At 38.1% G+C, this 57,671-nt stretch carries 57 protein-coding genes, 1 pseudogene and 1 riboswitch (2 of these 59 cut by a window edge); of the genes and pseudogenes, 16 read left to right on the top strand and 42 right to left on the bottom strand.

Going from position 1 to position 57,671, the window contains the following annotated elements:
- Positions 1–298 carry the end of a Gfo/Idh/MocA family oxidoreductase gene (locus N3I35_19515; protein ID MCX8132270.1) on the top strand. The gene continues 791 nt to the left of window position 1, outside the view, so the window shows 298 of its 1,089 coding nt (coding positions 792–1,089); its start codon lies off the left edge, out of view; its stop codon occupies positions 296–298.
- A gap of 37 nt (positions 299–335) precedes the next feature.
- Here the strand turns inward: N3I35_19515 and thrC are convergent, their stop codons facing one another.
- The 11 genes from thrC to N3I35_19460 all read right to left on the bottom strand — a co-directional run bounded on the left by thrC (position 336) and on the right by N3I35_19460 (position 12,733).
- The gene (gene thrC, locus N3I35_19510) at positions 336–1,835 is read right to left on the bottom strand and encodes a threonine synthase (protein MCX8132269.1); all 1,500 of its coding nucleotides are present in this window, start codon (positions 1,833–1,835) and stop codon (positions 336–338) included.
- A gap of 228 nt (positions 1,836–2,063) precedes the next feature.
- Positions 2,064–3,206: a patatin-like phospholipase family protein gene (locus tag N3I35_19505; GenBank protein MCX8132268.1), complete on the bottom strand. Its 1,143-nt coding sequence runs from the start codon at positions 3,204–3,206 to the stop codon at positions 2,064–2,066.
- A gap of 179 nt (positions 3,207–3,385) precedes the next feature.
- Positions 3,386–4,507, bottom strand: a complete 1,122-nt coding sequence (locus N3I35_19500; GenBank protein MCX8132267.1) for a tetratricopeptide repeat protein — start codon at positions 4,505–4,507, stop codon at positions 3,386–3,388.
- 189 nt (positions 4,508–4,696) lie between these two features.
- Positions 4,697–5,986, bottom strand: coding sequence for a bifunctional folylpolyglutamate synthase/dihydrofolate synthase (locus N3I35_19495; GenBank protein ID MCX8132266.1), 1,290 nt, complete (start codon positions 5,984–5,986; stop codon positions 4,697–4,699).
- A gap of 228 nt (positions 5,987–6,214) precedes the next feature.
- Positions 6,215–8,947 (bottom strand): preprotein translocase subunit SecA, encoded by a 2,733-nt coding sequence (gene secA / locus N3I35_19490; protein ID MCX8132265.1) that lies wholly within the window; start codon positions 8,945–8,947, stop codon positions 6,215–6,217.
- 104 nt (positions 8,948–9,051) lie between these two features.
- Complete coding sequence (locus N3I35_19485) at positions 9,052–9,618, bottom strand: DUF5317 domain-containing protein (GenBank protein ID MCX8132264.1); 567 nt, start codon at positions 9,616–9,618, stop codon at positions 9,052–9,054.
- Between the two features lie 62 nt (positions 9,619–9,680).
- Positions 9,681–10,112, bottom strand: a complete 432-nt coding sequence (locus N3I35_19480) for a hypothetical protein (protein ID MCX8132263.1) — start codon at positions 10,110–10,112, stop codon at positions 9,681–9,683.
- Between the two features lie 55 nt (positions 10,113–10,167).
- The gene (locus N3I35_19475) at positions 10,168–10,458 is read right to left on the bottom strand and encodes a YerC/YecD family TrpR-related protein (protein MCX8132262.1); all 291 of its coding nucleotides are present in this window, start codon (positions 10,456–10,458) and stop codon (positions 10,168–10,170) included.
- Positions 10,459–10,770: 312 nt separating this feature from the next.
- Positions 10,771–11,109 carry a hypothetical protein gene (locus tag N3I35_19470; protein MCX8132261.1) on the bottom strand — a complete coding sequence of 113 codons (339 nt, stop codon included), beginning with the start codon at positions 11,107–11,109 and terminating at the stop codon, positions 10,771–10,773.
- A gap of 36 nt (positions 11,110–11,145) precedes the next feature.
- Positions 11,146–11,271 (bottom strand): hypothetical protein, encoded by a 126-nt coding sequence (locus tag N3I35_19465; GenBank protein MCX8132260.1) that lies wholly within the window; start codon positions 11,269–11,271, stop codon positions 11,146–11,148.
- Positions 11,272–11,374: 103 nt separating this feature from the next.
- Positions 11,375–12,733, bottom strand: a complete 1,359-nt coding sequence (locus N3I35_19460) for an amino acid permease (protein MCX8132259.1) — start codon at positions 12,731–12,733, stop codon at positions 11,375–11,377.
- A gap of 219 nt (positions 12,734–12,952) precedes the next feature.
- Here N3I35_19460 and N3I35_19455 point away from each other — a divergent pair, with 219 nt between their 5' ends.
- On the top strand, positions 12,953–13,507 hold the full coding sequence (locus N3I35_19455; protein ID MCX8132258.1) for a chromate transporter: 555 nt from the start codon (positions 12,953–12,955) through the stop codon (positions 13,505–13,507).
- A complete protein-coding gene (locus N3I35_19450; protein ID MCX8132257.1) occupies positions 13,504–14,073 on the top strand; it encodes a chromate transporter in 570 nt (189 codons plus the stop codon). The genes N3I35_19455 and N3I35_19450 overlap by 4 nt, the downstream gene beginning before the upstream one ends.
- Before the next feature lie 50 nt (positions 14,074–14,123).
- Here N3I35_19450 and N3I35_19445 read toward each other — a convergent pair whose 3' ends face one another.
- Positions 14,124–14,405 (bottom strand): hypothetical protein, encoded by a 282-nt coding sequence (locus tag N3I35_19445; protein ID MCX8132256.1) that lies wholly within the window; start codon positions 14,403–14,405, stop codon positions 14,124–14,126.
- Positions 14,406–15,162: 757 nt separating this feature from the next.
- Between N3I35_19445 and N3I35_19440 the strand changes: the two genes are divergently transcribed.
- Entirely contained in the window at positions 15,163–15,615 is a 453-nt protein-coding gene (locus N3I35_19440; protein ID MCX8132255.1) for a hypothetical protein, read from the top strand.
- Between the two features lie 102 nt (positions 15,616–15,717).
- On the opposite strand, the gene N3I35_19435 is transcribed toward N3I35_19440, so the two are convergent.
- The 11 genes from N3I35_19435 to N3I35_19385 form a co-directional block, all read right to left on the bottom strand.
- Positions 15,718–16,245, bottom strand: coding sequence for a folate family ECF transporter S component (locus N3I35_19435; GenBank protein MCX8132254.1), 528 nt, complete (start codon positions 16,243–16,245; stop codon positions 15,718–15,720).
- Between the two features lie 211 nt (positions 16,246–16,456).
- Positions 16,457–16,571, bottom strand: a riboswitch (THF riboswitch).
- 77 nt (positions 16,572–16,648) lie between these two features.
- Complete coding sequence (locus N3I35_19430) at positions 16,649–17,026, bottom strand: RidA family protein (GenBank protein MCX8132253.1); 378 nt, start codon at positions 17,024–17,026, stop codon at positions 16,649–16,651.
- Between the two features lie 167 nt (positions 17,027–17,193).
- Positions 17,194–18,912, bottom strand: a complete 1,719-nt coding sequence (locus N3I35_19425) for a methyl-accepting chemotaxis protein (GenBank protein ID MCX8132252.1) — start codon at positions 18,910–18,912, stop codon at positions 17,194–17,196.
- Positions 18,913–19,199: 287 nt separating this feature from the next.
- Positions 19,200–20,105, bottom strand: coding sequence for a D-alanine--D-alanine ligase (locus tag N3I35_19420; GenBank protein ID MCX8132251.1), 906 nt, complete (start codon positions 20,103–20,105; stop codon positions 19,200–19,202).
- Complete coding sequence (locus N3I35_19415) at positions 20,102–21,541, bottom strand: PLP-dependent aminotransferase family protein (protein MCX8132250.1); 1,440 nt, start codon at positions 21,539–21,541, stop codon at positions 20,102–20,104. Before N3I35_19415 ends, N3I35_19420 begins: the two co-directional genes overlap by 4 nt.
- Before the next feature lie 77 nt (positions 21,542–21,618).
- Positions 21,619–21,756: a hypothetical protein gene (locus N3I35_19410; GenBank protein MCX8132249.1), complete on the bottom strand. Its 138-nt coding sequence runs from the start codon at positions 21,754–21,756 to the stop codon at positions 21,619–21,621.
- A gap of 442 nt (positions 21,757–22,198) precedes the next feature.
- Positions 22,199–23,281, bottom strand: coding sequence for an endospore germination permease (locus tag N3I35_19405; GenBank protein MCX8132248.1), 1,083 nt, complete (start codon positions 23,279–23,281; stop codon positions 22,199–22,201).
- Positions 23,282–23,491, bottom strand: a complete 210-nt coding sequence (locus N3I35_19400) for a hypothetical protein (GenBank protein MCX8132247.1) — start codon at positions 23,489–23,491, stop codon at positions 23,282–23,284.
- Between the two features lie 6 nt (positions 23,492–23,497).
- The gene (locus N3I35_19395; protein MCX8132246.1) at positions 23,498–24,667 is read right to left on the bottom strand and encodes a Ger(x)C family spore germination protein; all 1,170 of its coding nucleotides are present in this window, start codon (positions 24,665–24,667) and stop codon (positions 23,498–23,500) included.
- Complete coding sequence (locus N3I35_19390; protein ID MCX8132245.1) at positions 24,664–26,235, bottom strand: spore germination protein; 1,572 nt, start codon at positions 26,233–26,235, stop codon at positions 24,664–24,666. Before N3I35_19390 ends, N3I35_19395 begins: the two co-directional genes overlap by 4 nt.
- Before the next feature lie 149 nt (positions 26,236–26,384).
- On the bottom strand, positions 26,385–27,962 hold the full coding sequence (locus N3I35_19385; protein ID MCX8132244.1) for a copper amine oxidase N-terminal domain-containing protein: 1,578 nt from the start codon (positions 27,960–27,962) through the stop codon (positions 26,385–26,387).
- Between the two features lie 294 nt (positions 27,963–28,256).
- Between N3I35_19385 and N3I35_19380 the strand changes: the two genes are divergently transcribed.
- The gene (locus tag N3I35_19380; protein MCX8132243.1) at positions 28,257–28,979 is read left to right on the top strand and encodes a DUF421 domain-containing protein; all 723 of its coding nucleotides are present in this window, start codon (positions 28,257–28,259) and stop codon (positions 28,977–28,979) included.
- 24 nt (positions 28,980–29,003) lie between these two features.
- Here the strand turns inward: N3I35_19380 and N3I35_19375 are convergent, their stop codons facing one another.
- Genes N3I35_19375 through N3I35_19365 form a run of 3 tightly spaced genes read right to left on the bottom strand, consistent with a single transcriptional unit; the run spans position 29,004 to position 30,793 of the window.
- Positions 29,004–30,149: a glutathione-dependent formaldehyde dehydrogenase gene (locus N3I35_19375; GenBank protein ID MCX8132242.1), complete on the bottom strand. Its 1,146-nt coding sequence runs from the start codon at positions 30,147–30,149 to the stop codon at positions 29,004–29,006.
- Positions 30,150–30,166: 17 nt separating this feature from the next.
- A complete protein-coding gene (locus tag N3I35_19370; GenBank protein ID MCX8132241.1) occupies positions 30,167–30,571 on the bottom strand; it encodes a spore coat protein in 405 nt (134 codons plus the stop codon).
- An 18-nt stretch (positions 30,572–30,589) separates the two neighbouring features.
- Complete coding sequence (locus N3I35_19365) at positions 30,590–30,793, bottom strand: spore coat protein (GenBank protein MCX8132240.1); 204 nt, start codon at positions 30,791–30,793, stop codon at positions 30,590–30,592.
- 301 nt (positions 30,794–31,094) lie between these two features.
- Between N3I35_19365 and N3I35_19360 the strand changes: the two genes are divergently transcribed.
- The 4 genes from N3I35_19360 (at position 31,095) to N3I35_19345 (ending at position 37,414) form a co-directional block, all read left to right on the top strand.
- Positions 31,095–33,602 carry a glycosyl hydrolase family 18 protein gene (locus N3I35_19360; GenBank protein MCX8132239.1) on the top strand — a complete coding sequence of 836 codons (2,508 nt, stop codon included), beginning with the start codon at positions 31,095–31,097 and terminating at the stop codon, positions 33,600–33,602.
- 146 nt (positions 33,603–33,748) lie between these two features.
- Positions 33,749–35,227 carry a spore germination protein gene (locus tag N3I35_19355; GenBank protein ID MCX8132238.1) on the top strand — a complete coding sequence of 493 codons (1,479 nt, stop codon included), beginning with the start codon at positions 33,749–33,751 and terminating at the stop codon, positions 35,225–35,227.
- The gene (locus N3I35_19350) at positions 35,211–36,293 is read left to right on the top strand and encodes a spore germination protein (GenBank protein ID MCX8132237.1); all 1,083 of its coding nucleotides are present in this window, start codon (positions 35,211–35,213) and stop codon (positions 36,291–36,293) included. The genes N3I35_19355 and N3I35_19350 overlap by 17 nt, the downstream gene beginning before the upstream one ends.
- On the top strand, positions 36,290–37,414 hold the full coding sequence (locus N3I35_19345) for a Ger(x)C family spore germination protein (GenBank protein ID MCX8132236.1): 1,125 nt from the start codon (positions 36,290–36,292) through the stop codon (positions 37,412–37,414). Before N3I35_19350 ends, N3I35_19345 begins: the two co-directional genes overlap by 4 nt.
- A gap of 51 nt (positions 37,415–37,465) precedes the next feature.
- Here the strand turns inward: N3I35_19345 and N3I35_19340 are convergent, their stop codons facing one another.
- The 3 genes from N3I35_19340 to N3I35_19330 all read right to left on the bottom strand — a co-directional run bounded on the left by N3I35_19340 (position 37,466) and on the right by N3I35_19330 (position 40,018).
- The gene (locus tag N3I35_19340; protein ID MCX8132235.1) at positions 37,466–38,416 is read right to left on the bottom strand and encodes an L-2-amino-thiazoline-4-carboxylic acid hydrolase; all 951 of its coding nucleotides are present in this window, start codon (positions 38,414–38,416) and stop codon (positions 37,466–37,468) included.
- Entirely contained in the window at positions 38,406–39,089 is a 684-nt protein-coding gene (locus N3I35_19335; protein MCX8132234.1) for a TetR/AcrR family transcriptional regulator, read from the bottom strand. Before N3I35_19335 ends, N3I35_19340 begins: the two co-directional genes overlap by 11 nt.
- A gap of 71 nt (positions 39,090–39,160) precedes the next feature.
- A complete protein-coding gene (locus tag N3I35_19330; protein ID MCX8132233.1) occupies positions 39,161–40,018 on the bottom strand; it encodes an AraC family transcriptional regulator in 858 nt (285 codons plus the stop codon).
- A gap of 182 nt (positions 40,019–40,200) precedes the next feature.
- Between N3I35_19330 and N3I35_19325 the strand changes: the two genes are divergently transcribed.
- Positions 40,201–42,561, top strand: coding sequence for a glycoside hydrolase family 31 protein (locus tag N3I35_19325; GenBank protein MCX8132232.1), 2,361 nt, complete (start codon positions 40,201–40,203; stop codon positions 42,559–42,561).
- Between the two features lie 85 nt (positions 42,562–42,646).
- Here the strand turns inward: N3I35_19325 and N3I35_19320 are convergent, their stop codons facing one another.
- The 3 genes from N3I35_19320 to N3I35_19310 form a co-directional block, all read right to left on the bottom strand.
- Positions 42,647–43,153, bottom strand: coding sequence for a hypothetical protein (locus N3I35_19320; GenBank protein ID MCX8132231.1), 507 nt, complete (start codon positions 43,151–43,153; stop codon positions 42,647–42,649).
- 1 nt (position 43,154) lies between these two features.
- On the bottom strand, positions 43,155–43,481 hold the full coding sequence (locus N3I35_19315; protein MCX8132230.1) for a hypothetical protein: 327 nt from the start codon (positions 43,479–43,481) through the stop codon (positions 43,155–43,157).
- Between the two features lie 323 nt (positions 43,482–43,804).
- Complete coding sequence (locus N3I35_19310) at positions 43,805–44,152, bottom strand: cupin domain-containing protein (protein MCX8132229.1); 348 nt, start codon at positions 44,150–44,152, stop codon at positions 43,805–43,807.
- Positions 44,153–44,323: 171 nt separating this feature from the next.
- Here N3I35_19310 and N3I35_19305 point away from each other — a divergent pair, with 171 nt between their 5' ends.
- Positions 44,324–45,208 carry a LysR family transcriptional regulator gene (locus N3I35_19305; protein ID MCX8132228.1) on the top strand — a complete coding sequence of 295 codons (885 nt, stop codon included), beginning with the start codon at positions 44,324–44,326 and terminating at the stop codon, positions 45,206–45,208.
- A gap of 196 nt (positions 45,209–45,404) precedes the next feature.
- On the opposite strand, the gene N3I35_19300 is transcribed toward N3I35_19305, so the two are convergent.
- The 4 genes from N3I35_19300 to N3I35_19285 form a co-directional block, all read right to left on the bottom strand.
- Entirely contained in the window at positions 45,405–45,956 is a 552-nt protein-coding gene (locus tag N3I35_19300) for a GNAT family N-acetyltransferase (protein MCX8132227.1), read from the bottom strand.
- Positions 45,957–46,036: 80 nt separating this feature from the next.
- Positions 46,037–47,704, bottom strand: coding sequence for a methyl-accepting chemotaxis protein (locus N3I35_19295; protein ID MCX8132226.1), 1,668 nt, complete (start codon positions 47,702–47,704; stop codon positions 46,037–46,039).
- Positions 47,705–47,866: 162 nt separating this feature from the next.
- Positions 47,867–48,673, bottom strand: coding sequence for a CPBP family intramembrane metalloprotease (locus N3I35_19290; protein ID MCX8132225.1), 807 nt, complete (start codon positions 48,671–48,673; stop codon positions 47,867–47,869).
- A gap of 225 nt (positions 48,674–48,898) precedes the next feature.
- On the bottom strand, positions 48,899–49,579 hold the full coding sequence (locus N3I35_19285; GenBank protein MCX8132224.1) for a DUF5680 domain-containing protein: 681 nt from the start codon (positions 49,577–49,579) through the stop codon (positions 48,899–48,901).
- A 393-nt stretch (positions 49,580–49,972) separates the two neighbouring features.
- Here N3I35_19285 and N3I35_19280 point away from each other — a divergent pair, with 393 nt between their 5' ends.
- The gene (locus N3I35_19280) at positions 49,973–50,797 is read left to right on the top strand and encodes a MerR family transcriptional regulator (protein ID MCX8132223.1); all 825 of its coding nucleotides are present in this window, start codon (positions 49,973–49,975) and stop codon (positions 50,795–50,797) included.
- Between the two features lie 69 nt (positions 50,798–50,866).
- Positions 50,867–51,913, top strand: a complete 1,047-nt coding sequence (locus N3I35_19275; protein MCX8132222.1) for a beta-lactamase family protein — start codon at positions 50,867–50,869, stop codon at positions 51,911–51,913.
- A gap of 275 nt (positions 51,914–52,188) precedes the next feature.
- Here the strand turns inward: N3I35_19275 and N3I35_19270 are convergent, their stop codons facing one another.
- The 4 genes from N3I35_19270 to N3I35_19255 all read right to left on the bottom strand — a co-directional run bounded on the left by N3I35_19270 (position 52,189) and on the right by N3I35_19255 (position 55,375).
- Positions 52,189–52,611 (bottom strand): DUF3788 domain-containing protein, encoded by a 423-nt coding sequence (locus tag N3I35_19270; protein MCX8132221.1) that lies wholly within the window; start codon positions 52,609–52,611, stop codon positions 52,189–52,191.
- Positions 52,612–52,631: 20 nt separating this feature from the next.
- Positions 52,632–53,522, bottom strand: a complete 891-nt coding sequence (locus N3I35_19265) for an AraC family transcriptional regulator (GenBank protein MCX8132220.1) — start codon at positions 53,520–53,522, stop codon at positions 52,632–52,634.
- Between the two features lie 312 nt (positions 53,523–53,834).
- A complete protein-coding gene (locus tag N3I35_19260) occupies positions 53,835–54,818 on the bottom strand; it encodes a hypothetical protein (GenBank protein MCX8132219.1) in 984 nt (327 codons plus the stop codon).
- A complete protein-coding gene (locus tag N3I35_19255; GenBank protein MCX8132218.1) occupies positions 54,815–55,375 on the bottom strand; it encodes a sigma-70 family RNA polymerase sigma factor in 561 nt (186 codons plus the stop codon). The genes N3I35_19260 and N3I35_19255 overlap by 4 nt, the downstream gene beginning before the upstream one ends.
- 342 nt (positions 55,376–55,717) lie before the next feature.
- Between N3I35_19255 and N3I35_19250 the strand changes: the two are divergent.
- Positions 55,718–55,777: pseudogene (locus tag N3I35_19250) on the top strand (thioredoxin domain-containing protein).
- 140 nt (positions 55,778–55,917) lie between these two features.
- Here the strand turns inward: N3I35_19250 and N3I35_19245 are convergent.
- Together N3I35_19245 and N3I35_19240 are read right to left on the bottom strand one after the other, a co-directional pair.
- Positions 55,918–56,142 carry a hypothetical protein gene (locus N3I35_19245; protein MCX8132217.1) on the bottom strand — a complete coding sequence of 75 codons (225 nt, stop codon included), beginning with the start codon at positions 56,140–56,142 and terminating at the stop codon, positions 55,918–55,920.
- A gap of 98 nt (positions 56,143–56,240) precedes the next feature.
- Positions 56,241–56,945 (bottom strand): hypothetical protein, encoded by a 705-nt coding sequence (locus N3I35_19240; protein ID MCX8132216.1) that lies wholly within the window; start codon positions 56,943–56,945, stop codon positions 56,241–56,243.
- Between the two features lie 366 nt (positions 56,946–57,311).
- Between N3I35_19240 and N3I35_19235 the strand changes: the two genes are divergently transcribed.
- Both N3I35_19235 and N3I35_19230 read left to right on the top strand, forming a co-directional pair.
- Positions 57,312–57,494 carry a hypothetical protein gene (locus N3I35_19235; GenBank protein MCX8132215.1) on the top strand — a complete coding sequence of 61 codons (183 nt, stop codon included), beginning with the start codon at positions 57,312–57,314 and terminating at the stop codon, positions 57,492–57,494.
- 78 nt (positions 57,495–57,572) lie between these two features.
- Positions 57,573–57,671, top strand: partial view of a hypothetical protein gene (locus N3I35_19230; protein MCX8132214.1) — the 5' end (the start) only. Its footprint extends 117 nt past the window's final position; only the first 99 of its 216 coding nucleotides appear in the window; its start codon is at positions 57,573–57,575; its stop codon lies off the right edge, out of view.

Raw genomic sequence — 57,671 nt, 5'->3', positions numbered from 1 at the left:
TCTGGAAGAAAAGTCCTGCGGAGTAATTAATGTAGCATATAATAACGGCAGTTCCGAACAAATATCATATATTCCCGAACGTGGATACTATAATGAATTACTTAATTTTTACAATGCTTTAATCGGAAAAGAGGATATTGCAGTCACTCCTGCTATAGAATACGGTGATACAAAAATGATTTTTGATATCCTTGATTCTATTTCTGGCAATAGAATTGTATATTCAGATGAATACAAAAAAAATGCATATTTGGGCAACGTTGAAGATTATGAAAACCTACACACTTATATACAATAAAGAAGCACCTTAAGGTGCTTCTTTATTGTTGTTTATATCAAATATTCAGTATATTTTTGACTTGTTCCTTCATCTCCGTTTTAAGAGTAACTTTGTTATGCCTTACTTCCTTTTTATCAAGATTCTTCAACCCTGCAGGAATGGACAAATTACACTGCTTTGCAAGCACATCCAGAAGCTCGAATTCACTCTTGCCCTGTACATTCTCCTCACCGAGAATAGCCTTTGCAACACTTTCATTGAATTTAAAAGGACTTGCAGTAGAAACAATTATAGTCTTGGTCATATCTCCTGTAGAAATTACATACTTGTCATAAACATCAATTCCAACAGCTGTATGAGTGTCTATAACATAGTCATATTCTTTATATATGCACTCTATTGTTTTTATGGTTTCATTCTCGTTTGTGTATCCTGCCCAGAACAGCTTGGATATTTTCTTTTTTGTGCTTTCATCTACTGTATACACTCCGTCGTCCTTTAACTTCCCCATCCAATCATTTATTGCTTCTGAATCATGATTTGTAATTTCATAAAGCAGCCTTTCCAGATTGCTGGATATGAGAATATCCATAGAAGGTGAAATAGTCTTTTTGAATTCCCTATTACGGTCATAAGTACCTGTATTGATAAAATCAGTAAGAATATTGTTATCATTTGATGCACAAATCAGTTTATTAACTGGCAGTCCCATTTCCATCGCATAGTAAGCTGCAAGTATGTTACCAAAATTTCCTGTCGGTACTACAATATTTATTTTATCCCCCAGACTGATTTCCTTTTTCTCTACAAGATTTACATAAGAGGAGAAATAGTATACTATCTGCGGTAACAATCTTCCCCAGTTTATAGAATTTGCAGAAGAAAATTTGAAGCCTTTAGTTTTCATTATATCCTCAAGCTCGCCGTCTGTGAATATAGCTTTTACACCATTTTGAGCATCATCGAAGTTTCCGTCTACAGCTATTGAGTATACGTTACTTCCTTCCTGTGTAATCATCTGCATCTTTTGCACTTCACTAACGCCATTTTCAGGAAAGAATACGATTATCTTTGTACCATTTACATCCTTAAAACCTTCTAACGCAGCTTTTCCTGTATCGCCTGAAGTTGCCACAAGGATAACTATTTCACTTTTCTCTCCGGTTTTATTTATAGCTTTAACCAATAGATGAGGCAAGATTTGCAGTGCCATATCTTTAAATGCACATGTCGGACCATGCCAAAGCTCAAGGACAAAAACATTTTCGTTCATTTTGTAAACTGGAGCAATATCCTTACTGTCAAACTTCTGCTCGGTGTATGCGTTTTTTACACACTCTTCTATTTCGTCATCAGTATAATCGTCCAAAAAATATTTAAATATTGAAACTGCTATTGCCCGGTAATCCATACCCGCCAATTCATAGATTTTATCCATTGTCAGTTTTACACCCGACTCTGGGACAAACAACCCTCCATCCGGTGCAATTCCCTTTTTTATAGCCTCTGCAGAAGAAACAGATTTAAGTCCTCCTCTTGTACTTTCGTAAAACATGACTACGCCTCCTAAAAAGTAATAGCTTACTTTTGACTATCCTTATTTTCTTTCTATAAATAAAAGATCAAAGAACTAAACAATATATAAACACAAAAATACTATAAGTCAGTATATGCTGCTTTCATAAAATTCAATTTTCTATAAAGTCTTTTATCATATAATATAATAATACAAATGCTCTGAAAAGGAAAGCATAAAAAACAGCTGCTCTCCGGCAGCTATTCATCATATTTCCGTTTTATTCCTGAAGCTATTTAAAAAACTGAAAATACCATTGTTTTTTAGCATCCTGCCATTCTTGTATCTTTTTATCAGCCGTCTTGCCGAACCCTGCCCGGTATAGAAAAGATACTTCTTATCCGCTTCACTCAAATTAAAATCCAGGAATGAAATGTCCCCGGTATTGACATCCTCAATGAATTTCAGATCTTTTGCATTTTTATCTATGCCTGCATCGTGAACTGAACAGATCAAAGCTTTTAGCACATTAAGCGGAGTATCAATGCTCAATAACTTGTTTTTATCACTTCCCGTAAGTCTGAAGCCGAAAACATCTGAACTATCGCTGGTATCCATAGTCCATGACGGAAAATTGTCCAAAACTCCTCCATCTATAATATAGTAAGTTCTTGATACCCTTCCTGTTATTTTTTTTATTTCTACAGGTTTGAATGCAAAAGGAACACACGTGCTCATCCGTACGGCTCTGGCTACCTCCAGTTTATCCGGTTCCACACCATAAAAAGCTATATCATCAGGAAGCACGATAACCTTAGCCCTGTTGGCATCTACTGCTGTCATCCTTATTCTGTATCCCTTCGGATTCTTACTGTCTGCTCTTCCTCCCCTTAAATCCCCAAATGTCTTAATACCCTTTTTAGAAAGAACACCATATACCCATTCTTCCAGGTAATCTCCATCACAAAGGCATCCTTCCTTACTCAAGGTAATAATATTCTTAAGCAGATTACCTCTATATCCAGAAAACTCATATAAAGAATTGCTTAATCCTCTGTTTTGATCAAATAGGGAACTATTCAGAAAAACATCCATTACATTGCCCGTATTCTGACATTCCCCTCTGTATTGTGTATTGAAAGTCATAAATTGCTGTACAGCAGGTACTTTTTTATAAATTTTATTTATCTCTATTTTGCTAAAATCAAAAACGTCAAGCATTTTTCTCAGCTCAAGCGAGCTGTATCCTGCACTTGCATAAGCACCCACTAAAGCTCCGGCTGATACACCGGCTATGTTTCCCCATTTTATTCCTTCCTGTTCTGCAATATCAAAGGAGCCGGCATATGCGATACCTTTTATTCCGCCTCCTCCTAACACCAGGTTTATAGTTTTACATAACCTATACACAAAAACCGCCTCAAAAAATAGTTCTATATTATGTAATATATGATTTATTGATCAAAATAGCTAACGTTTATACAAAGTTTATTGAACAACATTTTATCCTGAACAAAATGGTATAAAAAAACACTCCTTAATTAAGATGTTGGCCCATTCTAATTAAGAAGCGTCTTAACCTGATTGACTTACAAGCTGCCTGTCAGGCTCTTTATCCAGCCGTCTGCATACTTTGCATACTTGCTTCCCGGAAATTTGTCCTTGATTTGTTGAAAGATATCTATTGCATTTGCAGAATCATTTAGACCCATATAGGATTTTCCCATACTGTATAATACCCTGTCTGTAAACTTCCAGTCATTTCCGTATATCAACACCTTGTTTAGCTTGTTTATTGCTTCTTGATATTTTTTTGACTTTTCAAGCCGTGTACCTTCAGTCAACAAAACAGACGCTGCTTTTGGCAATACACTATTATACAGGTTTTCAAACCTTTCTTTTTCCGCTCCCTTAAAGCCGACAGATTTTAATAATACAAGCAAATCGGCCGCTGCTTCATAAGAATTATTCTGAACCAGCTTATCCACTTCCAGGAGTTGAACCACACTTTTATAGTAATTGGCTTCCGTATTTGCCTTACCAAGCTCATCTTTCACTTTATCATATTCTTTGCTTAAAGATTCATATTTCATTTTATAATCAGAGCTATCCTCTGCAGCTATTTGGGGCATATCTGACATATCCGCAGGTGTATCGGCAGGTTTTCCTGAGGCAAGATTGATAACTAGTGTTACCAGAAGAACTCCAACAACGCCTGCCACCAATCCGGTCAGATACTTCGGGATATCAGCTGACCAGCCAATTTTCATATTTTGGGCACCTTCCGTTAAAGAAAGCCGTTTTTCGTTGATTTTACGGGTTCTATTCTTTAAACCGCTTTTCAACTTGCTGTCGGTAGCGGTCTGAGTATTTCCCGCATTCAGTAAACCGAGGTATTTCATAGCCTGGACACTATTGTTTTCTGCGGCAATTACTTTTTCAAAAATATTAATTGCTTTTGAATACTCCTTTGTATAGCTGTAACACAACCCCAAAAGATTCATGGCCTCGTGGAAATCAGGATTCATAGCTATAGCTTTTTTTAGCTCTATGATTGCTATATCCTCGCTGTTTTGCCTAAGACTATCCAAAGCCTTATTATATAAAATGATAGAATTCCTGACATTATCAGAAATATTGGTGTTGTTTTCGGAAATAATCTTCAAATCAATAGCAGGATAGTTTTGCAATTCTTGATCCAGGTTGATCAAAAAAACACCCCCTAAATAAAAACTGAGAATTCAAGGTATCAGCAAATCGCCAACAATGTTCATGCAGAAAAAGTGGGTATAATCTATGTTAAACAGTAATTTACCTAAATAATAAATTAACCTTTTGTATCAGCTTAGCAAATTTTACGGATAGATCAACATTTACCGGCTTGGAGATGTGATACATTACTAATATATATTCTGGTCTTTAAAATATTTTCTTACTTTCCCAATATAATATAAAGAACCAAAAGCGCAAACCAGATCATCAGGAGTAGAAATGTCCAGGCTTGCCTTTATCGCCTCCTCAATTGTATCACTAACCATCACATTTTTACAATAGGACCTAATAAAAATTGCCAGTTCCTCTGCACTTAAAGCCCTTTCGTTTTCCGGTGTCACCGTAATATACTTATAAGCCAGAGGATTAACAGCCTCAACTAATGATTTGTAATCCTTATCTCTCATAACACCAAAAATAAATATCTTCCGCTTCTCCGGGAAATATTTGTTTAGAGCCTCTGAAAGCACTCTCGCTCCCTCTGCATTATGTGCCCCATCTACTATAAACAGTGGTTCTCTGCTCACAACTTCAAGTCTCCCCGGCCATCTGGCATTAGCAAGACCATTTCTTATTGAAGTTTCTGATATGGCAAATCCTTTTGAGTTTAGCATATCAGCTGCATTAATTGCCAGTACTGCATTATTTACCTGATGATCTCCAAGGAGCGTTATCCTTAACCCAATATAATTTTTATAGTTGAAACTCTGTCCTTCAGAACTAAAACCTGTTATTTCCGCTTCATATATCTCTGCTTTCTGAAGTATCGCTCCGCGTTCTTTGCAAGCAGCTTCGAATACCTTTTCTACTTCCTGCCTCTGCGGGTATAAAAGGACATCTCCCCCATGCTTTATTATACCGGCTTTCTCAAATGCTATTTCAGGCAGAGTATTGCCTAATATGCTGGTATGATCAAAATTTATAGTAGTTATGACTGCAAGTTCAGGTGTCTTAATTATATTGGTTGCATCGAATCTTCCCCCGAGGCCAACCTCCAAAACTACAATATCGCAACTATTTTTACAGAAATATAGAAATGCGATGGCTGTAACTATCTCAAACTCCGTAGGATGATTTTCACCCATTTTGACCATAATTTCAGTCTTTGCTTTGACAAACTCCGTCAACTCAGCCAGTTCGCTCTGCCCTATCTCGTTGTTACCGATTTTCATTCTCTCTGTAAACCTTTCAATATAAGGTGAAGTGTAAACACCTACTTTATAGCCGGCCTCCATGAGCATGCTCGAGATAAAAGCTACTGTCGACCCCTTTCCGTTTGTGCCTGCTACATGAACAAACTTCAGTTTGTCCTGTGGGTTGCCCATTAACTCAAGCAGTTTCCCGATATTGTGCAGTCCCAGCTTTGATCCGAATTTCAGAGTACCGTGTATATAGTTCAATGCTTCATCGTAATTCATGTTTGTCTCCATTTCCAGCAATTCTCTTATTCACATAAAACAAAGATTAAGTATATACTTAATCTTTGTTTTATATTCAATACTACCTTTTAAGTTAATTGTGCTTCTTTTATCTTATCATCAACTTATGATTATGTCTATTAATAGCTTTTCAGCCCTCGTACATTTTTCTTGTGAACCGAAGTTAGCGAGCCTGGATCTGTCTGGATTAAGCTCAAAGGCTCGTTGTTAGTTCGCTCCACAGCATTTCTTATACTTTTTGCCGCTTCCGCAAGGACATGTATCATTACGTCCAACCCTGTCATTCTTTACTACAGGCTTTCTGGGCCCTTCATCACCGTGACTTGCTGTAATAGGTTCAGCAACCTTCTCACGCTGAGGTGCATTTTCTGAATCTATATGAGAATTCAACACCATCTTCACCGAATCTTCCTGTATGTTCTTAATCATTTCCTCAAACATTTCAAAACCTTCAAACTTGTATTCTATTACAGGATCCCGCTGTCCGTATGCACGCAAACCTATACCATGCTTTAGCTGGTCCATGGCATCTATATGATCCATCCATTTCTGATCTACAATCCTAAGTAGTACAACTCTTTCAAGTTCACGCATGAGTTCCGGACCAAACTCATTTTCTTTGGCCTTATATACTTCTGTCGCTATGGAAATAAACTTTTCTCTCAGCTCTTCCTTAGTAATGCTCTGCTTATCTTCATCACTCAAATTAAGTGAACCGCGGGGAACAAGTACACCCTCAGCATAGCTGATCATACCTTCCCAATCCCAGAATTCAGGATATTGGTTTTCGCTGCAGAACATCTTTATTATGCTATCAGCAATTCCTTCCAGCATTTTAATGAAAGAATCGCTAAGGTTTTCTCCATCAAGGACTTTGCGCCTTTGCGCATAGATAATCTCTCTTTGTTTATTCATTACATCATCGTATTGAAGAACATGCTTTCTTATATCGAAATTTTTGCCCTCAACCTTTTTCTGAGCATTTTCAATAGCATTTGAAAGCATTCTGTGCTCTATCGGTTGGTCATCTTCAAGTCCCAGCATATTTACTATGTTGGTAAGCCTTTCAGAGCCAAAAAGTCTCATAAGGTCATCTTCCAGGGAAATATAAAATCTCGATTCACCTGGGTCTCCCTGACGCCCTGCACGCCCTCTCAACTGATTATCAATACGCCTTGATTCATGCCTTTCAGTACCGATAATATGAAGTCCTCCTGCCGCAGCAACCTTCTCACGCTCAGCACCTGTTATCTGCTTGAACTTGTCATGAAGCTCTCTGAAAGTCTTTCTAGCCTGCAGTATATTCTCATCATCAGTTTCTATAAAGCCTGTAGAATGGCTTATAAGTTCCTCAGAAAACCCTTGTTTACGCATCTCCTGTTTTGACATAAATTCAGCATTTCCACCCAGCACAATGTCGGTACCACGGCCTGCCATGTTCGTTGCAATTGTAACTGCACCATATTTACCGGCCTGTGCTATAATTTCAGCTTCCTTGTCATGGTATTTTGCATTCAATACCTGATGCTGTACCCCACGCTTCTTGAGCATTGTACTTAGCAGCTCGGATTTTTCAATTGATATTGTTCCGATAAGAACAGGCTGACCTTTTTTATTGCATTCTACAACTTCGTTTATTACAGCATTGAATTTTCCCATTTCATTTTTATACACGCAATCAGGATGATCTTTTCTCACCATAGGCATATTTGTAGGTATAACAATGACATCCAGTTTATAGATAGTCTGAAATTCCTGTTCTTCTGTCTGAGCAGTACCGGTCATACCCGAAAGCTTTTTATACATCCTGAAGTAATTCTGGAATGTGATGGTAGCAAGTGTTTTACTTTCTCTTTCAACCTTTACACCTTCTTTTGCTTCTATAGCCTGGTGCAGACCGTCACTGTAACGTCTTCCATACATGAGACGCCCTGTAAACTCGTCAACTATGATTATTTCACCATCTTTTACAACATACTCCCTGTCCTTTTTCATCAGGCCATGAGCTCTTATCGCCTGATTAACATGATGCAGAATCGTCATATTTTCAGGGTCCGACAGATTACCTATTCCGAAATACTGTTCTGCCTTTGCCACACCCTTGGCAGTCAGGGTTGCTGTATGAGCTTTTTCATCAACAATATAGTCCTCTTCCAGGTCATCATCATGTTTCTTATCATCGGATTGAGTATAAACCTTTGCCTTCAGCCTGCTGGCAAATGAATTCGCCCGTTTGTACATATCGGTGGATTTATCTCCTGCACCCGAGATAATAAGAGGAGTTCTGGCTTCATCTACCAGGATGCTGTCAACTTCATCCACAATCGCATAATGAAGATCTCTCTGTACCATCTCTTCCTTGTAAATAACCATATTATCCCTAAGATAATCAAAGCCGAACTCATTGTTTGTTCCATAAGTTATATCACAGTTGTAGGCTGCTCTTCTCTCCTCATTGTCCATATCATGGACAATAAGGCCTACCGACAAACCAAGGAAATTGTATATTTTGCCCATCCACTCACTGTCACGTCTTGCAAGATAATCATTAACAGTTACTACATGAACACCTTTACCTTCCAGCGCGTTAAGGTATACAGGAAGTGTAGCAACCAGAGTTTTTCCTTCTCCTGTTTTCATTTCGGAAATTCTTCCCTGGTGCAAAACCATACCACCTATCAGCTGCACACGGAAATGCCTCATGCCCAATACCCTTCTGGATGCTTCCCTTACAACAGCAAAGGCTTCAGGAAGTATTTCATTAAGTGTTTCACCCTCTGCAAGCCTCTTTTTGAATTCCTGTGTTTTTGCTTTAAGCTTTTCATCGCTCAACTCCTTAATATTAGGCTCCAAGCTCTCTATCTGATCAATAACGGGCGTTATTCTTTTTAGCTCTCTGTCACTATAACTTCCTATAATTTTCTCAATAATCTTTTTCACTGTAAAATCCTCCATTCGATATATGTCAATTATTAACACATTTTATATTTCTACTGGAATTCCCGATAATAAACCATAGTTTACCAAACATAATTCTTATGTTTTTACTGTACGGTCGGATTTCCAACTCTTTTGTTTCTTACGATCTGCATCATCAGAACCGCTAAGCCCGCTGCAATGATTAAGTCACCTATACTGACAATAGGCATGCCATATCCGATAAACCCCGGCAGATAAACCACATCCGCCAGAAAAGAAAGCTTTACTTCACTACTTTTGTAAAAAACAAAGTGCCGTATATCAGATTTGACAATCTCGGGTACTACACCTGCCTTTAAAGCAACCTTCACACCCACAGGCATCTTTCCATCATTTAACAGTATTATAAGAGCATTCATAAAACTTCCTGCACCTATGAGCCATATACCGGCGTAATATCTGTTATACCAAAGTCCGATAAACAATATTATAGCGACCAGGCCATTCGCAATCATAGCGTACTCATTCAATACATAAAATTTCATACCTGCTATACGTACAGTTACCAGCAGTATAAATGCCAACATTACTATCCAGGCTTTTTCAAGTTTGAACTCAACAAGATTAGATAACTTACCTCCCGTAAGCAAACCCAAAAGTATTCCTGATAAAATCATCAATACATACAGCATCAAACCACCTCGCATTATTAAGCATTAGAGCTGTGAGCGGCTTTATCAGAAAAATTCAATATTCAGATGGCGCTTTTGGGTGGAGATATGTCGGATTGTTTGATAATGATTTCCTTCTCAGATCCCGGGTTGTAAGTAAGATGTGAATTTATAAAAGGGTATGACAAACCATGTTCCGCATTTATGGTTGTTTTCCCGGAACATGACTTTGAATAGCTTTCCTTAAGTATAGATTTAAATGTAATATTTATTTTTAGCTGTTCTATTATGCCTGATTCCAAAAAAAGCCTGTTTTCAAGGCTTGTTCTTGAAAAAGCAGCTGCTGTCTCTTTCGTAAAATCCAGCCCTATCTGATTATTATCAGCACTTTCAGGCAAGCTGCTTTGATTATTTACATACAGGCAAAGGTTATAAAAATCCCACGGGGCATTTACAATACCCTCTGCTGTCAACGCTGACAGTATGATCAAACTTATGAATAACCTTCTGAACATGTATACCTTCCCCAATCAAGTTCTCTAAATTCATATCTATTTATAAAGGTAAATCCTATTTGTCTTCAAGTCTGTCCAAAATCATCTTATAGCCATCTGCTCCATAATTCAAGCATCTGTTCACTCTACTGATGGTAGCAGTACTAGCACCTGTCTTGTCCCCTATTTCAGTATATGTCTTTTTTTCTCTGAGCATTTTGGCTACTTCAAGTCTCTGTGCAAGAGCTTTTATTTCGGGAACCGTGCATATATCTTCAAAAAAACTATAACACTCATCCATATCCTTTAACAATAAAATGGCTTCAAATAATTTATCTGTAACTTCATCTTTAATTTTAGAATTCATATCTGCTTCACTCCCCACAGATAAGGCAATTATATTAATACTACCGTATTAACGGAAAAATCAATATGACAAGTAATACTAATTTATACCCTGAAAGTACAATTGCCATTTAATAATCCGGGTATACCCGCTCCTATAAGGAACACAGTTATCTGTTTGTTTGAATATTTAGAATTTCTAAATCCTTCAGAAATTACAATATCAGCTTTTTTGAAATCAGTCAAGAACTCTTCAAATTGTTTACATACCCGACACATTTTCCTGGATAATGAACATCTAAATTGCATAAAACAGTAAGAAGTGAAACATAACTTAAGCAAGTCTTTCCAATAACGCTTTCATTACATCATCAAATGGCATGGAGCCTATCTGATCCAGAATTTTCTCAAGCTCAGTCTTTCTTTTCAGTGACCCGGATAGTATTATTTGTACAAGTTGATCCTTATCTACCAGTACCGAAGTGACCTCCAGCACTCCTCCTATAATACCTGCTATTACCAACGCCTGTGATGGGGTTATATTTATACATGGCTTGTCACTCTGGTTGCCGGAATTGCTTTTTGTGCTGTTTAAGCCATTTCCAGAATTTTGACCTGTTAATCTTGACATTATTTCCTTCACAAACGGGTTAAGATGTTCTGGTGAAAACACAAGAAGCCCCCCCTGGATTCAAACTTACTGATCTGATTATGCAACGATTACCGGTTTGGCCGGTACTTCACCGGGTACAGCAGTACCTGTAGCAAAAAGAAAAAACAGCACTGTTACAATAATAAACAGCAGATTATGGCTGGCATCTTCACTTACAGACATTATTTTTCCCCCTTCAGACAACATGCAACGGTATTTCAAGCTCCGGCAATTCTATTAGTATTATATTATTTTTTTATATGTTTGTTACATAAAAAAGAAACCTCTACTTAACAACTTTCATATACTTAAGTACAATGTATATCAATGCCAAAACTACAATGAGTGAAATACCTCCAAGAAGACTTAATATCTGTCCGGGAAACAGCGGAGATGTAAGTAGTATTGCTGTTATCAGCAGAATTGCAAGTATTGAAACATAAGGATATCCCCTTACCCTGTATTTTAGTTTTTGCGGGCATTCTCTCATAACTTTCCTTCTATAGAACAGGTGTGTTACCGAAATAGTCAGCCAGTTAAGCATAGCTGTGAAGCCACTTGCTCCTGTCAAAATCAGGAATACCTTATCAGGTACCATATAAGATAATACAGCTGTAAATATAAGAACCAGGCTGCTTATCCCTACAGCAAAGTATGGTACTCCTAATTTATTCTTTCTTTCAAAAAAGGAAGGTGCTTGTTTATCCCTGCCAAGAGAATACAACATCCTTGATGCGCTATACATTGCAGAATTCAAACCTGATAGAGATGCAGTAAGCACTATGAAATTTACTATAGTCCCTCCAAAAGCAATTCCCATACTCTGCATAATAAGGACAAAAGGGCTTTCAGCAGAAGATATTCCTTTCCATGGCGACATTAACAGAATAAACAATATAGAAAGAACATACAGGATGTTTATAGAAAAAGTGATTATGTACACTGCAGAAGGGACGTTTTTTTCCGGTTGATTAGTTTCTGCAATTGCAAGCCCGATAATTCCAGTCCCTGTATATGAAAACAACACCAAAAGCATAGATGCCAAAACGCCCTTGATACCCCCAGGCATAAAACCCTCAATGGATTGGAAATTGGCGGATATTCCTTTTAGTTCAAACGGCAGTACTCCCGACAGTACAAATAATCCAAAAACTATAAAGATAACCAGTGTTAATACTTTTGTCGAAGCCAGCCACATTTCAATCTTGCTGAGTCCTCTTACATCAAGGAAATTGACACATGTCATGAGTAAAGTATAAATAATACAAAATATCCATAGAGGTATTTGCGGAAACCAGAAGGAACTAAAGATAGCAGCTGCAGTTACCTCACCAGCCATACCCAATACCCCGCTGCACCAGAACATCCATCCGTTTACAAACCCGACTCCGTTACCGAATACTTCTGTAGCATGCACCCTGAATGAACCTGGAGCAGGATTGACAATAGACATCTCAGTTATGAAAAGCACCTCAAGCATCATAATTGCCCCGCCTATGGCATATGCTATGATAGCAGACGGCCCTGCTACAGAAATTACTGCCCCACTGGCTAGAAAAATACCTGAGCCGATAATATTCCCCAAAGCCATAACTATGAGATGCTTTCTGTCAAAGCCCACCTTTTTATTTTTATCCTGTCCCAATCTTATCCATCCCCCATCACGACCTGCTGCGCTATTTAAAGGAAAATGCCCTAATGTACTTCATGCTGCATAAAATATATATTTATATATCAGTAGTCAATAATATTATTTATTTATTGTTGAGAAATAATAAATAAAACAGTTAGCAATCATTGACATCAGAAAACCAGAAGTTTATAATTACCGGGAAAAAGCTGTTGTTGCAGGAGAGTAATATAAATGGAGAGATTTACAAAACTCTGTAAAATGTTCTGGATTTTTTTCAAGATAGGATCATTTACTTTTGGAGGGGGTATGGCAATGCTCCCTTTGATACAAAAAGAGGTAGTGGAAAAACAGAACTGGCTAGTTGAAGAAGATATTCTTGACATATTTGCCATATCACAATCAGTACCCGGAGTGATAGCTATAAACTCTGCATTTTTCATAGGCAACAGGGTTCTTGGCTTCAGTGGTGCTGTTTTTGCCGCTCTTGGAGTAATACTTCCCGCATTCATATCAATACTGGCTATAATATTGATTCTAGCCGGATTCGAAAACAATATACATGTAAACAAATTTTTTGAAGGTATACGTGCCGCTTCCGCAGCATTAATACTTCTTGCCGCACTTAAACTCGGCAAATCAGCTGTTACCGGCAAATCCGGGTATATAATTGCCCTTCTTTCCTTCATCACTATTGCACTTTTGGGTATACATGCAATTTTTATAGTTATTTTAAGCGGATTTGCAGGCTATGTTATGTATCTGAAAAGAAGGAGTGGAAGTCGATGATGGAATATTTAAGATTATTTTATATATTTTTTAAGGTTGGCCTTTGCAGTTTTGGCGGAGGTTATGCCATGCTTTCCCCTATTTATCAGGAAATAAAACAATTAAGCCTGATATCCGAAAGGGAGTTTTCAAACATTGTAGCTTTGTCACAGATGACGCCCGGCCCTATAGCAGTCAATGCCGCCACTTATGTAGGCTATAAGTCTGCAGGCTTTTGGGGCTCGGTCTTCGCTACAATAGGTGTTTCACTTCCCTCATTCATACTTATACTTATAATATCTGCTTTCTTCTACAAGTTTAAGACTAACCCAATTGTCCAAGGTGTCCTTTCCGGCATACGTCCTGCAACTGTCGGCATGATTGCTTCAGCGGTTATTTTCCTATCACAGTCCTCAATATTTAGCAGTACTTTATCTATTCAGAATATTAAAAATAACCCGTCTGGATTTATTAATATCCCTGCCGTTATTATCTTCATTATTACAATCATTTGTACAAAAAAGTTCAAAATAGGTCCTATTCCACTGACTATATTTGCGGGAGTTCTTGGAATATTCATACTATAAAGGGAAACAGATACGCATAAATTTTTACTTACGCGTATCTGCTAAGAACATTATGTTTCAATAAATGGTTCATACTCCTTTAACATTTTATGATAGCTATCCTCAAAATCAGATTTCTCGTCAAAATACTCCATGTGTTGCGCCATTTTTTCAAGTATACCAAGTGAATTAGCTCCGCTGGCATTTGTAAGTTTGTCTTTGCCGTCAGATATTGAAGCAAGTGCACTGCTATAGCGGTCTTTAAACTTGCTTTCGAATTCTTTGCTTACATTTTCAAAAGATATCTTCTCAATATTAAAAGTCGGCTCAAAATCCATATGCTTTCGTTCCATGTTTCCTCCCTGTTCCAAGCGATTTTTCAACTTTATATGCTTATTAGTATTTACATTAAGGAAACAAATTATAGTTTCACTTTTAAACCAAAAAAGATTTATATTACTTCTTTGAAAGTTATATAAATTTATGCTTGCTTACTCCAAATTAATTACAATGCCAATCTGTTAAGTTATCACCATAATACCAAAAATGCATATCATGTAGGAGGATGGTTTTTATGTGAAACATACCAAATTCAAGGAGGTGCCATTATGGGTGACAACAGATGCGGTGGTGGATTTTTCAACGACTCAACTATTTTATTCTTTATCCTTGTTTTCTTACTCCTGTTCTGGGGCTGCACAGGTCCTGCATGTGACTAAAATCCTTTTATAAGTGCAACACTTTAAAAGGAAGTAGTAAATGAAACAAAAGTACAAGAGAAGGCTTTTTGGTAGTTTCGGGTGTGTCAAATAAAGCCCGGCAGCCAACTAAAGTCAGTTCTGTTTGCATAGCGTAATAACATATATGATTATACCTTTTACAATAGATTATACAAAGAACAGGTCTTTCTCTACTACTTCCTTTACTAACACCACTTATAGCTAATTTTCAGCTGCTCATGCAAAAAGATAAGTCAGTATCCCGGTTAGCAAATCCGGCTCCCGGGATACTGACTTATCTTGATAATTTTATTATCTCATATCTTTTGTAACAATCATGTAATCTATAAATAATTTATACTAGGAAATCCTTTTTTAGATGGTGGTATTAATGTTTAACATATTTAGTAGAACTGTAAAGAAAAACAGACAGCGAAAAAACATAACATGTATTGCTGAAGAACCCAAGACCGGAGCTGCTGCTGAAAAAGTTTGCCATGAACATGCATATATCGATCCCCGTGAGCTTCTATCAAATCACATATCCAAATATACCGGAAGTACGGTTACTGTATACGTATGTGGAGGAGGAGTATGCAGTCTGGGATTTACAGGAGTATTAATCAGTTCAAACAGTTCATACATCAGACTACTAACAAGGATAAGTTCTCCTCCTGCTTATCCACTCTTTTATGTATGTCAAAACTGTCCAAAGCACCTTTCCGCACAAGCCCGGATATGGAGTCTTTCCATGTGCACACCTTCTTTTTCAATCTTCTACCCAGGTTCTATAGCATGTATACCACTTAAAAAAATAACAGGTTTTATACATAACGCGTTGTAAAAGCCGGGCGTTACCCCGGCTTTGAATTTACAAACTATTCTGATTTGCTATATTCTGATCCAACCACGGCAAATGCGGAATCTCGACTGGTGCATACGGTCTTTACGCCTCTTTTACATATCTTTTACTTATACTGGAACCAGCCAATCTCCAGAGACTTTGTATCAGTATTACCTGTACCGGGAACATCACTGCACTCTTTATCAATCTTGCCGGTAATAATGCCGCAGCTGCTTTTCCCGTTATTATTGTAAGCCATAGAGTATTGAGTGTAAGATCAGCAACAATTAGTATTGTTAATACTGCAAATATTGTACGCACAACCGAAAAAGGCTTTTTATGAAGAAAAATGCCATAAACCGCTCCCGTTAAGGCAGCGCTGAAAGTAAAGCCCGGAAAAGGCATGCCTCCTTTTGAAAACAGCAAAACACCTATTGCATCAGCCATAGCAGCTGTGATACCTCCAACTGCAGGCCCAAACAGCATCGCAGAAAGTGCTATCGGTAAAAAACCAAAGCCTATTCTCACTATTGGCATACTCGGGGGTATTTCTATTGCTAAAAACCTGGTAAGCATTACCTCTATGGAAATCAACAGACTTACAGCTACCAAAACCCTTACTTTATTCATGAAATCACCTCCTCCCCCCTTATATGACCTGAAAGACACATACTCAAAAATGGTCTTTCTCAGCAGAACACATTCTGATGGAATTCTAAAGGATAAATCCCATATGCTCTACTTACAGATAAAGCCACATAAAGAGAGCACTCAATAATGAGTGTTACTTCTGAAAGGAAGATGATTATAATCCCTTGTGAAGACTTTATTTCCCTTTTGTGGCAGCGGAATGCGAAAACTGCACCGCAAATTCTTGTATCATAATCAAAAGAATTTTTCGTCCAGTGGCAACTTCCCGTCCATCTGGCACTTGACGCGCAATCTCCTACTCTGCCCGCAATCCGATATATATACTAACCAATCGGATTACAATATAGCTATTTTACTTTAATACCTAGCAAAAATCAACATACTATATTATCGCAATACACTCTATTTCCACCAGTACATCCTTCGGAAGCCTTGCAACTTCAACGGTAGACCTGGCAGGATATTTCCCGGTAAAAAACCTTCCGTACACTTCATTCATTGCCGCAAAATCATTCATATTCTTAATAAACACCGTTGTTTTGACAACATTGTTCAAACTTGCGCCTGCGGCCTTCAAAACTTCTGTCAGGTTTTTTAAAACCTGTTCTGTCTGCTCTGTAATTCCACTTCCGACTATCTGACCTGTCACAGCATCCGCCGGAATTGCGCCTGAGGTATAGACAACATTGCCGACTTTTACAGCCTGTGAATAGGGACCTATAGCAGCCGGGGCCTTATTCGTATTAATTATCTCCTTCATTTGATACCTTCCTCTCTGAAAATTCTTTTCTTTAATCATATGTATATTAACTAAAAATATCATTAAACCTATTATATCCATGCGGTAAAAACAGGGCAAGTAGAAAAGTGCGGAATGTATAGTATTTCCCATACACTCCGCACTTTTAAAAGTCTTTGCCAGATATATCAGGCTTTAAATCCTGAGGTTATTTTATTCAGCTTGTCTGCAACCTCAGAGAGCTGATGAGCCGTGGCTTCCAACTCTTCCATAGTACCTACCTGTTCTTCTATGCTCGCACTCATTTCTTCCGTTCCTGCTGCCATATCATTTGCATTTGAAGCTATATTTCCCATAGCTTTGGTTATTTCCTCGGTGATTATCGCCTGCTTTTCAACATCCCTGTTTATCTCACCAATTTGCTTAGTAACATTTTTTATATTGTTAATAATGTTGTCAATATTCGCTTTTACTTCGTAAGCTTTTTCCGCACATACACCAACCATCTTGTCAACTTCATTTACTGTTTCGACTGCGTTTTCCGATTCAATCCTGTTTTCCTTGATCAGCTCTACGATATCTTTAGCTGCCCTGCTGCTTTCATCGGCAAGTTTTCGTATCTCTTCAGCTACTACATTAAACCCTTTTCCTGCATCCCCTGCCCTGGCAGCCTCTATAGCTGCATTTAATGCCAGAAGGTTTGTCTGCCCTGCAATATTGTTTATCAGTTGAACAATCTCACCTATCTTTATTGATGAATGATTCAGGTTATTAATTACAGCAGCAACCTCTTTTGACGATCCAGCAATATCTTTCATGGAAACGGCAATTTCACTTACCTGCTGTGCACCTGCCTCAGCAGCTTCCATAACTTTTATACTGTTCTCATTTGTTTTTTTACTTATTAACGCCGTAGACTCAGAGAATCTTGCTGCTTCAGTGAGACTTGCCGTAGTCTCTTCAGTGACAGCTACATTGTCGGAAGTCCCCCCTGCTATATTGTTTACTACCTGTGCAATTTGTTCCATAGCCTTATTGCTTTCTCCCGAAGCATATGAAAGCTGTTTGCTTGATTCCAGCATGGTTTTTGCAGATAATGAAACATCCCTTATTATGAATTGGAGGCTTCCGACAAATTGATCAAATGATTTGCTCAATTGCCCGATCTCATCCTTACTGTCTATTCCTATCCTCTGAGTTAAGTCTCCCCCGTTGTGTGCTATTTCATCAAGCCTCCTGGTAACCTTCCTGACAGGTCCTACTATCGCTTTTAAGGTTATAAAGGACAAGGCTATGCCCATTATCAGGCATATACTAATAATAGTTGGAAAACCTCTCATTATGTTGTCATATTCTTCCTCACTGGCTGTATAAAGTTTTTCTGCTTCCGTAATTTGTGTATTTATCAGCTCGTCCAATACCTTGACTGCTTTTACAAAAGCTGCTATTCCTTCGCTATTGGCTAATTTGAGAGATTCCTCCTTTTTGCCTTCCGTGCTAAACTTAAGTACATTTTCTCTTACAGAGCTATAGCTTTCATAAGCATTCTCCAATGTATTCAGGCCGTTTCTCTCAGCGTCTACCAGGTAAGTAGCTTTATACACCTTGATATGTTCCAGATATTCCTGATCATTTTTTGCTATGAATTCTTCCTGCTGCTTTTTTATGCCGGCATCATCATTCAAAACATGTGTCAGTACAGCAAGACGAATTTCCATCAAATGAGATTTTGCTTCACTCAAATCATACATTGGAAGCAGACGGCCGTTATTTAAGGATTTGAGGTTGTCATTCTCCCTGGATACTGCCCCTATACCCATTACTCCCAAAACAAGTATAAATAATATAAATACTGAAGAGAGAATTGATATTTTTACTACAAGACGTAAATTATAAAACCACTTCATAGCTGACTTCCCCCTGTATGAGAATTTTAGTGCATAAAAGCTGTCTGTTATTATGTACACTAAATATTATTTATATATATTATAGTTTTTCTAAGATTAGTTAACAATATTGCAATCGATAAATTAACATAATTTTTTCAATTCCAATACAAAATGTATTCGTCAAATACCACATTTTAACTCTAAAATGGCAGACACATGCATATTAACATAAAAGAGCTTGTAACTAAAACAAGCTCCCACCAATCAACTTTTATTAATAACATAATATTTATATAGCAATTAGATTAATTTACCTTTTCATTCATCGAATACTCAATAATAATATCCAGAAGTCTGTCGAACGAAATTCCTTCCGCACCTGCACTCTTTGGGAAAAGACTGTTCTTTGTCATACCAGGAAGTGTATTCACCTCAAGTACATATGGTTCCCCTTCTTTGATAATCATATCTACTCTCGCATAAACCCTGCATTTAAGGATATCAAAACATCGTTCTGCCATATTGTTTACTTTTTCACTGAGGCCTTCATCAAGTTTCACAACATACTCTTCCGCGCCTCCGTCAGTGTATTTGGATACATAGTCAAAAAAACAGGCCTTAGGCTTTATGGCCAGTATGGGAAGCGCTCTCCCGTTCAATATAGCGCAGGTAATCTCATCTCCTTCAATGTACTTTTCAAGTATCACTTCATGATCCATATTCAGAATCTGATCGACTGCCATCAATAATTCATCACGGTTCTTTACCACATGCATCCCTATGCTCGAGCCTCCCGAATTCGGCTTTGCTGCCAGAGGATATCCCAGCTTCTCTAATTGCATAATTTCCAGTTCTTCCTTACTTTTTATCAAAAACCATTCAGGAGTGCTTATACCTGCAAACCTCATAAGTCTCTTTGAAATATCCTTGTCCATACATATGGCGCTTGATAGTATTCCACTGCCTGAATATGGGATACCAATAGTATCAAGTGTGCCTTGAACAGTGCCATCCTCCCCGAATTTCCCATGTAATGCCAAGAGTGCAAAATCAATTTTCCCGGCTTTTTCTACCAATTCTTTCTTATCATTGATTATTATAGGATAAACTTCGTACTTCTCTTTATCGAGATTTTTTGCCATTTCTTTTCCTGTCATAAGAGAAACTTCTCTTTCTGTTGAAGTACCACCTATTATTACACCTATCTTCATAATTCTGCCACCACCTCTCCAATGATTTTAAAGCCCTTTCGGATCTCATCATCTTCAACTCTCGAAAAACCTAGCCTTAAAGTGTTTGCACCCTTGTTGTCCGTATAGAAAATATCACCTGGAGTAAATACAACTCCTTTTTCATAACATCTTGCCAGTACTTCTCTGGCGTCTATACGCTGTTCAAGTTCCAGAAAAATGTGAAGTCCTCCTACTCCAAGGGCTTTCTTGTATGTAATATACTCTTCAGCACATGCCTTTGCCAGTTCGAATTTATGTTTGTAAACCCTTTTGGCCTTTTTGATGTATCTTCCGAAATTTCCCTCCAGAAAGTATTGAAACAACACTGCCTGATCAATAGTTGAAGTATGTATGTTCCGGCTCCTTTTCAAACTTTCAATGTAATTTATCAGTTCTATGTCTCCAAAAATCCAACCTGTTCTGATACCTGGAAACAACACTTTTGAGAAGCTTCCTACATACACTACACTATTTCCCTTTCCACAACATGAAATCAGCGGTGTGATGTGTGATCCTGAATACCTCAGTTCTTCATTGAACCCGTCCTCTATTACCGGAACCTCATATTCCTTTGAAATTTTTATTAATTCAACTCTTTTTTCGGGAGATGTCACAATCCCTGTAGGATTGTGATATGAAGGTATTGTGTAAATCAAATCAGCCTTTCCGCCTGACAATTTTTCTTTCAGCTGGGTTAAGTTTATACCGTCATCCTCCATATCGACCCCAGCTATATCCAGCCCATGTAGTTTCATTATTTTAATTGCGGTATTGTGAGTAGGATTCTCACAGATTATTCGTCCTCTTCCACTGCACAGGGCTGTCAGCATCAGATCAAACCCTTCGGTAAATCCATTGACGATTATGAGGTCTTTCCCTTCCACATCTACCCCCTTACCTTCCATATACTTCATCAGGTATTGTACAAGAGGTTTGTAGCCTCTTGCATAACCGTAATTCAACAGTTTTTCGCCCTCAACGGAAAACCTGTCTAAAAAGGCTCTTTTAAACTCATTTGCATTAAAAAGTTTTTCATCTGGAGCGATGCTTGTAAAAGATATCATACCTTTTTCCCAGCTTACCCCATGCTTCATCAGATCAAGCTCTTCAGCAAGTCTGGCTTGTTCTGTGATTCTTCCCTTCCATGCCAATTTAAATGCTTCAGTGCAGGTTATGCTTATATTTTGAACAAAAGCGCCTTTAGCTTTTTCTGTATAAATAAACCCTTCATCCTCAAGGCACTTATATGCAGTAATAGCAGTATTTCTGCTGATACTTAGAATGTCAGCCAGTTCCCTTGTCGACGGAAGCTTCTGGCCGCTTTTCAATATACCTTTTATTATCATTTGTCTGATATATTCTTTAAGCTGTACATAAACAGTCTTTTTCTTATCAATAGTTATTTCCGAAAACATGCCCTCTCACCACCCAATAATATTTTTACACAAAATCAAGACCGTATAAAGTACCACACAACCCGGGTTTTTATATTTCAGTGGTCAAGAAAAACATCCCGTATTCTCCTTATCCCTTCTTCTATTTCTCCGTTCAAAGTACGCTTCTCTATCTGTCCGTATACCTGACTTAACATAGGAGTTTTCGAATTCTTGTCTATATTGAGCCATAACATGCTATCACCTCGAAACTGGTACCATGAAAATTCAATAATTGTGGTTTATTATAAACCACTCTTTGACTGATAATATTAAGCAATTTCATAATAACCTAAAACCAGCGTAAAGCACAACAAATTAAAGCGTTGCGCTAGCTTTCAGACAAGAATGTATTGTGATATGTCCCTTCCTGTTTCATTGGTGGAACTCAGGAATTTTGATCTGCCTGACGTTGGCTATAAGCAGTGGCTTTTTATACTGTACTACGCATTCAATATGCTGCTTTGAGAAAATTTTTTTCGCACTTCATAGGAATGGTATTTGTTATGGCAGGTATTCTTCTGGTTTCATCGATAAAGACAGCAGCTCTTTGACATCATCTGGAGCAAAAGCATCAGTTAATCACAGGCATACCTGATTATTCTGTATTATTGAAGTTTATTCTGGCATACCGGGTTTTTATTTTATGCTCTTCTTGCTTCTAATATATGAAGTTATCAGCAGTATAGCCGGAATTAAGTACTGAAACGGCAAAGAGTAATAAGGCCAGATATCTTTTGCCCAAGTCATCATTTCCAACGCATTCGTATAAAGCCAGAATGACAATACAATAAAAAAAGCACCAAAAGCGGTAACCAAAGGTCTATAGTTTTCAAACTTCAAAAGTTCAGCAGTTCCCTTTACTGCTGCATACAGGCAAATTGAAACTTTAATGCCGCCTCCTATCAGCAGGTTTATATCCAGAAATGGTTCAACACTCACCCCGGGGACAAGTTTTGTAACAATATCAGGAGAGTAATTGATTTCCGTCATCAATTTAGGCCCTAAAATTACTAAATCCCTTGAAACTGAAACTAAGAACAAAAAACCTATTGCTGTAGCTGATAAAATTGCAGTTTTAAACATATATTCCTTTTTATTCAGGTATGGAAACACCATCATAAATGCAACTGCTTCTCCGAAAGGAAAGGTTGATAAGGCAAAACCTGCACTTAGAACAGGTTTTATGCCCTTTTCGAACAAAGGAATTAAGACTGAGAAATCATGAATGGTCCACAGTGCTGCAGATGCAATAAATATAATAACGGGTATAGCCCAAACTACAACTTCACTGACCCTTCCCAGTACTTCCAACCCGCTTCTGACTACATATACAGTCAAGGCAACAAAAAGAACCACAATTACACTCATTGGTGTTTCAGTATAGCTGGTAGTTGTCATAAATTCTCCAAAGTTTCTTGTTACAAGAGACGCCAGATGTATGAAATACCATATATATAATGCAGAGACCATACTACCTATTACATTTCCGAAATTTATCCGCAACATTTCGATGAGAGTCTTACCTGGGTTTAGTTGTGCTATCTTCACATACATGATTATTAACATCAGCCCTAAAGCCCAACCCAATATGACAGCTATCCATGATTCCCTGCCTGCACTACCGGCAGGATTCATTAAAGCGGTACTGCCGTAAAAAAAACCTACAAGAAGCAGTCCTAATTGTATATTGGATATCTTTACATCCTTTCCTCCAGTCACTTAACCGCCCCCCATTATCCGTACTATGGATTCTATAACCTCTGCCGGGCTTACGGGTCTTTTTCCTAACGTTAGCAAAATACCCAAAAGCAAACTTGCAGCCATCAGGAAAGCATATGTGCCTATAATTCTTCCTTTTGGATTTGCCTTTTTAAGGATTTTAAAATCCAGCAGTACTATCAGGAATATAAAAAAAATGAATATTATCATATTAAGCTACCTGCTTTCTACAGTTTCCTTAAGTAACCCGCTTCTGAATAACTTTGTGTCTACTTCTACAATAATCTCCGCTTCTAAAAAACCGGCTTCGTTCCAGTTTTTTTGTACTGCATTCCAATAATTAGGGTTATTTTTATATAACGCTTCACCAAATCCGAAAATATCGCTTTTAAACTGATTCCGGCATTTTGAGACAGCACTCATAACTTCACTCTTAATTTTTTCATTACATAGAGGTATAAGCTTTTCAAGGATATTTTGTTCTTTCAAGCCGTCGTTAGCATGCTGTTCTCCTATGTTACCCTGAGCCTCTATTTTTACAACAAAACCTGGGGTTCCATTTTTCCATCGGAGATTCATCTTACTATTTGAGCGTATAAGTTCAATACCGACATATTTTCCTGCTCCGGATAAAGACGGAAGTTCCAGAATAGTGCTCTCGACCCTGCCTGTGGCGAACAAATACCCTCTCGTATCAAACCTGCCAAGCCAGCCAACCATGTTCCCCTTTTTGAATACTGCTGTCCCGTTGGTTTCTGTGGTATCACCCACTTTTAATATAGTCCCGAGAGCAAGCTGTTTCTGCTCACTTGAAATCTCTTTAACTGCATCTATGAGAAGCGTTCTTTTTACCATTCCACGTTCAGAAGTGTTTTTAAGCGTATCAGAAATATATGCGCCAGGCACGTTCGCCAAATCGTACTCCTGCTCCAATATCTTTTTGGCAGTAATACCTTTAGCAACAACAACGTCAGCCTTATACTGGCTTTCATGATCCCTCTCAAAAAAGTCCAAATATTCATTAATACCACTCTCTGCTGCTTCTTCCCCTATTACGATAACCTGGGTGGAATTATAAAAAATCTTTTTATTCAGTCTGTTGAGCATTTCACGTAGGGCGCCAAAGACAGTATCAGCAGTATTACTGACTACAACAAAAGATTTGTCTTTTCCGCCTTCTGTCCCACCTCCACCTTCTTTTCCTGAGGATCTGGCTGCTGAAGGTTTGACAATCTGAACGGAAACCATTATTTTATCATCTAATGTCCTATCTATTCCCAAAGCCGTGCAAATAGCAATTTCAGTTAAGTCAGTATTATTCCAGCAGCCTGTACTGGTAGCTAATAAGCATATCAATAGCAGTAGAACAAATAGCCTTCCGTTCATTTCTTTTCTTCCTTTCTGGAAAATGCCTTTCCCTTGCTTCTAATCAAGTTCCCACTCTGACTAAGTGCTTTAGGCCTTGTTATCATTGCCCAGACAGGTACTACAATTAAAGCATCCTTCAAGTCATCAGTATGAAGCGGAGAAAAAGGAGTAAGGTATGGAATTCCAAAAGATCTCTTTTTACACAGATATATAAGTACTCCAATACTCAAAATTCCAATACCGAATAGTCCCAGGAAATTTGAGGCTATAAGCAGCATTATCCTAAGTACTACAACCGGTTTCATTAAAGGCGGATTGATAAAGCTGCAGATACCGGTCAGCGAAACAACAATAACTATAGGTGCCGATGCAATTCCTGCCGATATGGCAGCATCCCCCAGCACTATAGCTCCCACTATACTTACCGCCTGTCCTATTGCTCTTGGCATCCGTACACCTGCTTCACGGAGAATTTCAAAAGTTATTGTCATAAGTATTGCTTCTGTAAATGAGGAAAAAGGAATCCCTTCCCTGGAGGCTGCCATAGTCAGTATCAGTTTAAAAGGGATTACCGTATGATGAAACGCTGTCAATGCAACATATAGTGCTGGGAGGTATGTGGAAACAAACAAGGCTGCAAGTCTCAATATCCTTATAAAGGAAGTAAAATAGTATTCTCCGAAATAATCTTCAGATGTCTGAATTGTTTCAATAAATAGAAACGGGACGGTAAGTACGGTAGGTGTTCCGTCCACAATAACCGCTACCCTGCCCTCCAGTAACTTTCCTGTAACCTTGTCAGGTTTCTCACTGTTACCCACCATCGGAAAGAAAGGTGCCATCCCATCTTCTATGTGCTGCTCTATATATCCTGAACCTATAAGTGAGTCACGTTCTATTTTACTGATCCTGTTTTTTACTTCGTTAACTATTTCCTCCTTTGCGATTCCTCCTATATAGCATATTGCCACCTCGGTTTTTGTTACTTTTCCTATTTTCATTGATTCAATTTTAAAATCAGCATTTTTAATTTTCCTGCGAAGAAGGATGGTATTGGTTCTTAAATTCTCGGTAAAACCTTCTCTTGGACCCTTTATTGACACCTCTGTATCCGGTTGTTCAACTGCTCTTTTTTCCGGAGATTTTACACCTATTTTGAAAGCCTTGCTCCCACCGTCGATGAAAACAACTGCCTCACCTATACAAATATTGTCTACTGCATCACTAAAGGTATTCAGCTCAGACAGGGCGCAGTTTGCTATAACCTCTTCTTTCAAGGTATTGAGTACAGATTTTCCGATATCCCCGTTAAAGCCAAGTACAGGACTCATGACACTTTGATCCAAAATTTGTTTGTCAACAAAACCATCTATAAATGTAATGATTATCCTAGTCTTGCTCTTACCAAAAACAATTTCACGCATTACAAAATCACTGCATAATGCAAATGTTTGCTTTAGTTCAGCCTTTACAGCATCGATTGACATTGGTATGCTTTCCGTTTCAGGCTTCTTATCTGAAGCGCCCTTTTCATGCTGTACCGGCTCACTGTTTTTATCTATACTCTCCTTTGATTTTTTAAACATATTCTTCACCCGGAGTTATTTTTTACATACATGACCAAATTTATGACAGTTACAATATGGATAATTACTTATATGCCATTTGATTCAGGAAACATAAAAGCCGGTTATTAACCGGCTTCTGCAAATACTTGCAATCTGATGCAAGCTTCTTATTCTGTTTTGATAACTATATTTCCAAATTCATTATAGGAGACTTCAGCACCCAGATTCTCTGCAATAAAGTCTAAAGGAACAAAGGTCTGCTCGCCAACTGTAATTACAGGAAACTCCATTTCTAAGGTTTTACCGTTTATATCCGCATTTATGTCACCTGCTTTAAACACAATTGTTTTCCCTGCTTTGGTGACATATACGTTTTCACTTTCACTCCTGTACTGTGCCCCCAGCTCATGGGAAATTTCGTCTACAGGGACCAAGGCAAGTTCACCCATCATTACTGGTGTAATATCTGACCATTCGTTATCAATTATGATTCCGACAGATTCTTCAGGAATCTCTCCTGGAAAATCCGGGTCAGGGGCAAATCCGGACATCAACTCATTAAAGCTGAATGAATTATTTTCAGTAAGTACCGGAAAATCTACCCGTAAGCCTTTATTAATATTTTTAATTTCAGTGTTGAAATCAATACTGAAAGATACAGTAATATCCGTCGGCACGAGACCTGAAACCTGTACCCCGTCACCCGGCTCCTCTTCAGCTGTGCCTGTTATATCTGAGAGAGCAGCCTCTATCGCTTTCATATCGATGATAAAATCGGCATACCCATTTTGGTTGAGTATATATCCATTTTCATCAACCCCTATGTTTACAGTAATCCCTCTGTCGCCAAGCAGCCTCACCTTATCCAGTGCATTAAGCACCTTATACAAATCCTGTCTGAAGCTTGACGATCCATTTCTGAATCTATCAAAAGCCTGATCCATTTCTACCCCGGCTTCAGTCCCACCGGCTGCCGGTACTACTACTCCGGCAAACTCCTTTAAAATGACCTTGAAGTTTTCGCTTTTTGAAAGATTATCAACTGAGTACCTCATCAACCTTTTGAAAGAATCATCATTAAGTCTCAATTCATAGACATCCAATTCGCGGCCGTTCACGATTTGTTTACCTTTACCTGAGATTACCGCAAAATCCGGATCAAAATCTTTTGCATATTCCTTCATGAAGTCTATAAGCCTTGGCTGAAATTTATTTACCGCTTCAAGCATATTTCTATACTCTGCAGCATCCAGTCCTCCATTATCCTGCATCTCACTCTGGTCAATAACCATGTATCTTTTGCCTGAATAATCTGGGGGGAGCAATTCTGATAAGTCTTCAGGGATTTTCATTATTTGTTTTATCTCGGGTATTTGTCCGGAAATATCAGCTTTAGTCCAGACGGAACTGCTGAAGGCCGATGTACCTGCCGATATTGCCGCATCAATTCCGGATTCGGATATTGTACCGCTTTCATTTTCCCATACCCTTTGATTTATTTTCATATTCATGTTTCCAATTGCCTGCAAAAAGTCTTCCATTCCCTGCCTTTGTTCTTTTGGAATGCCTTCGATATCTACGCGGACTGAAATATTACTTTCGCTTTCCATAGATTTTATAGCCATCATCTTCTCCATAGCATCGAGAAGCACCATTTTATCCGATATGCTGCAGCCTGCAAATGAAAGCACAAATAGACATACGGCGGTCAGTACACCTATTAACTTGATAAAAATTCTTTTCATAGTATCTTTTCTCCCTTATCAGATTTTTTATGCAATACAATTAATATGTACCATTACAGTAAACTTATTTTACTTCAATATTGCACTATTAATTCTTACAATTGATTTTACAGCGAATTAAATTTAGGCATATGATGAAAAGAATGGATATGAGTTGTCCATTACATAAACACGTCATGTTCAGCAAATATAGTATTTTTTTTGCTTCAACACCAAAGCAACTGAATTATCCTACATAATTTCCTGTTTTTATTTAAATAATAGTACTCAGGATCAAAAAAATCAGGAGTGAATATGTTAACTGTTTTTGAGACATCTTTAAGAACAGCAATCGGATTTACAATACTTTTAATCCTGACCCGTTTACTTGGAAAAAAGCAACTGGGCCAGCTAACTATATTTACATATATAACAGGTATTGCTATGGGGAATATAGCAGGTGATATGGTAGTTCACAGGGATATAAAACTTGTTGACGGCGTAACAGGACTAATAGTATGGGCTGTAATGACATTTATAGTAGAGCTGATCAGCCTTAAGTCTTCCAAAGCCAGAACCTTCCTCGACGGAGAACCTGCAATAGTGATTAAGAAAGGAGTTATCATGCAGAAAGAATTATCCTCGCAAAGGCTAAACATGGATGATCTGACCATGATGCTCCGTATAAACAATGTCTATTCAATAAAAGATGTCGATTATGCCATACTGGAACCTAACGGTCAGCTTAGCGTACTGAAAAAACCTCATTTGGAGTCCATTACTAAACAAGATATGAATTTGCAAACCAATAACAGGAATAATGTACCTACGGAAATAATAGTAGATGGGAAACTGGTTTCTAAAAACCTTAAAGAGCACAACCTCAGTGAAGAGTGGCTGGATTTGCAGTTGAAACAAGCCAGAATCAGCTCTGTTAACGAAGTTTTTTATGCAGAATACCAGAATGACGGCAGTCTTTACATGAGCAAGAAAAAGTCAAAAAAAGCCCATGGTGATAAACCACAAGCTTTTTATTAAGACAGGGTTTTTCTTTATTGCAGGTTAGTGTACCCACGGTTTAAGTATAACCTTTATACACCCGTCGGTTTTTGTATCAAATACCTCATACCCCTTTTCTGCCTGTTCTAAAGGCAGTTTATGAGTTATGACATCACTTGGATCAACCTTTCCTTCAGCAAGCAAACCATAAAGACGCGGCATATAAGGTATAACCGGTGCTTGTCCTGTTCTCAGGTCAATATTACGGTTGAATATATCTCCGAGCGGAAAGGCATTATACCTTGCGCCATATGCACCTGTAACCTGTATAGTTCCACCCTTTCGCACTGCCTGTGTAGCTGTAACTAATGCTCCCATCGCTCCACCATGTAGTTTTATACCGGTAGCCAGATATTCAAGTGGTGTCATTTTTCCATCCATACCCACACAGTCAATGACAATATCAGCTCCACCCTGTGTAATTTCTTTTAAATGCTCTCCTATGTTTTTCTCCTGCTCAAAATTCACTATCTCAACCCCATTGGTTCTTTTTGCATGCTCAAGACGGTAATCCACATAATCAACTGCTATAACCCTTTTTGCACCATTAAGCCAGGCAAACTTCTGTGCAAGCAGTCCTACAGGCCCGCATCCCAGGATTATGACTGTATCGCCATTTTTTACACCGGCATTTTCCACACTCCAGTAAGCAGTAGGTATGATATCCGATAAGAGTACCAATTTCTCATCTTCCAGTTCACAGTCATCCGGGATGCGGAATGGGGTAAAATTGGCAAATGGTACCCTCATGAACTCAGCCTGTCCTCCGGGATATCCTCCAAAGGTTTCGGAATAGCCGAAATAACCTCCGCTTTCCCCATGGGGATTTGAGTTATCGCATTGACTTGTCAGATCGTGTTTGCAATAATAACATTCGCCACAGCTGACGTTGAAAGGGATAATGACCCTGTCCCCTTTTTTGACTTTCGTTACCTCCGGTCCGGTTTCTTCTACAACCCCCATCGGTTCATGGCCAATTATGTAGTTTTCAGGGAGATTAGGAATCATCCCGTGAATCAGATGCAGATCCGATCCGCATATGGCTGTAGTTGTCAGCCTGATTATTATGTCGTCCGGTTTATGGATTTGAGGATATTCGACTTCCATAACCTTCACGTCTTTAATGCCTTGATATGTTACGGCTTTCATTTTCAAAACCTCCTGTTTTAGCTTTTGGGTGTAGCAAATGTACCAAGTCTGTCCGTATCTCCGGGAAAGAGCTTCAGGCTGGCAATTTGAAGCGCAGTCTGTGTCGATATCTCATCTATCCGGAACTGTCTATTCATCTCATAAGGGTACAGCCACCCTTTGCTCATCATCAGCTCCGACAGCTCTATATGCAGATCAATTTCTCCATCCAGAATTCTTCGCAAAGCGGATCTTACTTCTGTGCTTGCCGTCTCTGATATCGCTATAGCACAATTTCTTATTCCGCTTTTTACTGCTAACAGAAAATCCAGGGCTACTGTTGAATCCACAAGACCAGGCATACCTTCCGAGTTTTCTATCTCAAGATAATCGTTATTTCCACGTCTTTTCACTTCATTAATAGCTTTTTTTTCATAATTCATCAGTTCCGTTACCTCCAGTTAGTGCAGTTGAGTTTTTGCCAATATGTCCTGCAGGGTATTTACTGCTGCCGTGGATTGCTGCACATGCTTTTCCAGCAGTGCTTTCAGATCCCTGTCAAGCACTATTCCCTGAAGCATTTTTGATTTTGTCATACTTACTGTTTTAAAGTTCAAAAGCTCGTGTATTTCCATAGTTTCATGCAAAGCTAAACTTTGTGCCATAGAATCACCTCCTGTTTTATTGCACATATTTTCCCCTTATATTTTAGGCTTATGCAACAAAATCACTGAAGAAGCATCATAAAAATTAAACTAGGTTACATAACAGATGATCCTTTTGTCCTATATCAATTAGGGCCTGATATCTACCTCATTTGATTGACACATAATCATTTAGTTGTTAACATAATATTATCCTAATTTACAAACAATCAATGTGTTCCCAGGATTTTCTTCTTGCAGCTCTGCAGCACTGTCAATTTTCTTAAAACCAAAAATTTAATAATGAAAAGGGGAAAACAATATGAAAAAAAGTGTAAGATACCTGGCAATAATGCTTGTTATTTGCATTTTGTCATTCAACTCGGTAAGCACTATCTCAGCAAAACCTTCCAATTCAACAACCAACCCGCCTGCTCCGACCCTTTCGTATACCCCTATGACACCAACCAACGGCAATGTCACTGTTACAGTTTATTACCCGTCAAGTGCAGTACTCAAGCAATACAAACTAGGGTCAGCCGGAATTTGGACTACATATACCGCCCCTGTGGTCTTAACATCAAATGCATACGTTTACGCCCGGTATCAGAATAGTTCCGGTTACTGGTCTGCATTAGGAGGTGTATCAGTATCAAATATAGATAAAACTGCACCTGCTGCACCAATATTGACACCTGATACGACCAGTAAAACAAACCAGGATGTAAAAATAACTGTCACCTACCCTGCCGATGCCAGTGTAAAGCAATATAGAGTGGGCATTTCAGGTGTATGGACTGGTTATTCGATTCCTATAACAGTGAGCTCAAATACGGAAATATACGCAAAAGCCCGGGATGCTGCCGGCAATTGGTCGGTTGAAGGTGTTCTGGTTGTATCAAACATAGATAAGACAGCACCAGAAAATCCAATCTTCAGTATTTCAGATACATACCTCTCAAATGGTAGTACAACAGTCACAATTGATTTTAGCAGCGATTCACTTATTAAGCTGTATAAAGTTGGGAATGAAGGTTTATGGACTGATTACACAGCACCTTTAGCAATAAGCTCAAGTGATATCATTTTTGCAAAAGCTTGTGATGATGCAGGAAACTGGACTCCTGAAGTAAATTATTTTGTTTCAAATACAGATAGCATCCCCCCTGCATCGCCTGAATTTATAGCATCCACTTCCGGATTGACAAATCAGGATGTCATTATAAACATAAATTACAGTGCAGATTCAGTTGAAAGACAATATAAGACAGATAATTCAGAGATCTGGCTTGCATATAGTGTTCCTGTAATTATGAGCTCTAACGGAACATTATATGCAAGGGCTGCTGACAGTGCCGGTAACTGGAGCCAGGAAGTAAGCTTTACAGTTGATAATATTGACAAAACAGCGCCTGATGCCCCAACTTTCCTTGCATCTACAACTGCGTTTACAAACCAGAATGTTACCGTTTCTATCAGTTATAGTGCAGATTCGATTGTTATGTTGTACAAAACCGGAACCTCCGGAATATGGTCTGACTACAATGCACCCCTGATACTAAATTTCAATGATACTATATATGCAAAAGCTTCAGACAGTGCAGGAAACTGGACATCCGAAACAACCTATACAGTTGGCAATATAGACACTGTTGCTCCTGAAGCACCCACCGTCCACATATCAACCACATCACCGACCGATCAGCCTGTAACCGTTACAATCGCTTTTGGTACAGATGCATCTGTAAAGCAATATAGATTGGGAGCAAGCGGTACATGGACGGATTATAGTGCTCCCTTACTGCTCAGTTCGAATAACACAATATATGCCCGTTCCTCTGACATAGCAGGCAACTGGAGTCCTGAGTCATTTTTAAATGTAACAAACATCTCGAAAACAGTATTGGGCTATACCGTAAAATACTGGTCAACCGATGTGGGTTCTTATAATTCAATGGTAGCCAATACAAGTGTTCTGAATGAGATAGCAACTGCAACCTATTCTGTAGACGGCCTTGGAACGCTTACAGGAACAGCTCCGGCCGACCAAATAGATTATGCGAACAAAAACGGTATCAGGCCGAAGCTCATGGTCAGCAACAATTTTGATGCAAACATAGCAAAGCAGCTCCTTGACAGCTATGAAAACAGGCAAAATCTTAAAAATAATATACTTAATATACTGAAGACCTATAATTATAAGGGTGTCGATATCGACATAGAAAATATTCCCGCATCCTGCAGAAACAACTTTACTGCCCTGATGAGCGAAATTTACAGTACACTGAAGCCCCTGGGATATGGCGTGTCGGTAGCAGTCCAGGCCAAAACCTATGATTCACCAAATGCATCATGGACTTACGCCTTTGACTATAAATCTCTGGCAATGTATTCCGATTATCTTATGATAATGGCCTATGACGAACATTATCCCGGAGGAACTCCAGGGGCGGTAGCTTCCATCAGCTGGGTAACAAGCGTGGTTGATTATGCGCTGACAGTGGTACCAAAAGAAAAAATCGTGCTTGGTCTGGCGGCATACGGATACGACTGGGCCAACGGCACCACAAAGTCATACTCAATAAACGGATGTATCAATCTTGCAAACCAATATGGGTCAACAATCTACCTGGACAATGCTACAAAATCAAAATACTTTACATATACCGTAAATGGCATAGTACACACAGTCTGGTTTGAAGATGGTGAAACTATATCCTACAAGCTTGACCTTGTAAATTCAAAGGACCTGAAAGGTGTAGGCATATGGCGGCTTGGACTGGAAAACTCAAACTACTGGAATACCATCAAACTAAAACTGAATAAATAACTTTTGATTTACTAAACAAGCGGGCACCCTGCCTGCTTGTTTTTTGTTTTTGGGAAAGTAAAGGATACTTATCTTTTAGACCACTCACTTACATTTTTCGTATATATAGTGCTTAAGATGGCAACAATCTCTTTTGGGTGATCAATTTGAGCAGAAAAAAAGATAATAGTGAAAACACAACCGGAAGTCTTAACTTTCAAATAATAAATGAAAAACTTGAAAATTGCCCTGATATTATACGTAAAAAGGTATATATAGATAATAAACATGAGGCTTATTTTATATACATCAGAGGCCTTACCGACAAAGACCTGATTCAAAGGGATTTCATCAGTCCCATTATCGCCATGAGCTTTGACCAGTTATCTGCCGGAATTGCCATTAATAACATACCATGTGCTGAACTAAATCTAATATATGACCCGTCAGAAGTAGTAGACAGCATTTTGTCGGGAAACTCAGTTTTTATATGCAATGCTCTGCCCTTTGCAGTTTCATGCATGCTGTCGGATATTGAAAAACGAAGTATTGATGAGCCTATTACGGAAAAAAATGTCCGCGGTCCGCATGAGGGCTTTGTAGAAGTTCTTGATACCAACCTTTCCATACTCAGAAGGAAAATTAAAAACAGCAAACTGAAGTATAAAACTTTATCCCTGGGTCTTCAAACAAACCAGCAGGTTGTTATCTCATATATGGAGGGTTTAGCAAATGAGGATATCATAAACAGCCTATATAAAAAACTAAGCAGTATTAAAATCGACGGTCTTTCTGCTATAGGCTACATCGAGCAGATAATAACATCACACCCTAACTCACTGTTTCCCCAGTTTATTGCAACCGAGAGACCGGATAGAGCAATGGCTGCTCTCCTTGAAGGGAGGCTAGTGATACTGCAGGAAGGAACTCCGGTAGTCCTTATAGCTCCTGTAAGCTTTATATCATTTTTTCAGGCTCTTGATGATTTCAGCACCTTGTGGACCCATGGGTCTTTCATCCGTCTGCTCAGAATTGCAGCACTTGTTATAACTTTATTGCTTCCGTCACTGTATATTGCAGTTACCTCTTTCCACTACTATGCAGTCCCCCTTCACCTGCTTGTACCCCTGGCCGAATCCAGATCGAGAGTACCTTTCCCCCCCATAATTGAAGTTCTGATTCTGGAAGCGACAGTAGAAATGGTACGGGAGGCATCAATACGTCTGCCTTCATATATAGGCACTGCAATAAGTGTAGTTGCCGGTCTGATAATCGGAGAAGCAGCAGTCCAGGCTGGGATAGTAAGTGACCTGCTCATTGTAATAGTAGCAGCTACTGCAGTTGCATCCTATGTTATCCCAACCTATGATATGGCAATGGCAATACGTATACTGCGGTTTCTATTCATTCTGGCATCCTCTGTTTTTGGCATTATTGGCATTGTAGTATGTACTGCGCTGACATTTGCTCATATGATTACTATGGAATCGCTTGGTCAGCCGTATTTTCAACCTTTCTCCCCACTCAATACCAGAGATTTCAAGGATTCGGTCTTAAGAATGCCCCTTAAGGTACTCAGAAAGCGACCTAATAGTGCCAGAACCAAAAATAATATCAGGAGCAGAAACGATGAGAGGAATAAATAAGGTTACATCGAGGCAGATGGCACTCTTTACATTCATAGCGCAAACAGGTGTAGGCATTACCACTCTCCCATCGATACTGGCGAAAGATGTGGGACACGACGGCTGGATATCTGTATCGGTTACAGGTATACTGGCAATCATATTAAGTATGCTTTTTGTCGTACTTCTGAAAAGATATTCTGACAAATCAATATATGAAATAAACAGGTTTATATTCGGGAAGGTAATAGGTACTGCTTTCAACATACTGCTGGTGTTGTATTTATTAGCAGCTGCAGCCGCCGGTGTCAGGGTTTTCTCACTTTTCTTAAGGCTGACTCTGCTTCCTATGACGCCACCCGGCATGCTTGCCGCATTTGTATTACTGCCCTCTGTTTATCTGGTATGGCAGGGATTGAAAACAGTTATCAGGTTTAAATACATTTCAGTTTTATCTTATGTAGTAGCTGTCACTTATGTTGTTTTAATCAGCAGTGAGCTTAAAATTTCCTACCTTATGCCTGTGGGTGAAGCAGGGTTAATGCCTATTCTGTACAGTATAAAAACAAGTTTCTTTGCATATATAGGACTGGAGCTGGTTGTATTTTTCTTCCCTGAAATCACTGACAAAAATAAGACGATGAAATGGCATATTTTTGCCAGCGTGTTCAGTATGCTGTTCCTTTCTATAATTGTTGTCGCTACTACCTCTTTATTCGGAGAAAATCTTGTGAAGATATTTACTATTCCCCTTTTCAATCTGGCCAGGGTATATAATGCGCCGATACTTGAGAGAGTGGATCTTTATATAGTTGCTTTGTGGTTTGTAGCCATGGGATGCTCAATGAGAGCTTACATGTTTGCTGCATTCTACAGCCTGCAAAAGGTATTCAATATAAAAAGGTCAAAGCCCTTTTTGATAATTTTCTTTGTAGTTCTTGTTTCATTAAGCAGAATCCCACGTGATATCAATGAATCATTCCTCTTCCTTGAGGCTATTAATTTTGCAGGCATAGGAGTAACGGCATTCCTTATTCTATGTCTGGTACTCTCATTTATAAGAAAGAAAGGAGTGAACTCTCGTTGAGATACCTTGCTAAAAAAATTACTATCATAGCTTTGTGTATTTTTCTTCTGTTTCAAACCGGTTGCTGGGATCAGAAAATATATGAGGATATAGGCTTTATACTTCAAATGGGCTTGGAACTTGATAAAGAAAAAAAATTGCTTTATACAGTTTCTGTTCCTGTTGTCGCTCCCGATATAGAAAAGAAAGTTGAAATTCTCTCTACTTCAAAAAACCTTTTGAGAGAGTCCAGAGAAACCTTACGCCGTGTTTCCGGGAGAAATATAGAAGGTGGAAAAACTCAGCATATTTATTTTTCGAGGGAACTGGCAGAACGCGGAACAGACGAGTTACTGGAAATTTTCATGCGCAGCCCCGAAAACCCATTACTGGCAAATGTTATCGTAGTAGACGGCAGCCCGAAAGAAATGATGGAATTCAGTGCAGATTTCAAGGACAAGCCAAGACCCGCCCTCTATATCAATGATTTGCTGGAAAATACGCGCCAAAACTCTTTCATACCGGAAACAAGAGTATATGATTTTCTAATATGTCAAAATGCAAAAACTACAGATCCTGTAACTCCCCTTTTCCGTTACAGTAAGAAAGAAGTCCAAGCTGCAGGCTCCGCTCTTTTCAGTGGTGATAGAATGGTTGGGGAATTGGATGAAGCTGAAACCGGTCTGCTTCATGCGCTAATGGCTACAAAAAGAAAAGTCCAGTATATATACAAAGAACAGGATACTCAGGAAAATCCGAATAAAATCAAAAAAGGCGCTGCAATATTACTTAAGAAAATTAAAAGAAAAGTTAAAATAGATATAGAAAACGGCATTCCTAAAATAGTTATAAAGCTGAATTTGAAAGCTTCACTTGATGAGTATGATGAAGAACATAACCTGGACGATTTGGAATCCAAGAGAAAGCTGGAGAAAGCCGTTGCATTATCTATAAAGGAGGACTGCACAAAGCTATTGGAAAAAATCCAAAAAACCGGTTCAGACCCTTTAGGCTTCAGTGAAATGATAAGGGTAAAGCATAATAAATATTGGAAATCAGTACAGTGGAAAGAAATATACAGTCAGGTATCCTTTAATGTAGAAGCTGAGTTAATGTTCGAGTTTTATGGGGCAATAAGCTGATAACTTTAGGCTTATTCACAAAAAATTTGCACCTCATAATCGGGAATACTTCTAAGAAGATAAGCCGCTTATTGAACGCTTCCTATTTATGAGGATTTTTCTGACAATAAATAAGAATGTTAGGGCAATACTTACTATAATCATCCCTGCTGTGCCTGCAACTAACATATCAAGACTGTCATTCTCAACCCTCTTTAAACGGAAATCGCAATACTTGCCGCCTTCAGCCAAGGTAGATGTTCTTACTAGCCCCTCATCGAGACTGTCACTATAGACATAGTCCAGTTTGCACAAGAATGGTGTAAGCTCTTCCGCATCCTGTTCACGAAAGAACTTCAAAATACCGCATTCTGTGTGGTTATATCCATAATCAAACTGTTTTCCGTCGCCCGGGACAAAAGTTGTTAGCCAATCTCCACTATATAACTTTTTCTGCGATTCTTCAGTATCTTTTTTTAGTTTCTCAATGTATGTAGCAGTAAAGTATTTTCTCCCGCTTAATCTCAGCAGCCATTTCGGATACTTTGACATCTCACCCTTTATGGCGTTATATATTATGCCTCCGACCTCTTCCACAGATCTTCCCAGTTTTTTTTCTACCCTGTAGAATGCCAAAACCATTGCTGCCAGTTCAATATCTTCTGTCAAAACATTATCATCTCCTCCGATATACGGCAGCTGGGGAATAAGCTTTATAAATTCTTCTGTAGTTTCTTTAGATATTTCAGTGATTTCTTTTTCTGTATGGGATTTAAGTAATTCACTTCTAAATATCTTCTGCCTTCCCTCCAATGTATCCAGAAGCTGTTCCTGTTTGTTTTTGTAGTAAGTACTGTTGATCTGACCCTGGCTTCCGCAGCCGTTGCAGCCCATACATCCGCCCCCGGAACAGCCGCTGCTCTTTTTCGCAGACTTACCGTATATGTTTATAATCGTCAAAATTGAAATGACGCCTAGCATAATTACTGATACAACAGACAAAAAAATACGTCTATGTTTCATCTAAATCCACCTCTGTTGATTTTATACCGTTTATTCTATCTGGAGTATCTTTTAGTAAATCCGATAGGAAAGCAAAACTGCCCTGTTTTATGCCCAATGCCTTTTCTATCAATTCTTCCGATGCCCTGACCCTTTTTAAATACTGCTCCCTATCCCACTGGAAAATGCCCAGATCAGTTATGAAATGAATACCTGATATAACTATCTCACATACTTCCAAAGAGTACTCAGTCTTAAATATTCCTTCTTTTATACCTTGGTCAACAACCCTTGCTATTATCGGCGCAAGTATTTCAACCATAGCAACCATTACCCGCTGGTGCATATCTACGTTCTTTATATTATGTAAATGGTTATCCGGACTATCGCTCTTCATACTGGCTTTAAATTCTTCGGCCAGCATAAACTTCAGCTTTTGTAATGCATCTATATCAGACTTCTGTACTATTTCTTCCATGGCTTCCGCTATTTCCATTATGTTCTCGGAAACCAACGTGTCAAGCACCTGGTCTTTTGTCTTGAAATAGTAATAAAACACACCTTTTGCTACTCCGACTTTCTTCATAATGTCATTAACCGACGTATCTTGAAAGCCCCTTGTATTAAAAAGCTCCTGTGCAGCTTTTAGTATTTCATGTTTACGTTCTTTTGATTTATTTGTTGGTCCGGTCATATTAATCTCCACAAAAAGTTTTGACCATCAGTCAAATATATTATATGCTTTTTTTGACTGATGGTCAATAATTATTTCTGTCTGTATTCTGTCGGTGATGTAGCTGTAACTTCCCTAAAAGCGTTATAGAAGCTGGTCATGTTATTGAAGCCGCAAAGACTGCCTATTTCCGTTATGGTTTTATCGCTGAACTTTAGATATTCTACAGCTTTTTCTATCCTTTTACTTTTAACATACCTCAATGGATTTATACCGTTGTATTTCTTGAAAAATGTGGAAAAATATGATGGATTCATATGCGCTATATTTGCCAGCTCTTCAAGACTGATCTGTTTGTCGATATTTGTGTCTATATAGTCAAGAACCTTATTTATACACGCCAATCCATACCCTATAGCCTGTTTGCAGTTTGAATCCTCCTGTATGCATGCATAGCATCTGGAGATGAGCACAAGTATGTTCAGCAGCCGTACTTTAATCATCAGTTCATGTCCATGCTGAGAATTATTAAACTCTTCGTCTATCTCTATAAACAGATTGGATATCTTTTCTGCTGCAGGACTGCTTCTTTCCAGACGGTTTGAGAAATTCCTGTTCCTGTTGTAGAAAACCTGCAAATACCGTGAATCAAAAGAATTGTCTGTCTGTGACCATATGAACCTTGGCTCAAAATGAATAACCAGGTTAGTAAGCCTTTCCGGTGGTTCAACAACCAATACATGCTTTTCTATATTATTAAACAAGAAAATGTCGCCTTGCTTGATGTCATATACCTTATCATCTATTTGGTATTTCCCTTTGCCTTCTTTGATATATGATATTTCAAGATAGTGGTGGCTGTGTATATTCCCTCTATAGGAGGGTGTGAGGCAATAATTTTCCATGCTTAGAAGAAATCTTCCATTTGCGTCCAGTATTGTATGATTCATATGATCGTATCCTCTCAGTATTTGAAACCTAGAAAACCCATATTAATTTTAACATTTTGTATATTATCCAGGCAATGTAAAAAACACTTATAAACATCTAAATAATATTGATGATTTATTTCTACTTTAAATATAGAATCAAATAATATAAAGCTATTAATCTAGTATTTCAGGAGGTATTTATGTTTGGCAGAATTTTAGATTTTGAAGTAAAAGGCAATAAAGTATATATACGCTTTGAAAAAAATGAAGGCAGGATTGAAGTTGTCAGCTCAGCAATAATAAATGTGTTTTCACCGTTAAGGTATGACGACCACTACTCAAGAGCCGTAGAGTCTCCTGTCACAGAAAAGTGTGACTTTAAGGCAGTGGACGGAAGCGGATTCATACAGATAACGACAGATGATTTAACTGTAAAGGTTTTTGACAACTTTGCGGTCGATTTCTATGATAAAAGCGGCTTGCTTTTATGCGAGGATTACAGAGGCGAAAGAGCTCCCTTTACCAGACGTGGAAATGTAAGCATAGCTGAGGCGGAGGGACATGCTGCTCTAAAAAATAGCGGAAAACATGAAATTGAAATAATAAAAAAACTGTTTGGCGACGAAAAATTCTATGGTCTGGGTGATAAAACCGGAAATTTCAACAAAAAGGGCCATGAATACGAGATGTGGAACTCAGATGTCCCCGAACCTCATGTTGAAACCCACAAATCCCTTTACAAAAGTATACCTTTCTTTATAACACTTAGAGAGAAATCCGCTTTCGGTATATTTTTTGATAATACTTTCAAGTCATATTTTGATTTGGGCAAGGAAAACAGTGAGTATTTTTACTTTGGGGCTGATGAAGGAAATCTTGATTACTACTTTATTGCAGGGCCTGAAATAGACCAGATTATTTCAAATTATACAAAATTGACCGGCGTTGTTCCTCTTCCCCAAATGTGGACTCTGGGATATCATCAATCCAGGTGGTCTTATGCTCCGGAATCCAGGGTTATGGAGATAGCCAAAGGATTCAGGGAAAATGACATCCCTTTGGATGTAATACACCTTGATGTCGACTATATGGACGGCTACAGGGTATTTACATGGGATAATGAAAGATTTCCCGACCCCAGGAAAACTACGGAAGCGCTGAAAAGAGACGGAATAAAAATTGTTACCATCATTGACCCGGGTATTAAAAAGGACAAAGGATATTCAGTGTATGATGAAGGGTTAAAGAATGATTTCTTTGCTACTGACCCGGATGGGATACCTTATGTAAATGCAGTTTGGCCAGGAGATTCAGTATATCCTGATTTTTCTGACAGCAGGGTGAGAGATTGGTGGGCAGAGAATCAAAAGATTATGATTGATTCAGGAGTATCAGGCATCTGGAATGATATGAATGAACCTGCAAGCTTTAAAGGTCCTTTACCTGATGACGTAAGCTTCAAAAATGACGGAAGGCCGACAAATCATAAAGAGATTCATAATGTATACGGGCATCTTATGTCTAAAGCAACATTTGAGGGAATAAAAAAGCATACGGGCAAACGTCCTTTTGTTATTACCAGGGCCTGCTATGCCGGTACACACAAGTATTCCACAGTATGGACCGGTGACAATCAGAGTACCTGGGAACATCTTCGCTTATCCATTCCCATGCTTTTGAATCTCGGATTAAGCGGACAGGCTTTCTGTGGTTGTGATGTTGGCGGTTTCTTCTCCGATACCAGTGCAGAGCTCTTATCAAGATGGGTGCAGGTAGGATGCTTCAGTACACTCTTCAGAAATCATACGGCTATCGGCACAAGAGACCAGGAACCATGGGCATTTGACAAAAAAACACTATGTATAAACAGAAAATATATAAAATTAAGATATAAACTGCTTCCTTACCTGTATGACCTTATGTGGGAATGTGAAAATACCGGCTTACCCCCGATGAGGCCATTGGTACTTCATTACTCTCAGGATTCAAATGTCCATGAAATTAATGATCAATTCCTGTTTGGCAGGAGCATACTTGTAGCTCCGGTAGTAGAACAGGGAAAGAGATACAGGTCACTGTACCTTCCTGAAGGTACATGGTACGATTACTGGACAAAGGAATCCATAGAAGGCGGACGTGCAATACTCAGGGATGCTCCTCTGGATGTCTGCCCTATCTACATAAAAGCGGGCGCTGTTATTCCGAATTATCCGCCTCAAAACTATGTAGGTGAAAAGAAAATAGATGAGCTTACCCTTGATATCTACCCCGGAGACAGCAGTTACTGCCATTATGAGGATGACGGTGAGAGTTACGGATACAGAGCTGGCAAATACAACCATTATAGATTTACCCAGCATGCTGGTGACAGCACAGTTATTAAGATAGAAAAACCTCATAAAGGATATGCTGGAAGTTATAAGACCTTTAAAGTCGTTTATAATGACAGTAATTTCACTAAAGTTTGCTTTAACGGTTCACCTATAGAGTCAAAAATCCAGGGTAGCGCTATTGAGTTTATCATACCTGCCGAAGAAGGAACAATTAATTTGGAGGTATAAAACCGCACAATCCTGTTTCCATAAATATGAAGGTAGGATTTTCAAATCCACCTTCATATTATTTTTCCCATTCTTGCATTATCGTCTAGTTTCCTGACTCATAAAACGCTATGTTTACAGAAACTCCTGTAGGATAAAAACCCTCATTTGTTATCGACAGGATGTAATCCGTATTGTATTGAAGAATTCTTTCAAACAGTGCGGATTCTACAGGAGCTCCTCCCTGTGCAAAAGCAAAGCGTGGAATCATACTTTCTTCCAGCACTGTTCCCCCATAAATATTTGAAGCATCTGTATAAAAATTTGTAGCAGCTTGTATTCCCGATCTGCCATCAAGGTTTATCACCGGTATCCTTTTACTTCCTGGGACAAATCCCGGACTTTTTATCAGCTTTATGCCAAGTTGCTCCCCTTGACTTACAACAGTCCTGTTGGTTATGTGTGTAATAGTGTCTTTACCTGTCGATATCTGGATATTTAGGCTTTCCCCAGCAGGAATCATGGTTCTGTACGAAACAGTAAATGCTTGACCGGCAAAAACAAAGCCAAGCCAATACGGCTGCCCTCTGAATTGATAACTGGTAATCGCCATACTAAACCACCTCAAATACTCTTATAGTTACAGGATACTCTTTTGTTCTGGCATAAACAGTCAAATCTTCATTAGGATTCAAATCATACACAATAACTTCAGCAGGTACATTGAATATATATTTTCCGCTTTCAATAGTGAATTCCGGATCAGTAGAGTGGTATAAATAAGTGGCTGCGTCATTTACCACCCATAGCTGCCTTCTTTTGGGCAGATTTTCTGCACCTACCCTTAGCGGGGTCGGTTCTGTAGTAATTGTCACTTTTCCTATCTGGGTGTCTTTAGTCCAGTAAAGTGCCGGTATATCACAGTAATCAGAATCAGCCATTGATTCCCCCCCTATTATGAATACAGTTCCCTCAATAAACTGCAATTAAGCCGGATTTTCAACAAATCATCCTCTTTTATTAGTTTATGCTAAAATTTACATAAAGTTGCTTTGTTTATGTATGCATTCGGTATAGTTTTTCCCTATGTCTGCAAACCCAATTTCACAACAGTTTGGTATTAATTCTTCCAATTCTTCTATATTCAATGACATTGTATACCGACCTCCTACAGAATACATGTATTAACAGTCCATACTCCCTGCAACCCCAGAATGGTTTGCATTTCCACTAAAGATGAATTATGCTTTTACCGGTTCAATGATTACTCCGTATAAGTTCCACCAGTATTGGCTTTAGATAAAATTCCTGCCTTTTCAATCAGCAAACACTTTACCAGTGTCTTGCAAACCGGTCGGTGACGTTTGCCTTTTGGAACAATAATAAAATCTCCTGTGGCTAAATCAACAATACTATCGTCAAATTCCATCTGCATTTTTCCATCAATTATGTAAAACATTTCATCTGATTCTTCGTGGATATGAAAATCAAGTGTCCTGTCTTTTGCTACAACAATATTTAGCATATGGTCATTCAAATGTCCTACTTTGAGATATTTAAATAACTCAGAAATGCTGTTTGCACTTGCTCTTAAATCTACTTTATCAACCATTTTTACACTCTCCTTAATAATTATCCTATATTCTTCTGTATTAATTAATCAAATCATTAAGTTCTGGTATTTATTGCTGTTTGATAGTATGATATCATATGAATAGCGAACAGTAAAATTGATAATTTCGAAGTAAACATTCGAAATTATTGATATGTGGAGGTTTAATTATTGGATATAAAACAACTAAAAACTTTTTTATCTATAGCCAGATTACAAAGTTTTACACTGACTGCACAAAAACTGAATTATGCTCAATCAACCGTAACCACACAAATTCAATTACTGGAGAAAGAGTTCGGAGTAAAGTTGTTTGACCGGTTAGGGCAAAATATTACATTAACACCTGACGGCAAGAAGTTGCTTCCATTTGCCGAACAAATAGTTAAGCTTTCAAATGAGGCAAAAAATGTTATGGATAATTCAAATGAACCTAATGGAACTCTATCTATTGGAGCAGTTGAATCACTATGTGTAATGCGGCTGCCAAAATTACTTAAAGAATACCGCTCACGATATCCCAATGTTGAGATTGCATTAAGATTTGGTAATTGCAATGAGTTTCTCCGCAGTTTAAAGGAAAATACTTTAGACATTGCATTTTTTCTTGAGAAAAAAATAGATCAGGAGGAGTTTGTTACAGAAATCCAATTTCCTGAACCGATGGTAATCCTGTCTTCGCCCGAGCATCCTCTTGCCCGGGCAGGTAGTGTATACCCCAAAGATTTGAATAATCAATCATTTATCCTGACAGAAGCCGGCTGCGGTTATAGGGCACTTTTTGAGAATATGCTGACCCGATACTCCATAAGACCTCATTCAATTATTGAGACCGGAAATGTGCAGGCAATCAAGCAGTTGGCTATAAGCGGCCTGGGTATTACTCTATTGCCTTTAGTTGCAGTAGAGGAAGAGTGTTTTCAGCAACGTTTGGTAAAACTGAACTGGAAAGGACCTGATTTTGAAATACTAACCCAGGTACTATATCATAGAAACAAATGGATTTCCGCACCGTTAAAGGCATTTATAGAATTAATACATGAAATAAAGCTTTAGATCCCTTTGCAGGTTAAAAAAGCAGTATAGCAGCCGAATATTGTCCGAAAAACCTTCACTATCGCACAAAACTTTACCGGTAAACAATCAAAAAAAATGGTGTTCCTAAAGCGTCGAACTTCCCTGGACTGCAAGAGGCTCCGTATCATGGAATACAGAGCCTCTTGCGTCTAAATCTCATGCCCGATAGGCATACCTATACGTTTTTATTAAAACCAAACCATTCCTCCGCTAATATAGCGTATTCAAATGTATCAAGCCAGATTGGGTTCCCCTGACTGTCACATTTAAAGTATATGTTTTCCCTCAGATGCCCTTCTCTCCGCATTTCCAGCCTTTCCAGCAGCTTCCACGAAGGTATGTTTTCAGGATTACACATAGCTACAATCCTACGTGCATTCAGCTGCTCAAACGCATAATCAATTATTTTTCTGCAGCTTTCTGTGGCATAACCTTTTCCATAGTACGAAGGATTAAAAACATATCCAATCTCCCATGTCAGAAATTCTTTAGGCTCTTGCTGCTGAAAATATACGTTTCCTATTAATTTATTGTTTTCTTTCAGGCAAACGGCCCAAAAAGCATCGTTTTGTGAGCGGTTCTCTGCTTCTTGCCTGCACGCTTCCTCTGTAAAAACATCATATGGTTCATATTTTACTACTGCTTCGTTAGATAGGTATTCGTGCAGGTCCTTCCAGTCATCACAAATAAATTTTCTTAATATTAATCTGTCAGTTTCCAAATACATGCTTCTTCCCCCAATTTGCTGTAATATAAATGTCACAACTTGTTGCAAAATATAAGACGATACGCTTACAGATTTTCTTCCTATAGCCTGAACTGTGAGGTTAGCTTGTTGAGCTGCTCTGCCATCGCTTTCATTTCGTGAGTTGTTGTACCTATCTCCTCAAGTATGCTTACCTGTTCCTGTATATTTGCACTCATTTCCTGCGCTGTTTCCGAGCCTTTGTTGGCCGACTCGTTTATCCTGTCCATGGAGGTGCTCATTTCCCCCATTTCTGCTGCTTGTTCCTTAACAATAGATGAAATCTCTGATATTTTTTCTATTACATTATGGATACTTGTAATTATTTCATCAATATTGCGCTTTGTTGTATCCGCCTTTCTGACGCTATCCTGTACCTTTTGTTCCGTTGCAGAAACAACGGTGACAACATTACCTGTTTTACCTATGATATCATTTGTGAGTTCAACTATATCTTTCAAGGATTCCCTGCTCTGCTCCGCAAGTTTTCTTACCTCCTCTGCAACCACAGCAAAACCTTTGCCCTGTTCCCCCGCTCTTGCAGCTTCTATAGCCGCATTGAGGGCTAGAAGATTTGTCTGCTCGGATATCTGTGATATAACCTTTACGATATGGCTGATTTTAACAGTGGAAGTCTCCAGTTCTTTAATTACATTCTGAACGTCTTTTGAAGATTCAGATATATCATTAATAATTTTTACAATATCTTCAACAGATTCCTTGCCGTTAACAGCTGACTTTCTTACAATCTGAGTGTATTCAGCGACATTTGAGGATGCTTCAGCTGCTTTCTGAGAATTTTTTGCAATCATAACAACTGCTTGCGTGGTTTGCTTTACAGACTCAGCATTTGCACTGAACTCCTGGGTCATATTATCTATTCCTCTGGTGATATTCTCAATACCAACATTCACTTCACTAATTGCTGAATCCAGCTGCTCACTGGATGATGTAACCTGCTTTGATGAAACTTGTATCTGCCCTATCATACCTTTAAGCTTGTCTTTAGCTATTATCATGGATTCGACCATTCTACCGATTTCATCTGCAAAATATACTTTTGCCGTAGCCGTCAGATCACCTTCTGCTATTGCCATTGAGATTTTCTCACCGGATTTCACAGGTTTTATTATCAATACTGTCAATGGAATGCTTGTGGCAATTGAAAATAATATTATGAATCCAAGCAGGTATAAAATACTCTCTTTTGCAGACTTTTCAATTGACTTGTTCAGCGTGTCCAATGATAACCCGATGTCTATTGAAGCTATACGTTTACCATCTATTGTCAAATCCACAGGTGTCTGATAGTCTAGTATCCTTATACCTTTTACATTTGTCCAGAAGCTTTTGCTTATTTCCCTGTCTTTCACTGTCTTAACAGTCGCTGGATCGTCGGCATAATTCTTCCCGATATCAGCCGGGTTACTGTCTGCCAACCCCTTATATTCTGAACTCATTAAAACTGCATATGAAATACCCATAGAATTCCCAATGGTTTCCGTCAGTTTTTGGACATCTTCAAAACTATTGGAATTTTGTGCTATGTTTTGCAATGCTACCTGATATACTTTTGCAATATTTGACGCATCAATATACATCTGGCTTTCCATGCTTTTACTTTGCCTTAAGATCAAAACAGCGGTTATACTGCCGCTTGTCAGGGTAATGGCTACAACTAGAATAATAATCAGTCTGATTCTAATGGACATGCTTTTAATAAATTTCATCTGCATTTACCCCCTGTTATTCAATTATAATAAACATTATATCATTTGACATAATGTTTTACCAAAAAATATATAAAATATATATTGGTATATTTTATCAGGCCCGTGCATTTATCCGTAAGCTGCCCGTGGCGGAAAACACTGTTATTGAATTGCATGTCTTTATTTCCTCATTCCGTGCAAAACCTTTTTGGGGTTAACAATTACCAATAAAACTGCGAAAACTAAATATACTGGAGCTATGAAATAAAAAATCTGAAGTGTATCCAGCTTAATAATTGAAATGAAAAAATTAAATAACTGGTGAATAATAATAGGTATCAGAAGATTTCTATTTAAATTGTAAAAAGCAGTTATAATAATTGATGTTGAAATAATACATACCATAAACAGAGCAATATATTGGATTAGCTTATCCCCTGAATACCCTGATGCTACAAACCATAATGGTGTATGCCAGAATCCCCAAACCGCTCCAATTATAACAGCAGAAAACACAGGCGAAAACCTTTTCTGTAATTCATTTAATGCATAACCCCTCCAACCTAACTCTTCACCCAACGGTCCTCTTATCAGTTGATTGAAAAAGCCAAGTATGATAACAGTTGATGATGCTGTTACAACTGAAGAAATTGGGATATTAGTCATAATTGAATAAGAAAATATATTAGCTAAAAATATGATTATGTAAATAAAAGCTATAGCAACTAATACCGGAATTTTTACCGCTGAAAAAAATTGCTCTTTCAAAAATTCTCTAAGTGCCAAATCAGGATATAGCCTTTTGTATAATACTAAAAAAGCAAAGCTTGGTGACCACGAACAAATTATCGGCATAATATTTTGAATGAGTTTTGGACCATTCAGCATTATTATCCCACCTGTTAATATAAAAAGTACCCAGAAAATCAAATACGTTAGCATGAAAAACTTTATTACAGGTCTTTTAAAATTATTATTTCTATACATACAAATCTCCTCTCAAAATATCCATATCTGAAGATGTATACGGAATAGCTTATCCCTTGTCTGATTTCTTCTGCAAATACTTCTCACAAGAAAACACTATAATTAAGCATGTCAGAGGAGTGTGCCATTGAGTAATATGCAAGGATATTTGGGGAAGATAACTAAAATGAGTTATTACTACACACTGATAACAGAGTTGAAAATGAGCAGAATTATTTTTTTACTTTATTTTACTGAACCACCGTGGAAAACACACTCATAAACTTTAGTGCCACCACAGAATATTTCTTCATAACCAGTAAACCACTCAAATTCCCCATTTATTACGCAATGATACCTAAAATCTCCATTTTGGTGTACTAGTGGCCCACGATATGGATATTCTTTTGGTACTAATAATAGACACTCCTTTAAAAAATCTCCTGAGAAGCCTTCATTAACAATACGTCCAATATAGTTCATTGACCAAAATGGTTTATCATTAAGCCACAATGCTTCTTCTCCGGCAAATTTTTCACTCCCCAAGTATGTATCAATATACTTTAAATCCTTCTCTATGTATTGCAAGTCGTGGGAATTAGGTCTTGAAGGGATAGTTTCTGCTCCTTTACCTGCATAAGTTGCTTTTTTTGCACGACATAAGAATTCTATTACATTTTCATCAAAAAAATGTTGGTGTTTAGAATTCTCACCTGAACAGTTTTCGTCACCATAATCTTTTATAAGTTTATCAATACTTATTCTGAATAAATCGCTCAGGACAATTAGGTTTCCTATATCTGGATATGATTGGCCCGCCTCCCATTTTGCAACAGCTTGTCTTGATACTCCGACTTTTTCTGCTAACTTTTCTTGAGAAATACCTTTTTCTTTTCTCAACAATTGTAATTTATCCTGAAATTTCATATTCATCACCCCGACTTAAGAATACAACAGTAAAAACAATAATTCTACCAAGCAATGATGGTAAGTATGACAACTACCAGTTGCAAAATATGAGATATTCAAAAATAATACTCAAGAGAATTATCTCCCGAGCCTTATAGAAAGTCAACTTTGATTTCTGCTCTTGCGTCAGTCTCACATTGCTGATTTTATCGGCTATCTATTTGGCAAGCCGGTTCTTTTCTTCTGCTGGAATCTCGAGGTTTACCACGATCGTCTTTGCATCTGACTAAAGAAGCACCATTTTTTTTGCAGTTGACTTTGCCCTTAGGGTAAGGTGTATAGTAGAAGTTAACAAAGTATCGATACTTAAAGCTTTTAGTCCGTAAATACATGAAAGATGGAGGTGGCCTCTTGCTATCGATTGGAGAATTCTCAAAAATATGCGAGGTGTCTACAAAAACCCTTCGATATTATGCTGAAATTGGATTGATTAATCCCGATGAAGTTAATCCTGAAAACGGTTATAGATATTATTCCATCAAGCAGCTAAAAAAGATGCTCTTTATCAACCGTTTGAAATCCTATGATTTTTCTTTGGAGGAAATAAAAGCCATTCTGGACCTGGAAGAGGATCAATCAGAAGAGAAGCTTTGTTCTGCCCTCAACCGTAAGAGAAGGGAAATGCAGGAAAAGCTAGATGCTTTTGAATATATCCTTAAGCAAATGAGTAATGATATTTTAAGCTTAGAGAAGGGTATACCAATTATGTCATACATCGACAATATAGAAGTACAGCTTTTTGAAACCCTGTCAATAAATATCCTTTATACAAGGCAGATGATGAGCAGTGATGACTATGCTGCAGGATATGGAAAGTATTTCAACATGCTTTATGAAAAAATTGCTACTGAAAAACTCACCCTGCTCGGTAAGCCAATGACTATTTATCACAGCACTGAATACAATCCTGCCGGCAATGATACTGAGTTTGCCATCCCGATAAAGGAGGCTGTAAAGGGAACGAGAGATTTGCCTGGGGGCCTTTGTGCTAAGTCCGTTTTAAAGGGGTCATATTCGGAATTGACATCGATTTATGCCAGACTGAAGGAATGGGTAGAAAATGAAGGATATGAAATGACGAAATCGCCATATGAAGTGTATATAACTGACCCCGATAAAGCCACCCATCCTTATGATATTATTACAGAAGTGTATTTTCCTGTAAAGAAAAAATAGTAACAAAACCAGACATTTTCCAGATCGCTCGTCATACTAGACAAAAAAGTCTTTTAGGAGGTACTTATAATGAAAAGAAACTACTGGCCAACTACAGAATGGCAAACCGCGGATCCAGCGTCCCTGGGGATCGACTCTGAGAAGTTTTCGGGACTTGAAACCAAGTTAAAATCCGAATACAGCAATATAAATGGTATTGTTGTTGTGAGAAACGGATATATTGCTTATGAAAAATATTTTAATGGTTATAGCCCGGATGATACCCACCATGTGACATCAGTAACGAAAAGTATAATATCTGCTCTCATAGGTATAGCCATAGATTCAGGATATATTAATAGTGTAGACCAGAAGGTACTGGATTTTTTCCCCGAATATTTTCCCAACGATGCTGATAGACAGAAACAGGAAATCACAATACGCCACCTTCTCACCATGACGGCTCCCTACCCATATGAGGACTGGAACGAACCGCTGGACAAGATGTGTATGTCACCTGACTGGATAAAGTATACTTTGGATATGCTGGGCCAACAAGGAAGCATTGGAACCTTTAAGTATTCCACCTCAGGAGTTCATCTGCTTTCAGCCATAATCACCCGCAGTACGGGAAAAAGTGCCCGTCAATTTGCCAATGAACACTTATTTAAGCACATCGGCATAAAAGAAATTCCGGATTATGAAATGAACTCGTTCGGGTTTGAGGATTTATTCGGCAAAAACGTCAAAGGATGGGTCAAAGACCCGGGCAGCAACTCCACAGGAGGCTGGGGACTTACACTGATTCCCCGTGATATGGCACGTTTCGGATTTCTGTATATAAATCGCGGTTTTTGGGAAAACAAACCGGTTATTTCAGAGGGATGGATTGATGAGTCTACAGCTCCACATTCCGAGACACTGATAGACGGGTCTATAGCCAAATACGGCTATCTCTGGTGGTTGCACGAAGAGGATGGAACTTCTGCATGCATGGCACGAGGTGATGGCGGTAATGTTATTTGTTGTATTCCAGAAAAAGACCTGGTCGTAGTAATTGCATCAGGATTCATCATTAATCCCCGTGATAGATGGACACTGATTAAGGAATTCATTATTCCGGCTATAATAGATTAAACTTACTGCCAGCATGTCTGGCAATGATGAAGGCAGGTATTGGTTTATCAGGGAAGTATTTATGCTTCCCTGAATTTATAGTATTCCCACAGTGTGTGGTATAGCTAGGTAAGCCTTTGCACAAATCTGTTCTTCATATAAATACCTCAGAGGAGCGTTCTGCGCTTTCTGAATGAATTGTACGGTTTTTTCCTAATCCTGCTTCTAATCTTCAGCTCTCATGTTTTCATCCTTTTCTATACACTCTATATAAATAAACTTCTTTTTTTACAGAATTACTTTTTATTTACTCTAATTCTTATTAACTTCAATACATCTTCCAAAACATCTCTATCTCTTACTTCTATCATAAGCCATTTACCACCTAACGCAGACGCTGTTTCAAGAAATAATTGTTGAACATACACTGTACAAGTTGGCATAATCAATTCTGACTCTATTTGCTCCTTTTCACCAATGACGATAAGTATAATAAAATAGCCCTTCATAGGATAAAGAGTACACAGTGATTTACTAGCCTTTTTATACTTTACGTTCCAACCTTTCTGAATCGAACATTTACTGTATTCTATCCTGGGTAGCACAGTGTAATTATCTTCTAAAAATATACAGAACTCCTTCCACAGTTCACTATTAACAAAATCATTTATACCTTCCAATGTTGGTTTATTATCTATGCTATAAAGCTCACTCCACATAATTATTTTATCCACCTTAATTAGTTACTTGCTATTTTAAACCATAGTTCCATAGCAGCTTCTTCCTGTAATGTATCAGAATATACCTCTACCATGAACGGGTCTGTCTTTATTTTTTTGTTTACAAGCCAAGTACCATACATATACTTAACTGCTTTATCCAATGCATCTGTCGTAAGAAGGTTTAAATCCTCTGCTTCAAAAGCACAGATCACATAGTTCCCAATAGGCATTTCAAAATAGGCAAATTCATCCTGAACTTTTGCACCGTCTGTCTCTACACCTACAAAATACCGGAGTTGGCCATCAATTTCACTTGGACTTCCAACACCTATTTCTTTTCCACCTTCTTTTATATTGACAATATTACGTTTTTTACTGTGAAAATTTTGCCATAACTCCGCTAAGAAGTCTATACTTGGGTTATTGGAAAATACGGTATCAATGAATAATCCTGCAAAACCTCGAGACTCAAGTAAATTGCGGCGGCTCGCTTCCAGAATAATGCCATCAGCTACCAATGGTACATTTTCATCTATCAATCGGTATTTCATAGATAAGTCCGGCTTGATAAAATGCGATAAGGGTCTTGGTTGCTTACGGTAAGTATCAGGCGCTAAACCATAGGCTTCCTTAAATGAACGTGTAAAGGTTTCATGATTTTCAAAGCCAAATGCCAAGCAAACATCAATTATCCGCTCATTCCCATTAATTAAAGATTCAGCTGCTTTTGCCAACCGGCGCAGCTTCACATACTCCATTAAGGGTTTTCCTACCAAACGTCTAAATAATCTCTGATAATAAAAGGGCGATAAATTTGCTATCTGTGACAATTTTTTAGCTCCAATTTCCTCAGATAAGTTCTTTTCAATAAATTCTATCGTTTGTTGTACTGATTCCCATGATTCCATAGTATGTACACCTCCTGCTACAATCATAACAGGATATCCCTAAAAATGTCTTGACTTACACTGCCCTATTACAATTTATAGGTCAATTCTGAAATCAATATCTTTAATATATTTTTCAAAAAATAAGCTCAATGGTATTGTTCTCTGAGCCTTATAGAAAGTCAATCTTAATTTCTGTGTCCTGCTTTAGCCTTACATACGTTATCCTATCAATAATCTGCTTTGCAAGGCAGGCTGGTATCCATGGGCAAGTTAAGCTTTTGACTATCAAGTATTGTATTGACAATCACTCATATAATCACAGCAGACAATCTACTTTGCAATATTCACAATTAGTTCGCCAACATGTATCTTCTCAACTTTATCCATTAGGATTGTTTCAGGGAACCAAGCGATTATGTTTCCATTTTCATCAAGGGAGCAGTCTTTTCGTTCGGACACACTTCCATCAGCATAAGTTAGCTGGATATATACTCCATAATATGAGCCGCTAGCTGTACTTACATTACTTAAAATGTCAACGGGCATACCGGAATCACTCAGAGTAGTAGTATTGACAATTAAGAGCATATCTGTCATCGAGATACTGTCAATCTGCAGAGTCTTACCGCACATTGCAACAGTTTTTGATTTATTGGAATTTAGTATGGTTACCGTGTTATCTATATCTTCCATTAGTTCGAATTCCACAGACCAATTACCACGAATAAGCTCATCAGGCCACGTCTTGCCTGCTATCTCGGACCAGTTGCAGCGTAGTTCATCAACCTTTAGGCTGACAGCCTTTTCGGAAAAACCTCTTGGAAAGCTCCATGTGTAGAAGCAAAGTAAAGTTTTATGATCTTCTGAAAGTTCTGTATAAATACCTCCAGCCATACCAGAATCAAAAATGTTTTTCCCTTTTTTATCACAGAGATTAATACTGGGATTTATACCATTTCCAAATGCCTTACCGTTATCTTTCTTAAAGGTGAACAATACAACAGCTGTGTTATTACATACATGCGAAGAAACAACTCTCATGGTTACACCATTATCACTATCCGAGAGTCCTATGTAATGCGTGTCTTCTCTATTTAAATGAAGTACTTCAGCCAGAAGTGCCCTAAATTCAGAAGAAGCAGCAAATGCAGTTAGACTTGCTACAAAAATCAATGTTAGACTTGCAGCTAGTACAGTCCATTTTGACCATTTATATTTATGATGGGATTTTATTCCCACATTATCTTCATCCGCTCTGCTAATTAGTTTATCATCGACCATTCCAATAATATCAAGCAGTCTTTCATTTTTCATAATGTAATCCCTTCTTTCTCAAGGTAACATCTCATTTTTTTACGAGTGCGGTATAGCATAGACTTTACTTTGCTCTTACTGATTTTATACTGCTCAGATATCGCCGAAATCGAATCCAGATACCAATATCGTCGCAGATAGATATTGCATTCCACCTTTTCAAGTGTCCAGAGAAAGCAGTTAATTGCCTGAGCTATTATGTCGTTCTCCAGTTCCTGCTCGATACTACCCACAGCCGGTATGCATTCCTGTAGTTCATCAAGTGCAAGAGCCACTTCACCATTACCACGCTTTTTTGCATTGCTTTGCTTATATTTATTTAGAGATAAGTTACGTGTGATCTTTCCCAGGTAGGATGAAAGAGCAAAAGGCTTATTCGGTGGAATCGAGTTCCATGCCTTAAGGTATGTATCATTTACACATTCTTCAGCATCTTCATCATTGGAAAGAATATTAAAAGCAATCTTCCTGCAGTACTTCCCATATTTCAATGATGTTTCTAATATAGCAGTTTCTATGCGATTCCAATACAACTGTACAATTTCACTGTCTTCCACATAACCACCCCCTTTTATAGTTTATAGCCTCTAACTATATGTACAACAAATTTTACTACTGGTTGCACTAGTATAAAATATTTAGGAAGGCTGTCAATCAAAGCAGACATCCCTTAGAAGCTAATACAAGTTTTCTTAACTTCGCATTATCCTGTAAATGCCAAATATGGTTATATCATATCATAAAAACATTAAAAAATAATGCCCAAGGAAGCTCTCCCTCGAGCCTTATAGAAAGTCAATCTTAATTTCTGTGTCCTACTTTAGCCTTACATACGTTATCCTATCAATAATCTGCTTTGTAAGGCAGGCTGGTGTCCATGGGTAAGTTAAGCTTCTGAAAAGGCTAAGGAGGAAGATAAGCCAATACTTCTAAACATAGGCTATTACTCATGCCACTAGTGCCATTTACGTTATGAACAGTAATTAGAAAATACGTGATTTACAAGGTTTACAAAAACAGCCTCACGTTTTATTAAAAGATAATATTGAAGGAGTGTCCTGGAACACTCCTTCTTAAATGACTTAGTACTGTGATGAAGTTAATAGACCCATGGCCCATTATGACATGGTGGAAATGGATTTATATCCCGAATCTGGCTAAAGGAATAATGTTTTGTTGCAAATTGGGATTGGTATAAATACTCAAGTAAGTATATTTCTCCGTTGGCAACGTAGCAAAGTATACCTGAAACACCTTGTCCGTTCATTAGAGACACACCTACAGGTTGGTTTATTAAAAACTGAAGTTTTTGCTGCCAAGGCATATGGAATCACCTCCTGTTACAGTGTATTCAGATTAACATAAGATATCGCCAGTATAAGGTCATATCTTTATAAAAGTATATTGAAATATAAACTCTTACTACTCAATCAACACTTGCGCCTGTTCCGGATCAAGTATCCATGTTTGCTGACTGCCTGAATATCTCCAGTAATATACCAGTTCACCAAGTGAGTCTGCGTGTGACATTCCTGCGATGTCATCCATTGCCATCAGTTTATATGGCACACTTCTATCAATTTTGATTGGATAAAGATACGGCGAGTAAAGAACAAATCCGTTATATGGCCTAATCAATGTCCCGTCCTTGTTGTATATCACGCCCTCATAGACTTCTTTCCTGTCGCTTACATCAAGAGTAATAGTTTGATTTAATGTTTTGCTGGTGATATCAACCTTGTAAAAATCCTTATAAATTACATCAAAACCCAGCGTTTTTGAAAGCGTATCATAGTCTACAGGAAATTTATCAGGAGCAATTAGAAAAACAGCCCGGTTATTTAAAAAGGAGACCAAATAGTAAACAGCCCTGGCTCCTCCTAAGGGCAAGCTTATAAAAATATCCTCCACCCTGTCGCCGGTGAAGTCACCGAGAAAAATCCATGGAGCTGCACTGTAGTTATAATCGGGTGAAAGCGGTATGGAATATCTATACCCGGATTTTCCGTCATCAATGACCAGCATGAAATCCTTATAGAAGGAGTTTTGATCCTTATTTCCAGTCAGGTACACCCTATCTGGAATCATATCACCATTTACATCTCCGACTTTCATATCTATTATCATAGATTATCCCTCAAATCATGTAATATTTACTACTGCATAATATGAAGGTCATTAACTGTTAGTACCACGTTTCCATAATTAATTATTCAAGCTTGGCTCATTTCACTCACAAGTCTTACCATTACAAGGTCAGCCGACACCGTTTTTATTATCAAGAGTTATGAAGGAACCTTTTCATGGATGGTTATTCCCTAAAGCCTTTCAATCTTTTTATTATAGTTAATACCAACGGTAAACAATTTATGGTGGATATATCGCCCTTTAAAGTGGAAATCAGAAGTATTATAGCGCTTATTTCCCTATATTACTCCGTTTATCTTTTTAAAATTCCGTTATATTGCTTTGCAATGCTTTTAAAGTATAGTTATGGATATAGATATATGGTTAAGCGAACAGACTGCAGACGCTAATACAACCACTAAATACAGAAATGGAAATCAAAACTTTACCGTAGTTTTCAACAAACCGTCAAATATTGCACTAAAAAGGTTTGCGAATAAAGTTTACGATATCGTCACAGACATCGCAAATAAAAGGGCGTCAGCGTAAAGCTGGCGTTTTCTTTATCGCTAAATTACCTGATTAGTGGTATACTATTAACAAGATTGTGAAAGGTGATGTTGACCCATGGAAAGCAATGTACAGAAGGTAATGGAGCTTATTGATACGCTGACCCCAGATGAGAAAAAGATAATATATAAGAAAATGAATGATGAAATCAACGGC

This window comes from Clostridia bacterium, assembly GCA_026414765.1.
Taxonomy (GTDB): domain Bacteria; phylum Bacillota; class Clostridia; order Acetivibrionales; family DSM-27016; genus SKW86.
Note: the sequence above shows the minus strand (reverse complement) of the source record. Positions and strands in the feature narration are given on the sequence as shown.

Coding starts and splice junctions, on each gene's coding strand:
- thrC (MCX8132269.1), bottom strand. CDS start 1,835: ATGTTTTACGAAAGTACAAGAGGAGGACTTAAATCTGTTTCTTCTGCA.
- N3I35_19495 (MCX8132266.1), bottom strand. CDS start 5,986: ATGAATTACGATGAAGCATTGAACTATATACACGGTACTCTGAAATTC.
- N3I35_19485 (MCX8132264.1), bottom strand. CDS start 9,618: ATGCTGTATGTATTGATGATTTTATCAGGAATACTTTTGGGTTTGCTT.
- N3I35_19480 (MCX8132263.1), bottom strand. CDS start 10,112: ATGTTCAGAAGGTTATTCATAAGTTTGATCATACTGTCAGCGTTGACA.
- N3I35_19475 (MCX8132262.1), bottom strand. CDS start 10,458: ATGAATTCTAAAATTAAAGATGAAGTTACAGATAAATTATTTGAAGCC.
- N3I35_19465 (MCX8132260.1), bottom strand. CDS start 11,271: ATGTCTGTAAGTGAAGATGCCAGCCATAATCTGCTGTTTATTATTGTA.
- N3I35_19455 (MCX8132258.1), top strand. CDS start 12,953: ATGGAGAGATTTACAAAACTCTGTAAAATGTTCTGGATTTTTTTCAAG.
- N3I35_19450 (MCX8132257.1), top strand. CDS start 13,504: ATGATGGAATATTTAAGATTATTTTATATATTTTTTAAGGTTGGCCTT.
- N3I35_19445 (MCX8132256.1), bottom strand. CDS start 14,405: ATGGAACGAAAGCATATGGATTTTGAGCCGACTTTTAATATTGAGAAG.
- N3I35_19440 (MCX8132255.1), top strand. CDS start 15,163: ATGTTTAACATATTTAGTAGAACTGTAAAGAAAAACAGACAGCGAAAA.
- N3I35_19435 (MCX8132254.1), bottom strand. CDS start 16,245: ATGAATAAAGTAAGGGTTTTGGTAGCTGTAAGTCTGTTGATTTCCATA.
- N3I35_19430 (MCX8132253.1), bottom strand. CDS start 17,026: ATGAAGGAGATAATTAATACGAATAAGGCCCCGGCTGCTATAGGTCCC.
- N3I35_19425 (MCX8132252.1), bottom strand. CDS start 18,912: ATGAAGTGGTTTTATAATTTACGTCTTGTAGTAAAAATATCAATTCTC.
- N3I35_19420 (MCX8132251.1), bottom strand. CDS start 20,105: ATGAAGATAGGTGTAATAATAGGTGGTACTTCAACAGAAAGAGAAGTT.
- N3I35_19415 (MCX8132250.1), bottom strand. CDS start 21,541: ATGTTTTCGGAAATAACTATTGATAAGAAAAAGACTGTTTATGTACAG.
- N3I35_19410 (MCX8132249.1), bottom strand. CDS start 21,756: ATGTTATGGCTCAATATAGACAAGAATTCGAAAACTCCTATGTTAAGT.
- N3I35_19400 (MCX8132247.1), bottom strand. CDS start 23,491: ATGATAATATTCATTTTTTTTATATTCCTGATAGTACTGCTGGATTTT.
- N3I35_19395 (MCX8132246.1), bottom strand. CDS start 24,667: ATGAACGGAAGGCTATTTGTTCTACTGCTATTGATATGCTTATTAGCT.
- N3I35_19390 (MCX8132245.1), bottom strand. CDS start 26,235: ATGTTTAAAAAATCAAAGGAGAGTATAGATAAAAACAGTGAGCCGGTA.
- N3I35_19385 (MCX8132244.1), bottom strand. CDS start 27,962: ATGAAAAGAATTTTTATCAAGTTAATAGGTGTACTGACCGCCGTATGT.
- N3I35_19380 (MCX8132243.1), top strand. CDS start 28,257: ATGTTAACTGTTTTTGAGACATCTTTAAGAACAGCAATCGGATTTACA.
- N3I35_19375 (MCX8132242.1), bottom strand. CDS start 30,149: ATGAAAGCCGTAACATATCAAGGCATTAAAGACGTGAAGGTTATGGAA.
- N3I35_19370 (MCX8132241.1), bottom strand. CDS start 30,571: ATGAATTATGAAAAAAAAGCTATTAATGAAGTGAAAAGACGTGGAAAT.
- N3I35_19365 (MCX8132240.1), bottom strand. CDS start 30,793: ATGGCACAAAGTTTAGCTTTGCATGAAACTATGGAAATACACGAGCTT.
- N3I35_19360 (MCX8132239.1), top strand. CDS start 31,095: ATGAAAAAAAGTGTAAGATACCTGGCAATAATGCTTGTTATTTGCATT.
- N3I35_19350 (MCX8132237.1), top strand. CDS start 35,211: ATGAGAGGAATAAATAAGGTTACATCGAGGCAGATGGCACTCTTTACA.
- N3I35_19340 (MCX8132235.1), bottom strand. CDS start 38,416: ATGAAACATAGACGTATTTTTTTGTCTGTTGTATCAGTAATTATGCTA.
- N3I35_19335 (MCX8132234.1), bottom strand. CDS start 39,089: ATGACCGGACCAACAAATAAATCAAAAGAACGTAAACATGAAATACTA.
- N3I35_19330 (MCX8132233.1), bottom strand. CDS start 40,018: ATGAATCATACAATACTGGACGCAAATGGAAGATTTCTTCTAAGCATG.
- N3I35_19325 (MCX8132232.1), top strand. CDS start 40,201: ATGTTTGGCAGAATTTTAGATTTTGAAGTAAAAGGCAATAAAGTATAT.
- N3I35_19320 (MCX8132231.1), bottom strand. CDS start 43,153: ATGGCGATTACCAGTTATCAATTCAGAGGGCAGCCGTATTGGCTTGGC.
- N3I35_19315 (MCX8132230.1), bottom strand. CDS start 43,481: ATGGCTGATTCTGATTACTGTGATATACCGGCACTTTACTGGACTAAA.
- N3I35_19310 (MCX8132229.1), bottom strand. CDS start 44,152: ATGGTTGATAAAGTAGATTTAAGAGCAAGTGCAAACAGCATTTCTGAG.
- N3I35_19300 (MCX8132227.1), bottom strand. CDS start 45,956: ATGTATTTGGAAACTGACAGATTAATATTAAGAAAATTTATTTGTGAT.
- N3I35_19295 (MCX8132226.1), bottom strand. CDS start 47,704: ATGAAATTTATTAAAAGCATGTCCATTAGAATCAGACTGATTATTATT.
- N3I35_19290 (MCX8132225.1), bottom strand. CDS start 48,673: ATGTATAGAAATAATAATTTTAAAAGACCTGTAATAAAGTTTTTCATG.
- N3I35_19285 (MCX8132224.1), bottom strand. CDS start 49,579: ATGAAATTTCAGGATAAATTACAATTGTTGAGAAAAGAAAAAGGTATT.
- N3I35_19275 (MCX8132222.1), top strand. CDS start 50,867: ATGAAAAGAAACTACTGGCCAACTACAGAATGGCAAACCGCGGATCCA.
- N3I35_19270 (MCX8132221.1), bottom strand. CDS start 52,611: ATGTGGAGTGAGCTTTATAGCATAGATAATAAACCAACATTGGAAGGT.
- N3I35_19265 (MCX8132220.1), bottom strand. CDS start 53,522: ATGGAATCATGGGAATCAGTACAACAAACGATAGAATTTATTGAAAAG.
- N3I35_19260 (MCX8132219.1), bottom strand. CDS start 54,818: ATGAAAAATGAAAGACTGCTTGATATTATTGGAATGGTCGATGATAAA.
- N3I35_19245 (MCX8132217.1), bottom strand. CDS start 56,142: ATGCCTTGGCAGCAAAAACTTCAGTTTTTAATAAACCAACCTGTAGGT.
- N3I35_19240 (MCX8132216.1), bottom strand. CDS start 56,945: ATGATAATAGATATGAAAGTCGGAGATGTAAATGGTGATATGATTCCA.
- N3I35_19235 (MCX8132215.1), top strand. CDS start 57,312: ATGGATATAGATATATGGTTAAGCGAACAGACTGCAGACGCTAATACA.